52 protein-coding genes and 1 riboswitch (2 of these 53 only partly in view) are annotated in these 57,337 nt (G+C 60.2%); of the genes, 27 read left to right on the top strand and 25 right to left on the bottom strand.

All coding sequences use genetic code 11. The annotated features are described in order from the left end of the window. Positions 1-79: the 5' portion of a molybdate ABC transporter substrate-binding protein gene (gene modA, locus VGN12_23220; protein HEY4312379.1), read on the bottom strand. It extends 782 nt beyond the left edge of the window; 79 of the gene's 861 nt are visible here — the first part of the coding sequence; its start codon is at positions 77-79; the stop codon falls past the left edge of the window. A gap of 277 nt (positions 80-356) precedes the next feature. On the opposite strand from modA, the gene VGN12_23215 reads away from it, so the two are divergent. Next, positions 357-1,745 carry a hypothetical protein gene (locus VGN12_23215; protein ID HEY4312378.1) on the top strand — a complete coding sequence of 463 codons (1,389 nt, stop codon included), beginning with the start codon at positions 357-359 and terminating at the stop codon, positions 1,743-1,745. Between the two features lie 69 nt (positions 1,746-1,814). Here VGN12_23215 and VGN12_23210 read toward each other — a convergent pair whose 3' ends face one another. Next, on the bottom strand, positions 1,815-2,084 hold the full coding sequence (locus tag VGN12_23210) for a Nif11-like leader peptide family natural product precursor (protein ID HEY4312377.1): 270 nt from the start codon (positions 2,082-2,084) through the stop codon (positions 1,815-1,817). Between the two features lie 550 nt (positions 2,085-2,634). Here VGN12_23210 and VGN12_23205 point away from each other — a divergent pair. Further along, the gene (locus VGN12_23205; protein ID HEY4312376.1) at positions 2,635-3,678 is read left to right on the top strand and encodes a hypothetical protein; all 1,044 of its coding nucleotides are present in this window, start codon (positions 2,635-2,637) and stop codon (positions 3,676-3,678) included. 16 nt (positions 3,679-3,694) lie between these two features. Here VGN12_23205 and VGN12_23200 read toward each other — a convergent pair whose 3' ends face one another. Continuing rightward, positions 3,695-4,576: an NlpC/P60 family protein gene (locus VGN12_23200; protein ID HEY4312375.1), complete on the bottom strand. Its 882-nt coding sequence runs from the start codon at positions 4,574-4,576 to the stop codon at positions 3,695-3,697. A gap of 509 nt (positions 4,577-5,085) precedes the next feature. On the opposite strand from VGN12_23200, the gene VGN12_23195 reads away from it, so the two are divergent. Continuing rightward, positions 5,086-6,201, top strand: coding sequence for a hypothetical protein (locus VGN12_23195; GenBank protein ID HEY4312374.1), 1,116 nt, complete (start codon positions 5,086-5,088; stop codon positions 6,199-6,201). Positions 6,202-6,327: 126 nt separating this feature from the next. Beyond that, complete coding sequence (locus VGN12_23190; GenBank protein HEY4312373.1) at positions 6,328-8,187, top strand: redoxin domain-containing protein; 1,860 nt, start codon at positions 6,328-6,330, stop codon at positions 8,185-8,187. A gap of 190 nt (positions 8,188-8,377) precedes the next feature. Here VGN12_23190 and VGN12_23185 read toward each other — a convergent pair whose 3' ends face one another. The 6 genes from VGN12_23185 to VGN12_23160 all read right to left on the bottom strand — a co-directional run bounded on the left by VGN12_23185 (position 8,378) and on the right by VGN12_23160 (position 13,655). Further along, on the bottom strand, positions 8,378-8,692 hold the full coding sequence (locus VGN12_23185) for a hypothetical protein (GenBank protein HEY4312372.1): 315 nt from the start codon (positions 8,690-8,692) through the stop codon (positions 8,378-8,380). A 172-nt stretch (positions 8,693-8,864) separates the two neighbouring features. Then, positions 8,865-9,494, bottom strand: a complete 630-nt coding sequence (locus VGN12_23180) for a glycine zipper domain-containing protein (protein HEY4312371.1) — start codon at positions 9,492-9,494, stop codon at positions 8,865-8,867. A gap of 1,232 nt (positions 9,495-10,726) precedes the next feature. Next, entirely contained in the window at positions 10,727-11,176 is a 450-nt protein-coding gene (locus VGN12_23175) for a YhcH/YjgK/YiaL family protein (GenBank protein ID HEY4312370.1), read from the bottom strand. Between the two features lie 36 nt (positions 11,177-11,212). Next, the gene (locus VGN12_23170; protein HEY4312369.1) at positions 11,213-11,788 is read right to left on the bottom strand and encodes a YceI family protein; all 576 of its coding nucleotides are present in this window, start codon (positions 11,786-11,788) and stop codon (positions 11,213-11,215) included. A gap of 118 nt (positions 11,789-11,906) precedes the next feature. Next, positions 11,907-12,170 (bottom strand): LuxR C-terminal-related transcriptional regulator, encoded by a 264-nt coding sequence (locus VGN12_23165; GenBank protein HEY4312368.1) that lies wholly within the window; start codon positions 12,168-12,170, stop codon positions 11,907-11,909. A 231-nt stretch (positions 12,171-12,401) separates the two neighbouring features. Then, positions 12,402-13,655, bottom strand: a complete 1,254-nt coding sequence (locus tag VGN12_23160) for a hypothetical protein (protein ID HEY4312367.1) — start codon at positions 13,653-13,655, stop codon at positions 12,402-12,404. Between the two features lie 640 nt (positions 13,656-14,295). Here VGN12_23160 and VGN12_23155 point away from each other — a divergent pair. The 3 genes from VGN12_23155 (at position 14,296) to VGN12_23145 (ending at position 16,315) form a co-directional block, all read left to right on the top strand. Beyond that, positions 14,296-15,084, top strand: coding sequence for a gamma-glutamyl-gamma-aminobutyrate hydrolase family protein (locus VGN12_23155; protein HEY4312366.1), 789 nt, complete (start codon positions 14,296-14,298; stop codon positions 15,082-15,084). A gap of 275 nt (positions 15,085-15,359) precedes the next feature. Further along, positions 15,360-15,710, top strand: a complete 351-nt coding sequence (locus VGN12_23150; GenBank protein HEY4312365.1) for a DUF6614 family protein — start codon at positions 15,360-15,362, stop codon at positions 15,708-15,710. Positions 15,711-15,736: 26 nt separating this feature from the next. Continuing rightward, positions 15,737-16,315, top strand: a complete 579-nt coding sequence (locus tag VGN12_23145) for a hypothetical protein (protein ID HEY4312364.1) — start codon at positions 15,737-15,739, stop codon at positions 16,313-16,315. 70 nt (positions 16,316-16,385) lie between these two features. On the opposite strand, the gene VGN12_23140 is transcribed toward VGN12_23145, so the two are convergent. Continuing rightward, a complete protein-coding gene (locus tag VGN12_23140) occupies positions 16,386-17,303 on the bottom strand; it encodes a GGDEF domain-containing protein (GenBank protein HEY4312363.1) in 918 nt (305 codons plus the stop codon). A gap of 489 nt (positions 17,304-17,792) precedes the next feature. Between VGN12_23140 and VGN12_23135 the strand changes: the two genes are divergently transcribed. Beyond that, positions 17,793-20,771 (top strand): pitrilysin family protein, encoded by a 2,979-nt coding sequence (locus VGN12_23135; GenBank protein HEY4312362.1) that lies wholly within the window; start codon positions 17,793-17,795, stop codon positions 20,769-20,771. A 118-nt stretch (positions 20,772-20,889) separates the two neighbouring features. Here VGN12_23135 and VGN12_23130 read toward each other — a convergent pair whose 3' ends face one another. Beyond that, on the bottom strand, positions 20,890-21,471 hold the full coding sequence (locus VGN12_23130; protein HEY4312361.1) for a GNAT family protein: 582 nt from the start codon (positions 21,469-21,471) through the stop codon (positions 20,890-20,892). A gap of 935 nt (positions 21,472-22,406) precedes the next feature. On the opposite strand from VGN12_23130, the gene VGN12_23125 reads away from it, so the two are divergent. After that, positions 22,407-23,117 carry a hypothetical protein gene (locus tag VGN12_23125; protein ID HEY4312360.1) on the top strand — a complete coding sequence of 237 codons (711 nt, stop codon included), beginning with the start codon at positions 22,407-22,409 and terminating at the stop codon, positions 23,115-23,117. A gap of 16 nt (positions 23,118-23,133) precedes the next feature. Here VGN12_23125 and VGN12_23120 read toward each other — a convergent pair whose 3' ends face one another. Continuing rightward, complete coding sequence (locus VGN12_23120; GenBank protein HEY4312359.1) at positions 23,134-23,904, bottom strand: ImmA/IrrE family metallo-endopeptidase; 771 nt, start codon at positions 23,902-23,904, stop codon at positions 23,134-23,136. Between the two features lie 100 nt (positions 23,905-24,004). On the opposite strand from VGN12_23120, the gene VGN12_23115 reads away from it, so the two are divergent. The 5 genes from VGN12_23115 (at position 24,005) to VGN12_23095 (ending at position 29,059) form a co-directional block, all read left to right on the top strand. After that, the gene (locus tag VGN12_23115; GenBank protein ID HEY4312358.1) at positions 24,005-24,328 is read left to right on the top strand and encodes a hypothetical protein; all 324 of its coding nucleotides are present in this window, start codon (positions 24,005-24,007) and stop codon (positions 24,326-24,328) included. A gap of 123 nt (positions 24,329-24,451) precedes the next feature. Then, positions 24,452-25,867, top strand: a complete 1,416-nt coding sequence (rimO, locus tag VGN12_23110) for a 30S ribosomal protein S12 methylthiotransferase RimO (GenBank protein HEY4312357.1) — start codon at positions 24,452-24,454, stop codon at positions 25,865-25,867. A gap of 11 nt (positions 25,868-25,878) precedes the next feature. After that, on the top strand, positions 25,879-26,469 hold the full coding sequence (gene pgsA / locus VGN12_23105) for a CDP-diacylglycerol--glycerol-3-phosphate 3-phosphatidyltransferase (GenBank protein HEY4312356.1): 591 nt from the start codon (positions 25,879-25,881) through the stop codon (positions 26,467-26,469). 93 nt (positions 26,470-26,562) lie between these two features. Beyond that, complete coding sequence (locus VGN12_23100) at positions 26,563-27,795, top strand: CPBP family glutamic-type intramembrane protease (protein ID HEY4312355.1); 1,233 nt, start codon at positions 26,563-26,565, stop codon at positions 27,793-27,795. Positions 27,796-27,949: 154 nt separating this feature from the next. Beyond that, a complete protein-coding gene (locus VGN12_23095; GenBank protein ID HEY4312354.1) occupies positions 27,950-29,059 on the top strand; it encodes a Gfo/Idh/MocA family oxidoreductase in 1,110 nt (369 codons plus the stop codon). A gap of 66 nt (positions 29,060-29,125) precedes the next feature. Here VGN12_23095 and VGN12_23090 read toward each other — a convergent pair whose 3' ends face one another. The 3 genes from VGN12_23090 to VGN12_23080 all read right to left on the bottom strand — a co-directional run bounded on the left by VGN12_23090 (position 29,126) and on the right by VGN12_23080 (position 31,647). Then, a complete protein-coding gene (locus VGN12_23090) occupies positions 29,126-29,776 on the bottom strand; it encodes a hypothetical protein (protein HEY4312353.1) in 651 nt (216 codons plus the stop codon). Between the two features lie 363 nt (positions 29,777-30,139). Continuing rightward, positions 30,140-30,586 carry a hypothetical protein gene (locus tag VGN12_23085; GenBank protein ID HEY4312352.1) on the bottom strand — a complete coding sequence of 149 codons (447 nt, stop codon included), beginning with the start codon at positions 30,584-30,586 and terminating at the stop codon, positions 30,140-30,142. A gap of 65 nt (positions 30,587-30,651) precedes the next feature. Then, entirely contained in the window at positions 30,652-31,647 is a 996-nt protein-coding gene (locus VGN12_23080) for a M28 family peptidase (protein ID HEY4312351.1), read from the bottom strand. Positions 31,648-31,892: 245 nt separating this feature from the next. On the opposite strand from VGN12_23080, the gene VGN12_23075 reads away from it, so the two are divergent. Further along, entirely contained in the window at positions 31,893-33,314 is a 1,422-nt protein-coding gene (locus tag VGN12_23075; GenBank protein ID HEY4312350.1) for a sialate O-acetylesterase, read from the top strand. Between the two features lie 223 nt (positions 33,315-33,537). Here the strand turns inward: VGN12_23075 and VGN12_23070 are convergent, their stop codons facing one another. The 3 genes from VGN12_23070 to VGN12_23060 are packed head-to-tail and all read right to left on the bottom strand — an operon-like array spanning position 33,538 to position 35,338. Next, positions 33,538-34,287: a di-trans,poly-cis-decaprenylcistransferase gene (locus tag VGN12_23070; protein HEY4312349.1), complete on the bottom strand. Its 750-nt coding sequence runs from the start codon at positions 34,285-34,287 to the stop codon at positions 33,538-33,540. 51 nt (positions 34,288-34,338) lie between these two features. Then, entirely contained in the window at positions 34,339-34,743 is a 405-nt protein-coding gene (locus VGN12_23065) for a transcriptional regulator (protein HEY4312348.1), read from the bottom strand. After that, positions 34,736-35,338, bottom strand: coding sequence for a hypothetical protein (locus VGN12_23060; protein ID HEY4312347.1), 603 nt, complete (start codon positions 35,336-35,338; stop codon positions 34,736-34,738). Before VGN12_23060 ends, VGN12_23065 begins: the two co-directional genes overlap by 8 nt. A 227-nt stretch (positions 35,339-35,565) precedes the next feature. Between VGN12_23060 and VGN12_23055 the strand changes: the two genes are divergently transcribed. The 3 genes from VGN12_23055 to VGN12_23045 all read left to right on the top strand — a co-directional run bounded on the left by VGN12_23055 (position 35,566) and on the right by VGN12_23045 (position 39,224). Further along, positions 35,566-36,312 (top strand): ankyrin repeat domain-containing protein, encoded by a 747-nt coding sequence (locus tag VGN12_23055; protein HEY4312346.1) that lies wholly within the window; start codon positions 35,566-35,568, stop codon positions 36,310-36,312. 140 nt (positions 36,313-36,452) lie between these two features. After that, positions 36,453-38,015, top strand: a complete 1,563-nt coding sequence (locus tag VGN12_23050) for a hypothetical protein (protein HEY4312345.1) — start codon at positions 36,453-36,455, stop codon at positions 38,013-38,015. 120 nt (positions 38,016-38,135) lie between these two features. Next, positions 38,136-39,224, top strand: a complete 1,089-nt coding sequence (locus tag VGN12_23045; GenBank protein ID HEY4312344.1) for a GDSL-type esterase/lipase family protein — start codon at positions 38,136-38,138, stop codon at positions 39,222-39,224. Positions 39,225-39,301: 77 nt separating this feature from the next. On the opposite strand, the gene VGN12_23040 is transcribed toward VGN12_23045, so the two are convergent. After that, positions 39,302-40,348, bottom strand: coding sequence for a PEP-CTERM sorting domain-containing protein (locus VGN12_23040; protein ID HEY4312343.1), 1,047 nt, complete (start codon positions 40,346-40,348; stop codon positions 39,302-39,304). Between the two features lie 58 nt (positions 40,349-40,406). Next, the gene (locus VGN12_23035; GenBank protein HEY4312342.1) at positions 40,407-41,276 is read right to left on the bottom strand and encodes a DUF4465 domain-containing protein; all 870 of its coding nucleotides are present in this window, start codon (positions 41,274-41,276) and stop codon (positions 40,407-40,409) included. Between the two features lie 279 nt (positions 41,277-41,555). Continuing rightward, a riboswitch (cobalamin riboswitch) is annotated at positions 41,556-41,755 on the bottom strand. 339 nt (positions 41,756-42,094) lie between these two features. On the opposite strand from VGN12_23035, the gene VGN12_23030 reads away from it, so the two are divergent. Further along, the gene (locus VGN12_23030) at positions 42,095-43,450 is read left to right on the top strand and encodes an MFS transporter (GenBank protein ID HEY4312341.1); all 1,356 of its coding nucleotides are present in this window, start codon (positions 42,095-42,097) and stop codon (positions 43,448-43,450) included. Positions 43,451-43,526: 76 nt separating this feature from the next. Here VGN12_23030 and VGN12_23025 read toward each other — a convergent pair whose 3' ends face one another. Continuing rightward, positions 43,527-44,027 carry a hypothetical protein gene (locus VGN12_23025; GenBank protein HEY4312340.1) on the bottom strand — a complete coding sequence of 167 codons (501 nt, stop codon included), beginning with the start codon at positions 44,025-44,027 and terminating at the stop codon, positions 43,527-43,529. 81 nt (positions 44,028-44,108) lie between these two features. Continuing rightward, a complete protein-coding gene (locus VGN12_23020; GenBank protein HEY4312339.1) occupies positions 44,109-45,845 on the bottom strand; it encodes an NADPH-dependent assimilatory sulfite reductase hemoprotein subunit in 1,737 nt (578 codons plus the stop codon). Positions 45,846-46,063: 218 nt separating this feature from the next. On the opposite strand from VGN12_23020, the gene VGN12_23015 reads away from it, so the two are divergent. From VGN12_23015 to VGN12_23000, 4 genes are all read left to right on the top strand, one after another. Next, a complete protein-coding gene (locus VGN12_23015) occupies positions 46,064-46,606 on the top strand; it encodes a phosphatidylglycerophosphatase A (protein ID HEY4312338.1) in 543 nt (180 codons plus the stop codon). Between the two features lie 98 nt (positions 46,607-46,704). After that, complete coding sequence (gene folD / locus VGN12_23010; protein HEY4312337.1) at positions 46,705-47,562, top strand: bifunctional methylenetetrahydrofolate dehydrogenase/methenyltetrahydrofolate cyclohydrolase FolD; 858 nt, start codon at positions 46,705-46,707, stop codon at positions 47,560-47,562. Between the two features lie 149 nt (positions 47,563-47,711). Beyond that, positions 47,712-48,515: an enoyl-CoA hydratase/isomerase family protein gene (locus VGN12_23005; GenBank protein ID HEY4312336.1), complete on the top strand. Its 804-nt coding sequence runs from the start codon at positions 47,712-47,714 to the stop codon at positions 48,513-48,515. A 90-nt stretch (positions 48,516-48,605) separates the two neighbouring features. Beyond that, on the top strand, positions 48,606-49,283 hold the full coding sequence (locus VGN12_23000; GenBank protein HEY4312335.1) for an isoprenylcysteine carboxylmethyltransferase family protein: 678 nt from the start codon (positions 48,606-48,608) through the stop codon (positions 49,281-49,283). Between the two features lie 5 nt (positions 49,284-49,288). Here the strand turns inward: VGN12_23000 and VGN12_22995 are convergent, their stop codons facing one another. Then, complete coding sequence (locus tag VGN12_22995) at positions 49,289-50,281, bottom strand: hypothetical protein (GenBank protein HEY4312334.1); 993 nt, start codon at positions 50,279-50,281, stop codon at positions 49,289-49,291. A 149-nt stretch (positions 50,282-50,430) separates the two neighbouring features. Further along, positions 50,431-50,628 carry a hypothetical protein gene (locus VGN12_22990; protein ID HEY4312333.1) on the bottom strand — a complete coding sequence of 66 codons (198 nt, stop codon included), beginning with the start codon at positions 50,626-50,628 and terminating at the stop codon, positions 50,431-50,433. Positions 50,629-50,906: 278 nt separating this feature from the next. Here VGN12_22990 and VGN12_22985 point away from each other — a divergent pair, with 278 nt between their 5' ends. From VGN12_22985 to VGN12_22975, 3 genes are all read left to right on the top strand, one after another. Continuing rightward, positions 50,907-51,290, top strand: a complete 384-nt coding sequence (locus VGN12_22985; protein ID HEY4312332.1) for an Hpt domain-containing protein — start codon at positions 50,907-50,909, stop codon at positions 51,288-51,290. 42 nt (positions 51,291-51,332) lie between these two features. Next, positions 51,333-52,412, top strand: coding sequence for an HD domain-containing phosphohydrolase (locus VGN12_22980; protein ID HEY4312331.1), 1,080 nt, complete (start codon positions 51,333-51,335; stop codon positions 52,410-52,412). Positions 52,413-52,651: 239 nt separating this feature from the next. After that, a complete protein-coding gene (locus tag VGN12_22975) occupies positions 52,652-53,953 on the top strand; it encodes an outer membrane protein transport protein (GenBank protein ID HEY4312330.1) in 1,302 nt (433 codons plus the stop codon). 180 nt (positions 53,954-54,133) lie between these two features. On the opposite strand, the gene VGN12_22970 is transcribed toward VGN12_22975, so the two are convergent. Further along, a complete protein-coding gene (locus VGN12_22970; GenBank protein HEY4312329.1) occupies positions 54,134-55,222 on the bottom strand; it encodes a class I SAM-dependent methyltransferase in 1,089 nt (362 codons plus the stop codon). Between the two features lie 683 nt (positions 55,223-55,905). On the opposite strand from VGN12_22970, the gene VGN12_22965 reads away from it, so the two are divergent. Further along, positions 55,906-57,337, top strand: the beginning of a protein-coding gene (locus VGN12_22965) for a response regulator (GenBank protein HEY4312328.1). Its footprint extends 4,568 nt past the window's final position; only the first 1,432 of its 6,000 coding nucleotides appear in the window; the start codon lies at positions 55,906-55,908; its stop codon lies beyond the right edge, outside the window.

Genomic DNA, 57,337 nt, shown 5'->3' with positions numbered 1-57,337 from the left:
GTGCCGTGACGGCCACTGACAGCGCGATGCCGGACCGTTGCGAAAGGCTCCATCTCAAAACCGACAGGCGACCTGGCATTACCAATCCTCTTTGAACTAAGAACGATCGGAACTGTTATACCGCCGCACGGTCGAGGTGACCACTTCGCCGTCGACGCGTGACAATCCCGGCACGAGGCGAACTCGCGCGGACAAGATGAGATGAAACGACGCTCGATTCGGCCGTCCCGATCTTGCACGGTTCGGATACAATTCACGTGCCCGTTCGATGCAATTGTCCATCTGAGGCGCTCACGCCGCCGCGCAGGTCTTAATAACCGGCATTGGTCGAATCTGAACAAACCACTACGAAATCAATGAACCACCACCGGCGGCGTATTTATGTAGCCAGCGCCGCGCTCCTGGCCTGCCTGCTGTTGGGCGGAATCTTCTCGTGGGCTATGTTGCAAAATCGATTCACCTCGCGAATCGCCGCCGTAAAAGCGCGCGGCGAGCCCTTAACTTATGCCGAGCTCGGTGCCATTTACCCACACCCGCCGGCGGACCAGGATACAACCGACTTGTTGATTCAGGCGGGCGAGGCGCTCGCTGCGAGCGCGAAGGACGCCGCCTGGCGCCCGCTGCCATTCATCAGCGAAGGGCGCGAGCCGCCCCAGGTCGGCCAGCCCTGGGCAGAGCTCGCATTGGCGGAGAAATTTCTCACTGATAACGCCACTTCCGTGCGGCAGTTGCACGAAGCAGCAGCGCTCGGCTGCCTGGCGCGCTTTCCCGGCGTGACTACGCCCGACGCGGTCGGCGCCGTGTTGAATTACGCCAGTCCGTTGCGCTGCGCAGCGCGCGTGTTGCGTCTCGAATCCAACGTGCGGGCACACTCCGGCGATGCACAAGGCGCCATTGAAGCGGTCACTGCAGGCTTGACCCTGCAGCGATCGCTGGCAAACGAACCGCTGATCATTTCGCAGTTGGTGCGGTTGGCGATGTTCGGCTCGGCCGCGCACGAGCTGAAATCTACGCTCGGCAGCATTCCCTATTCCGACGACGCCTTGGCACGGGTGCATGACATCCTGGCGGGCATCGATTTTCACCGCGGCCTGCGGCCGGCCTTCATGGGAGAGCGTGTCTTTGGGCTAGCAACGCTTGAGAACATTTCGTCGGCCCATCCGCGGGCGACCAATATCCTGATGAAAATCACCAGCGCACCGGATAAATCCCGTTATCTGGATGTTGTCAACGATTATCTAGACGCAACCGAAAAGCCTTGGCCCGACATGCTGAGCGACAGCACGCTCATTGAATTGAAGTACCAGGGCAACAACTCGCACTGGCACGTGCTTTCGGGCGGAATCGGGCCAACCTTCATGGCCGCGATCAATGCCGTTTCCCGGGCCGAACTCGTGCGCCGGCTAGCCTTAGTGGCCGTCGCTGTCGAGCAATATCACCACAGGCACGGCGTCTATCCCGCGGACTTGGCCCAGCTCGTGCCTGAGTTTCTCAGCGAAGTACCGCTCGACCCAACCGACGGCCAATCGTTCCATTATCGAACAGAAAACGGCAGTTACGACCTGTACAGCACGACCGACGCGTTTCCTCTCCCGTCAGGCGAAAGCGTGGATCTGACGACCGGCGCCAATCCTAGCTTTCTCTTCCGCATGCCGAGCCGTCGCAATCATCCGCTACCAAATAACCCGATAAAGAAATCGGCCGCCGACCGCCACACGAAAACATGGGCGGCCGACGGCCATTAATCGCTCGAACTTTCCGGCCACGCTCTGCGGTAAACATACTTGCGAATGTGAACCGTAAGCGGCCTGCTTCTAGCAGTTGCCGCAAGCCACGCGGATCAGCTCTTCGTCCGAAATCGGGCAGTTCGTTTTGGCATTGCGCGAACAGAGCATGAGGGCATACTCTTCGTACTGCTTGGCGTTGAACTTGAAATTGAGCTTGTTCGCAATACGCACGATCTCTTGAATCGCTAACTGCTTGTTCTTGGTCGTCAACATCTCAATCTGGCTGCGGATCTGACCGTCCTCACGAACCTTCTTCAGGAACGCCTCGACCGGATTCATCTTGGTGACGGTGGTCATCGATCAGTCTCCTTGCGATTTCTGGGCCGCGCTGCTGTGCGTGCAACACGGTCCGGGTTGTGGCGTGGACAAACACATCCTCGCCACCAAAACGCTAGGTTGCCGAAAAGCGTCAGGGCAAGGTGCGATCGTGCCGTGCCTGCCGCGCACGACTGACCAAGATCACGCGTGACGTAAGGGACTTAACAACCCGCGCGGTAAGGGCCATCCGTGACGCCGGGTCGTACCGCCCCCCGGCGGCGGAGAAAGCTGAAAAAACGCTTGCAGCGAAGAATCCACCCGCACCATTCGCGGCCAGCCATACCGAGTGGGCTAATCCCGGTGGGGAGGGGCGGCCGTACATTCGTCTCTTTTCGCGATGTCCTCGTGTTACCAGGTTTGATGGGAGCACATGAGCACGACAAGCCAGCCTCGGCGTGCCTTATTCTCATCGCGACGAATGCGGGCCGATTTTCTGCGTAACAACGCGGCACTCTCTACGCCTACAGGGGTAGCCCGGTATCACGACGGGTTCACCAAAAACAAAAACCTCGAGGCGGGAGAATTCGCAATGTTCAAGTCCAATCGCCGACTGTCGATCGAAAACCTGGAAGCCCGGCAGATGATGGCCGGCGACGTCGCCGCTTATGTGCAGAACGGCAACCTCTATATTACCGAAGCTTCGGGGCAGTCCGGTCTGGACAATGCCATCCAGATCTCGGAATTGCCCAACGGCATGATCCGTGTTGCCGGGACGACAACGACGACTGACAACACGATGACGCACGTCAATAAGTTGAATTCCCAGGACTTCAGCGTCACGGGCAGCTTGAACGTGAACCTGGGCGGCGGCAGCGACCTTGTCGTCATCGGTTCCGAGATCGGTGCGCCGTCGCCGAGCTTTACGCAGGTCAATATCGACACCTCGGCGCCGCCAGTAGTTTTGGCGCCGCGAAGCTTGGCACTGGGCGGAGTGCAAACTCCGTTTAATGCACCGGACAACGACGACGTCATTATCTGGGGCATTATCACGCACGGCGACATGAACATCACGACCGGCGCCGGCAACGATTGGGTCTACGTCGGCGGCGCGAACATGCTGGCCGGCAACCTCGCAATCAACACGGGGGCCGGGGCCGACACGGTGCAGATCGAAAACACAGTTGGCATTTTGGCCGGCACGGTCGACATCCAAACCTACAGCTCGCTATCCGAGACCGATGCCGACGTCGTCTGGCTCGATTCGGCATATATGTACGGCAACTTGAACGTTCGCACCGGAGGCGGCAACGACCTGTTCCACATGGAGAACGCCACGGTCTATAACAACATGAATTTCGACGCCGGTGCCGGCGACGACTCGGCCACACTGTTGCACGTCGACGTCGTGAAATCACTGATGGCGCAATTGGGTGACGGCAACGACTCGCTCAGCCTGGACTATATCTATGGACAGGGGGATCTGCACTTCTTGGGTGGCGGCGGTACCGATAGCCTGACCCGAACGGCCAATGTCTTCGATCTCAGCCTGGAACAAACCGGTTGGGAATACATCAACGGCCGCCTGCAAATAGCCACGAGCGTCGGCACCGTGTCATCGCAGCGTGCAGTTTAAGAGATGCACCGCGGTGTCAGGCATGCCCTTCGTGGAAAACACGGTGCGCATGGCTTGCACAGCGGTTGTACCACGAGTCCTGGCGGAAGGGACGGAGGTGGATACCACATGGGATTGGATGGCCGTGGTCGTCCTTAACATCTCCCCCGTGGCTGTCCATCAGAAGCGGCAGTCCGCTTGTGGCGCGGCCGATCGAACCGACCCAGATTACGACATGCGTGACGGGCCCATCCTCGCGACCTCGAATGTAAACCAGGTCGCCGGTGTGCAAAGCCTCGACACGTTTGTCGTAGTCCGTCGGCAACTCAACGCGCTCGATCCGTACCGGATGTCCCTCGACCAGGCCGTGGTCCGTTCGCGCCTGTCGTCCGATACCCGACGAGATTTTGATTCCGAAGCCCTGGTTGTAGACAAAGCTGGTAAAGTTGCTGCAATCGACGCCACGGCCGTTGTGCCCGGCGCAGCACACCTTCCACGGCCAGCCGGCAGGCGGATCCCAATCCGGGATATGATGATGCTGGTAGCTATAGCCGATAAATCGCGCACCCGTCGCGATCACCCGCTCGCGTTTCCATTCGAGCGATTGGCCGGGCGATTTCATGATCGGCGGATAGAGCCGCGGACTGGGTCCCCAAGCCCCCATGCGGCGTCGGACATGCTCGGAATACCAATCATGATGCGGCGTCGCGGATTCCCGCTGGGGGTCGCCCCGCTCGCCATGCAGCAGGTCCCCAATCAGTTCATCGATCGGACCGCTGTAGGCCAGGCCGTAGTCGCTGCCCTTGTCGTGCGACGGCGCTTCAAATGCCTTCACGACCGATGAAAGAACAGCCCCCGGCGCAATGCCACCTAAGGTCAACAAACCGAGCGTCTGACGGCGGGATAGTAGTATCGACATGGTAAGGATTTTCAACACCGCATACCGAGGAAACTGAGAAACTACATAAAGGTAGCTCTTGGCTGGCTGCAAAGCCCTTCTTGATTCTTCCGAAGTCTCGGGCAAAGAGCCTTCGAACTGGAAAAGCTCTGCCACCAAGGGTGAAGAAAGGCTACCCGATTCGCGGCTAGCGAGTCTTTCCGACCCGCGGCCAAAATTTTCTTGTTTTGACTTTGCTTCCGTGATAGTTTCCAGTTGCTTTCACCTGGAGCAACGCTCGTGAGCGCGACATTCTATTTAGCCGTTGTTAGCAGCCGCTGCTAACGTCTTTTGGCTCGCGCGTTTCATTTCTTCTTTTTATTCGCGACGCGCGCCTCGAAGGTCGTTGGGCCTACCTTTGCCGGGCCTGGTAAGTGGTGCCTTAGCAACGGCACTTCGACGATTTTCGCGTCGACGCTTAAGGACGGCGCTATTTCAAGGGAAGTGTTTCCATCCATCGTTCATTCCTTACTTCGAGAAGAGGAGCGGACATGACCAACAGGCATTCTTGCACGCCAACTCTACTGGCGATCTTTCTGATCGCGATCTTTTTCAACGAGCATTTGCATCAGCGCGGGGTCTTTGCAGCCACGCTCAGCCCCGGCACGATTGTCGTAGGGGTATCGAGCGACGCACGGTCGTCGCCGAACTTTGACACGCGATTGATTGCGGTCGACCCGAACACCGCAGCGACGAGCGTCGTCTCAGCCAACGCAGCTGGCACAGGCCCATCACTGGCCTTCGGTCCCGACGGTTCGTACATCAGCTATATCACCCAGCAGAATGATGGGAGTCTGCTAGTGGTCGATGACTCTCTTGTCGATTCGTTCGGTGGCCCGGGGGCCGACGAGTCGCGAATCTATCGAGTCGACCCCAATACAGGCAATCGCTCCTTGATTCTCGATGTCACGGGAACCACAGCGGATAAAGTAATCAATGCGGCCCGTCAGGTGGGCAATACGATTTTCGCAACGACTAACGCCGGACTGGAAACCGTCGATCCCTCTACGAGCGTTGTAACACCAATCGCTACGCCAGGGCTGGCGACTGCGTCGCCCCTCTATGGCCTGACGAATGTCGGCAACCAAATCTACGTGGCCGGCCGGACTGATTTTTATAAGGTTGATGCCACGACGGGCGCGGCGACCGCTTTCTCGGGGCCGGCCGCCGGTACGGGACCGACGATCGGACCGATCGATCTGTCGATTGGTCCACAAGGGCAACTTTATGCGGACGCGATCAATGGAACCGTGGGCGGCGTTTACAGCATCGATCCGGTGACCGGCATTCCCACGGCCGTTTCGACGACGGTTTCGGGCGGAACACCGGTAGGCTCAGGCCCACAACTGATCGCACTGACGATTGGCGTCGCGCAGTCCGGCACGATTTACGGCATCGGCATTGGCGGCGGTTTGATTTCGATCGACCCGTTAACCGGTAATCGAACGCTCGTCAGCCAGGTGGAAAGCGCACCGGTCACGGACGTCGTTTGCCGCGGTTTGGTCGTGCTGACGAACGTTCCCGAACCGGGCGGAGTGATCCTGGGCACCCTGGGCTGCCTACTTGCCATTACATATCGCTATGCCGGCCGAAAACGAATGCCCTGAAGGCCGACTCGTTACCTGCCGGATCCCTAGAGATTGCAATTCCTTTTGGAATTCGCTTATACTTAGCGTGCTATTCTTCGGGCCAATCTATGTTGCGCCCTGGGGTCAATTCTTAAGGAGAGCGAGATGTTGCGCACGCCGTTGTGCTGGGTCTTCGCATTGCTGGTCGTTGGTCAATCGTCCGCCTGGGCCGCGGATGCTAGTAACGATGCAAAGCCCGCCGAGAAGGCGACGCCGCTTGCGATCGGTGAGCAAGCCCCCGACTTCACGTTCAAGGACCTGCGATTCGCGTCCCACACGCTGAAGGACCTTGGTCAGAAGAAAGCGTATGTCATTACGTTCAGTTCGCTCGACTGCCCCGTAGCGAAGCGATACATGCCGCGCATCGTCGAACTCGGAAAAGAGTACAGCAATAAAGACGTCCAGTTCGTCGTGATTAACGTCGCACCGAATGACTCAATGGTTGAAGTTTCGTATCAGGGCATCCAGCTCGATGCCGGCTTCCCCTTCTGCAAAGATTTCGACGGCACCGTAGCGCCCGCCCTGGGCGTGACGCGCACGCCACAGGTTGTCGTTTTGGACGGCGAACGTAAGTTGCGTTATCGCGGTCGCGTTGACAGCCAGTTCAGCGTCAACGGCCTGAAGCCCAACACGGGTCGTGAAGACCTGAAGATGGCAATCGAGGACGTGCTGGCCGGGCGCCCGGTCGATGTGGCCGAGACGACGGTCGAAGGCTGTCCGATCACCGTGGCCAAGATTCCCGCGCCCGAAAAGCCAGTGACCTTCGGCAATCACGTGGCCGCGATTCTGCAGAAGAATTGCGAAGAGTGCCATCGTCCGGGCGCCGAGGCGCCCTTCTCGCTCGTGACGTACGAAGACGCTGTAAATCACGCCGACGTGATTGCCGAAGTTGTGAAAGAGCAGCGCATGCCGCCGGAATACGCGAGCCGTCAGCACGGCGACTTCGTGAATCTACGTGGCATGCCGGCCGACGAACGTACGCTGGTCGCTCAATGGGTCGCCGGCGGCTGTCAGCAAGGAGACCTGTCGAAAGTTCCTGTGGCCAAGAAGTGGCCCGACGGTAAGTGGTTGATCGACGGGCCGGACCTGGTCATCAAGATGAAGGAACCCGCCGAGATCCCGGCGACCGGATTCATCCCCTACAAGTACGTGCTGCTGCCGTACACCTTCAAACAAGACACCTGGATCACTGGCTGCCAGATTCTGCCCGAGAACAAGGCCGCGCTGCACCACTGCAACCTGGCCGCGATCGACCCGCTGAAGGGCAAGTACAGCGACGCTCAGTTTATCACCGGCCAGGTGCCAGGCGGCATTCCGATGGAGCTGGACGAGGGCGTAGGTTTCAAGATCGCCAAGGGCTCGGTCCTGGTGATGCAGATTCACTATGTGACGACCGGTGAGAAGACCACGGATCAATCGAGCTTGGGCTTCACGTTTGCCAAGGGAAAGATCGACAAGCAGTTGAAGCACTTCCGCGGCCATAACGGCACGTTTGCCATTCCGCCAGGAGACGGCGCTCACCTGGTCGAGGCCAAGCGGACCTTCGCCGAGGATTCGACGCTCGTCGGATTCTTCAGCCACATGCACTTGCGTGGCAAGGACATGATGTTCGACGCCAAGTATCCCGACGGTAAGACCGAGCGGCTGTTGGCGATCCCGAACTACGACTTCAACTGGCAGGTGTCGTACGTCTGGCGTCCCCACGCCAAGAAGTTCCCCAAGGGAACCGAAATCGACGTCACGGCACATTTCGACAACTCGGCGTTCAATCCCTACAACCCTGACCCCACGGCCACGGTCAAGGAAGGGGATCAGACGTTTGAGGAAATGATGTACGGGTTCGTCTTCTACACCGAAGACCACGAAAACCTGAACCTGACCATCGACCCAAAAACCGGGTATGAGGTGAAGCCAGGCAAGGAAGCACGGAACAAGGCTGCAGCCGACGGGCAAGCCGGACAGTAGCCTGAGAAGAAAAGCATCGCACGAAAGCGGCGCTGGATGCGGGCCTCCAGCGCCGCTTTTTTTGCGCGCTGAGTACGCTATGCCCGCAGCAGATGATGCCCTATAGCCGATGCACGATCACCGTCATCCTTTGGGGGGCGGACGTCCCGTCCGCCTTCATCTCTTCTCATCGCCTTTGGCGAAGGCGCCGCTATTGCGTCAGCACGACCCAAGCAAACGCTACGGCTGCTGTCGCAATATTCGTCAACGGAATCGACGCACACCAGCAGGCCCCGCGAAAGGCCTTCGACCACAGCGCCGCCCACGACGCGATCACGGCCGCGGCACAAACAACCGGGAAGGTAATCAGGCTGATCGCCAGTATGATTAGGGCGATATTCTTCTCGGACCCGGGTGCATCGAACATGAATCCAGAGAATGCTGCCGGTACCATCCCGGCCAGCCCCAGCGGCAGCCAGATAAAGGTTGCACATAGGGCCACGATCAAGGCAGTTTTTTGATCCATAACCTGGTGACCTACCGGCTGAGCTAGGAATCAGAAACTCGGGATACCCAAGCCTAGGTCACCACGGGCGCGAGGCGCTTCGCGCTTCCTCGCGCATGCCTTCTTAGCGGTGCGCGGGTTATCTCCCGCCTGCCGCTAGCGCCCTAGGAAAAGGATGTTCCGAGGTGTCGCCCTATATCGGCCCACCGACCGAAACGCCCCAGCCGACAACGGGTCGCGGTCGGTAATAGTAATACGGAGGAGGAGCCCAATACGGTCCGTAGTACGGATACGGGCCGGGGCCATAATAACCCGGTGCGACCATCGGCGCGGGAGCGATCGGAGCTGGAGCCCCGGGCTGCGGCGCAGACTGCAGCGCACCGATGACGCGCGTTGAGACGCCATTTTGCTGCAACGTGATCAAGTCGCCCGTTTGCAGCGGAGTGGCCAGTCCGTTGGTGCGGATGTGATTGACGATCAGTTCTTCGTTGACGCCGGCCTTGGTCATGGCAATGACGTCGGGCAGCGTCACGTTGCCAGTCGGGACCTGGCGCCCCAGCGTCGCCGCGATCTGTGCGCGATTCCGGGCGTCGATATCATCCAGTCCGCTCCCCACGGCCGCGCCCGTTAAAGTACCCACACCGGCGCCGACCAATGCTCCGACGCCGGGATGCCCCACGGCAGCGCCTGTCAACGCACCGACGCCTGTTCCGACACCGGCCCCAACGAGCGCGCCGCGATCGGTATAAAATGGTGAATTGCAGCCGGCCGCAAAGGCGACGGCCATCACGGCGACGAAGCACCGAACAGAGCTGCCGATCATTTGTGTGGGTCCTCGCAAGCATCCATGCAACCGATCCCCACGACCGGTCGCCAAGGCGGGAGGGAGATCATCGCAATGTGCGGATACCGGGTCAAGGCGAGCGATCTGCTAGCAACGCCAGCCGTAGGCCCACACGCGATAAACCGCCCGGAATTGGCCAGCAAAGATGATTCGTAACAAATCGTCTAACAATGCTGGCATTCACTCGAGGCGACGCCATGAAACTGCGATCGTCACTGCGTGGCTGTTTGTTAGGCACCGCACCGCGCCCGTAGCGATCTTTGCCTGGCTGCGGTACCCGCATGATTTTCGTCAAGCGGTCGAGGAGTGCGTCTGCTTGGGCGGCGACACCGATACGACAGGCGCGATCGTGGGCGCCCTCGCAGGTGCGACGCTTGGCCCGGAAGCAATCCCGCCGTGCTGGCGAGCAGAAATTCTCGAATGGCCGCGAAGTTGCGACTGGATCGAGGCGTTGGCGGATCGAGTGGCCACGACCTGTGACGGAGGCGATACAGCCCCCTGCACCTTATTTTGGCCCGCCTTATTGCCGCGCAATGCGTTCTTTGCTTCGGTCGTACTTACGCACGGTTTTCGCCGGTTGCTACCGCCATATTGAATACACGAGAACTGCGAACAGCAGGCGGCCCGCCAAAAAAACAAACCCGCCGCGCCTGGAGTGAGGCGCGGCGGGTTGGCCGATTCGTTCGGCGGTGAAAGGACAAGAGGTTCGTTCACGCGCCGCGCTGCACCGGTCGGTCGATCCGCCGGCGCCAATTGAACAGCGAATGTTCATTCTTGGCGATCGGCCCGTACATCCCGCAGGAGGGAGGTAGCGGTCAATCGTTCGAGCGATCAAACGCGCGACGCACAATTACGCACTCGTGGGTCAGCTTTGAACCCGCGGCCGGCAAGGCCAGCCGGTGAGAAGCGAGGATTGGTGAGATCTAGCGCTTCTCAGGCAAAGTGGCCCGGTGGATCTTGCATGCTTGCCCTCCTATTGTGTGCTTCTTGATTCGCCACACACACGCCGTCGGCCGACACGTTTTGTTTAGCAAATCGACGACAGCGAATTCAATGTTACTGAGAAGCGCGGACGCACGATTTTTGTTTTTTCTACCCGGCGCGATCGCGTCGTAGCAATCAGTCAAGAATTGCGGGGCGCAAAGAAGGCCATCGCAGAGAATCGAGCTGCGCAGGCCCAAAAATGGCGCGAAGAAAGGTCGTGACCGGCGTTAGACCGCGACTTTGATCACGATTTTGCGAACCGTGGTTGGCTCGCCAGGGCTCAGGCACGGCATGTGCGCGTCCTGCGGCTTAAAGATGGTGAACATGCCGGCGGGCACGACGAAGAAATCGCCCTGTCCGTCATAGATCAGCAGGTCCTTGTCGGCGTCGTACGCTTGTCGCACCTCTAGCTTCTCAATGTTGGCGTAGCCCATCCGCTCGGCGCCGCTGGCTACGAATTGCACATCAATATAGCGTCGATGCGATTCCCAAAAGCCCTCGACGTCCGATCGGGTGCGGTATTCTTGCACCAGGGCAAAGATATCATCCCCCGCAATGTCATGCCGGCCGATCGAGAGCTGCGCAGGATTCGTGCTGCGTAGATAGTCGAACGCGCTTGCCAGCCGGGGGTGCAGCGAGACGTATTGCGCCGCGTTCTCGAGTTGATCGAAGACCATGGCCTGCGTGAGCCTCCTTGCCGTGTATGAAATTCGCTACTGCCGAATGCCTTCGACGCTGACCATCAGTCGCACTTCGTCAGCCACGGGACCCACCATTTTGTCCATGCCGAAATCGGTGCGATTAATGTTGAAAACAGTCTCCAGCCCACTGCGCGTTTCGCCCATCATCCCCTTGCCAGATCCCGTGGCTTCGATTTCCAACGTAACCGGCTTAGTGACGCCATGCAGCGTCAGATCGCCCGCGACAACGTAGGGCCCGGTCCCCTGCCTGCTGACTTTGGTCGAGACAAACCGAATCGTGGGAAACTTGGCCGCGTCGAAGAAATCGGGATTGCGCAGATGCGTGTCGCGCTGCGTATTGCTCGTGTCGACGCTCCCCGACTCGACAACCACATCAATGGCGCTCGCGGACGGGTTTTGCTCGTCCAGTTGGAACGTGCCCGACGTTTTGTCAAAGCGACCGTAGCAATAGCTGACGCCAAGATGCTTGACGCGAAACACCACCGACGAATGAACGGGATCGACCTTGTACTGCTGGGCGCAGGCGATCGTCGGCAGGGCGGTCGTGATCGCGGTGGTAACGAGCAGGGCGCAAGCGAAGTTTCTCATCCTTGTAACTCCTGTAAGCGATAATCAGGAAAGAGGGCCGTCAGGTAAGCAGCAGTCATGACGCTGCCCCCTGCCGCCCGGATGCCCTTATCGTCTGGCAAATCGGCGAGAGGGTCGATTAGTTCCAGCCGTCGTTTTTACGGCCGCTGCGGCGCTTCTCTTGCGCGCTGAGGCGATCGGTCAACTTCGTCACGCGTTCTTTAATAGCGATTCGCGTGAGCAGGGCCACCTTATTGGTGCCGAGCTTGGACATGGCCTTGGCTTTATGATTGTCCACGGTGCTGGGGGCAAGTTTGAGGACTTGCGCAGCTTCGCGGACCGTACAGCCCAGGCTCAGCAAGCGAACGACCTGACGCTCTCGGGGGGTCAGTTGAATCGGCATTGTTGTGCATCCGGGGGATCGATCGAATTGCCTATCGCTGTGCAGAACTCAAGTCTCGCGCCTTCGGCGTAACGCATCGCAGCATGACGACGGTGCGAAATGTGTTCCACAACTCATGCAGCCCGGCCCGATTATCAAGCCCCTTCGGACGGCGGCCGCCCGAACGGTAGCCGCGAAACGATTCATAGCCTGGGACGGGCACAATAGACTAGCCCTTTTGCCCCGGAATTGCTACCCAGCGCGAAAACTCTCGGCAAGCGAACGTGGGGGTGCTACGGATTGCGTCCTCGAATCGTCGACGTTCAGGCCGGCCCACTGGTTGCGCTTTGCCCAATAGCGCCGCACAAACAGGGGGCGAGTGTCGGGGCCCGGGTGTTTCTGCACTAAACTCGTCGCGCGCGCCAGAAATTCCTGCGCAATTGAGAATGCATCCTGCGGCGCGGGTGGCACGGTCATCCACGCCGAAGCCAATTCATTGCGCTCGCCGATGAATAGCGGTCGCAAACGGCCCGGATCGCGCATCACACGGCGATGCAATTGCTCGTGACGCCACCAAAGTGAATCGGAATCAGCCACGTCCGTGGGCGCGAGACCGAGATTCAGCGGCTGATCGATTCGCACCGGTTTGAATAGCCCCAGGCAGGGACTCGAAGTTCCGGTGACCCAGTGTGATTGCCCCCGGGGCGAAAGCTCACAAACCCAACTGGCCGTGGTTTGCGACGCCGCGGTGACACCCCCCGCATGCATACAGGGGGCGCTCATCGCGCCGTTCAGCCAGGAATAAACCGGTTGGTTATGTCCGGCGCCGTGATCGCCGAGAATCTCCATCACATCCGACAACGAAGCGGCCCTTTCGGCGCGGTTCTGCGTGCGCTCGCGACGCTGCCGGCAGGCCGAAACACGGGTTTTGATCGTGTCGCTATGCGCACGCGCGAAACCGGGAATCGTCAAGCCGTTCGAGATGCTGCGCGCGCCGACAATTTCCTCGACGGCATGCAACCGGCCCGCGGTCTCGAGCACGAACGCGCGGCATGTGTCGGCCACGATGAAGCTGTTGTGGTACGTGAAGTGTCGATTCTCGTGTCCGCATCCGCCACCTTGGCCGTATTCGGCGATCAGATCGACGATCGTGGCGACCGCACTCTCGGCTGTTGTCGCACGCTCGATCGCCAAGCGCAACAAGTCCATTCCGGTCAGACCGATCTTGGCGTAAGGCTGCCGCGTGAAGACCGCTTCGTTGCCGATCACGACGCCGTGCTCGTTGGCGCCGATCTCGGCGCCCCACATCCAAAACGGCCGACTGATCAATACGGCATGCGTCGTCGCGGCTTGCGGAATTTCCAGGTACGTGCAGCGCAGGCGCGCGCCAGGCTCGTACGTTCGTCGCGGATGCCATTCCAGTAGTTGCGCTTCGTTGGGATCGCGATCCGAGTTCTTGCCAAACAGGACCCGATCCGATTCAACGATGGCCATCGTGTCACACATGGAATGTATTCTCTAATCGCGTCCTCTCATCGCGAAGAGCGTAAGTCGATCGCACAAGAGCGCCAAAAAGTATTCTTACGCACGTTGCAATGCATCAAGCATTTCCGATTGCTAGCAGGCAGAAATCTCGCGATCGCATCGCGATGACTTTTTCGAAAGCGGAAGTCCTGTCGAATTCGAGAGATACGTCGCGCGACAGTACGCCACACCTAACGACTTTTTTCCACGTCCCAGTGGACGCGCGCATGCTAGCGCCATCGTGCTTGCACCGGATATTGTGCCTGCACAAGCACCTGACGTCAAAATGAGCGAATTGCTTGCCAGGCACTCAGTCACGCCTATAACGGGCCTTAGCACGTGTCACTCACCACCTGTTAGTTCGGGTTGAGTGACCAGCGAATGATTCGAGGCCATACGATACGGATATCGCTCTCGCAACGACCCAGGATGGGCCGAGGGCGACCCAGGAACCAATCGCGTGGTATCAAGGATGATAGTCGAATCCCGCATCGCCTGTCTCCGGTTGGCGCCGGTCAGCATTGCTGACTCGGTGGCTGACACACGTCGTTTGTCGTCCCGGGTTGTCTCTGCTCGCTCCCTGACTTTGCCGGAGGCGTCTCGCAAGAGTCGTTCGCCGACCATGTTCACCGAGGGTGAAATGCCCTCCAGGAAGGAGCCTGATATGACACGGAAGCCATTGATCGGTTTGAATGCTGAATTCCGCGCCGCCAAGAAAGACGCCCCGGCGTTCAGCTACGTGGCCGCTGGTTACTACGATTCGATTGTCGCCTCGGGCGGCGTTCCGGTCGTCATCCCGCCGCTCGCGTCGGATGACGATCTGGAGCGGATCCTCGACATGTTGGACGGCATGGTGTTGGTCGGCGGTGCCGATCTCGACCCGCGCCGCGACGGTTTCATGCTCCACCCGGCGGTCCGCACGCTGGAAACACGGCGTGAAGATTTCGACCGCCGCTTAATGAATATGATCTCGTACCGCCGGATGCCGGTCTTCGGGATTGGCGTGGGCGTGCAACTGATCAACGTGTCACAAGGTGGCAATCTGTTCCTGCACGTGCCGGAGGATATGCCCCGCGCACTGCCGCACAAGGATCCGCTCGATCCCGCGCATCGGCATGCCCTGGAGGTGGTTCCTGGCAGTTTGATGGAGCGCGTCTATGGGGAAGGCGAGATTCGCGTCAACAGTTTCCACCACATGGCGATCGACGACGTGGCCGTTGGTTTCCAGGTCACGGCGCGTTGCCCGGATGGCGTGATCGAAGCGATCGAGAGCACGCAGTCGGATTGGTTTGCGTTCGGCACACAGTTTCATCCGGAAAGCGACTCCGCCTCGGCGTTAGACCTACGCATCTTCGAAGAGTTCATCACGGGCGTCGGTGGCGAAGTTCCTGCGGTGCGCATGGCAGCGTAACCCTCGGGGGGTGACGAAATCTATTGGTGGGGCACGGACGTCCTGCCCGTACGAATGACTGGGCGTCGCCTTCGGCCCGCGGGCCACGATTTGATTCGGCAGCTTTCGAATCGTGGCACCGCGGGTTTTTTATTGCGCGGCTACGAAGGGAATTCATAAGGTACCCTGCTTATTCGCCGCGCGAACCTCGATAATCCCCACTGAGTCTTGCACGGCAAACGGTGCGCGGATCGAATGGCGGTAACGCATTCTTCCGATCACGGGGGGCACGCTCGATGGACATCTATCACGTGTGGTGCAATCTGAAGTCGGGCACCAGTGACATTGCCTTCTGCAAACGTGTGGATGCCTACCTTGGCCGCTTGCGCAACGAGAAGCTGATCGCCGGCCATCGCATCACACGGCGCAAGCTCGGCTTCGGTCCGCCGCAACTCGGCGAATTTCATATCGCAATCGAGGTCACCGATTTGGCGCAGTTGGACGCTGCGTTCAAGCACGTCGCCAGCCGCGCCGGTCCCGTCGAAGGGCTGCACCAGGCAGTCAATTCACTCGCGACGGATCTAACGTTTGCCTTATATCGCGATTTTCCCGATGCAATACGGCAACGCGGCGAAGAGAAGTTTTGAGAACGGCAGGCAGATCGCAGGCGAGTATGCGCGAGCGATTTCGACAACTGACCTTGATCTCCTACACGATCTGCTTCTCATGGCTAGCGATGATGGCCGTGCATGAGTTTGGGCACGCTCTGACGGGCTGGCTTACCGGCGGAACGGTGCGCCGTATAGTCCTGCCAATCGTCGGTTTCTCGCGAACTGACTTATCGACCAACCCTCACCTTCTGGCCGTGGCGTGGGGAGGATGTGTGTGGGGTTCTCTGCTACCGCTGGCACTGTTCGCGGCACTACCGCGGTCGATCTCACGATTCTGGTTTCTAGCGAAATTCTTTGCAGGATTTTGCTGCATCGCCAACGGGGCCTATCTTGCGGGCGGCGTGTGGCTGGCGGCCGGGGACGCTGGCGACCTTCTCGCGCACGGCGCGCAGCGCTGGCACTTGGTCGCATTCGGAATTCCCGCCATCGCGCTGGGCCTGTGGCTCTGGAACGGCATCGGCCCAAACTTTGGGTTGGGCCGGCAACAGGGCCATGTCGACAAGCTAACTGCGGAAATGGCGGCTGGCATCTGCGCGGCGATCATCGCGATGTACACGATCTTGGCGATCACGACTAATTGATAAACAGCCGACGATGCCTGTGACGGGCAATACGCATTGGATGCTGCGTCGTGTCGCAGCAGGTGCGCTTTTAGACAATCGCTTCAACCGTGGCCAGCGCAGGCATCTCTTGCGTTTCGAGGTAGTAGGCCTCGACGTTGATGCCCGTGTTGCGGTGTACGCGATTGCGGCCGGCCCCCTTGGCGGCGTAGAGCGCCGCGTCGGCCCGAGCGACCAGAGTCTTCGGATCGTCTTGATGGCTGGCCGAGGCGACGCCACCGCTGAGCGTGACGAGACCCGAGTTGGCGACGGCTAGGCGAATTTTCTCGGCAAAGCATGACGCGCCGTCCAAGTCGGTGTGCGGCATCACGACGACGAATTCTTCGCCGCCATAACGGGCCACGAGGTCCGTGGCACGTGTCTCGTCATCGAGAATTCGAGCCACCTTTTGCAAGATCTGGTCGCCGAAGACATGCCCTTGCACGTCGTTGACCTGCTTGAAATGGTCGATATCGAACATGGCGATAGAAAAGCCCTGGTCATAACGCGTGAGCAGGGCAAAGGACGACTCCAGCGTCTCGTCCAGTGCTTTGCGATTACTCACGCCCGTCAGTTGATCGCTGCGGGTTTCCGTGAATGTCATCAGATGGCTGCTTTGTTGCCGCAGCTCGTCATAAGCGCACGAGATCTGCTGGGCCAGGTCGAGTGTTGGCTTTACCATGTTCTCCGCCTCGCGGAACAGTTCGCACCAGGCGGCGCGCTCTTCCTGCGTGCTCATGGCCGTGACGCGATCCTTGAATTTCGCGATGCTCGATTGATGCGTGGCAAGGTTCTTGCGAACGCGATCGGCAATATCTTCCAACTGCGAGGCCACGGCCTTGGCACGTTTCAATTCGCGACGGGCCCGATCGCCGTGATAGTCGGGCATGGGTTGCGAACGGCGCCCCATGACGTAACCAATGGTCGCAACAGCCGCTAGCGCAACGGTCGTGGGAAGGTACATGGACATGGATTCCAATTCGTCACCGTGCTGGCTGACGGTAGGGGCCGGGCCAAGCCGCGAAACAAACTCATAGTCTTTCAGTGGAAATATAGGTTCCGAATCCCGCCGGGCGCCATGGCCCGCCACGGAGCGGCCGATTCGGCAAGGCAACTCAAAAAGTTTGCCGAGACCGGCGACGCATCGCACGGATTTCGCCGGTTTTTCAGGGATTCTTCATACGACTTGTGCGGATCACGGCAGTCGCGACCGAGCTATCCCCTGCGAAAAAATCACACGGAAATGCCGTCCGGAGGCCAATTTGCCTATCCGAACCGCGCGGGTTCGTGGTAGTTTTTTCCCCAGTCAATCGAAAGGATCCTTGACCGCCGGCGGACGATCCGTCTTCGGCAGCGGAAGCGAACCAAACCGGTCGGGCCATCGTTACAGAAAAAGTGACCTGCGCCCGGACCGCGACTCGCCTCGCTCAATTGCTCAATTTGCACCCAGGAGTCAATCGTGCATTCCTTCAAAACCCTGTGGGCCTGCTGCGTACTGACGGCACTCGGCAGCCCCCTTTTCTCGTCGAGCGTCGCAGCGGCCGAGGCGCCGATCTTTCCCTATAAAATCGAACGCGCGGTGCTCGACAACGGGCTGACCGTAATCACGGTGCCTTGCGATACGCCGGGCGTATTGTCGTATTACACGATCGTCCGCACCGGCTCGCGCAACGAGATCGAGCCGGGCCTGTCTGGTTTTGCGCATTTCTTCGAGCACATGATGTTCCGCGGCACGCCGCGCAACAGCAACGAGCAATACAACGCCAAGATGAAGGCGATGGGCGCCGACTCGAACGCCTTTACGACCGACGATTGGACTGCCTATCACACCACGGCCTCGGCCGATGCGCTCGCCACGATCATCGAACTCGAGGCCGATCGCTTTCAGAACCTCAGCTATGACCTGCCGGCTTTCCAGAAAGAAGCCCGGGCCGTGCTGGGCGAGTACAACAAGATCGCCTCGTCCCCGCTATTGCTGTTGGACGAAACGATGCAGGACGTGGCCTACGACAAGCACACCTACAAGCATACGACGATCGGTTTCTTGAAAGACATCGTCGATATGCCGAACCAATACGAATACAGCCGCAAATTTTTGGATCGCTGGTATCGGCCGGACAATTGCATCGTCCTAGCCGTGGGCGACGTTCGCCATAAGGAAGTCGTGGAGCTCGCGCGCCGACAATACAGCGGCTGGAAGGCGGGCGTGGCGAAGATCGATATCCCGGTCGAACCGTCGCAAACCGCCGAGCGGCGCCGCGATCTGCAATGGAAAGGAGTGACACAGCCCTATTTGTATATCGGCTATCACGTCCCCGGCTTCGACCCGAAGAGCCGCGACATCGCGGCGCTCGATGTCTTAGGCGAGGCGATCTTTTCGCAGGTCAGTCCACTCTATCGCAAGCTGGTGCTGGATGAAGCCCGAGTCGAGACAATCACCGCCGGCGCGCAATTTCATCGCGACCCGACGCTGTTCACGATCATGGCTCGCTTGCATGACGCAGCGGACATGCCGGCCATCGAGCAAGAGATTTACGCAGCCCTGGCCGGTGCCGCCGCCCAGCCGATCGACGCCCAGCAGTTGGCCGACATCAAATCGCACATGCGTTATGGATTTGCCACCAGTCTGGACTCGACAAACGCCGTGGCCCGCGCGCTCGGTTCGTTCCTGGAACTGACGGGCGATCCCGATTCGCTCGATCAGATGTACGCCACGTATGAGCAGGTTACGCCCGAGGACGTACAGCGAGTGGCAAAACAGTTCTTCGCTCCCGAGAATCGCACGGTCGTAACCCTATTGAGCGAAAAGGACGCCGCGGCCCGCACGCAAACGGCAAAATCCGATGGTGCGGAAAAGGTAAAAAGCGCAAGCCCGATCGAAAAAGCTCAGGCCGATGCCGCGGCCAAGGTTACCGCCGCTCAAAAGGCCATCGAGCAGAAGACCGCTGAAGCCAAGTCCAAAGTTAACGCGGCGGTTGCAAAGGCCAAGGCCGACGCAACAAAGGCTATAGCCAAGGGTCAGACCGCGGCCAGCGGTTCGCCCCTCGTGACGTTGCGCATTGCCTTCCGCACCGGCTCGCAGGACGATCCGCCGGGCAAGGAAGGATTGGCCGCGCTCACAGCCCGGATGCTTTCCGAAGGAGGCTCGGACGAGATTTCGTTTTCCGAGTTGCTCGAACTGCTTTACCCGCTGGCCGGACATATGGACGGTCAGTGCGATAAGGAAATGACGATCTTCACCGGCGAGGTGCATCGCGACAAGCTAACCGAGTTCTATCCACTGTTCGCCGGCACGCTATTGCGTCCACGCTTCGACCAGTCCGATTTCGAGCGTTTGCGGCAAGAGCATCTCAGCTATTTGTCGAGCCGGCTGCGCGGCAACGACGACGAGAATCTCGGCAAGTGGACTTTGCAACTGTCGCTCTATCCGCCGACGCACCCCTACGGACACGTCGACCAGGGAACCGTGGCGGGCCTGCAATCCATCACGCTCGACGATGTGCGCAATTTCTATAAAACGCATTACACGCAGGCTGCAATGACGGCCGTGGCAGCCGGCGGCGTCGACGATGCCTTCCGCCGGAAGCTGGCAAAGGATTTCACGGCTCTGCCGGCCGGCAATTCGAACGTTGCTGAACTACCAGCGCCGCATAAGCCCGAGGGGTTGGAACTGACGATCGTCGAAAAGCCGACGATTGCCACCGCAATCTCGCTGGGCTTCCCGATCGACATCACCCGCGCCGACGACGAGTTTTATGCCTTGGCCGTGGCTGCTTCGGCCTTCGGTGAGCATCGCACGTTTAACGGCCGCTTGATGAAGAACATGCGCGGCAAGCGCGGTTTGAATTACGGCGACTATGCGTACATCGAAAACTTTATTCAGGACGGCCCGAGCACGTTTGTAATGCCGGGCGTGCCGCGGCGGCAGCAGTTCTTTTCGATCTGGATCCGGCCTGTGCCGCACGACAAGGGGGTGTTTGCCCTGCGTCAGGCATTGCGCGAACTGGATCACCTCGTGAAGGACGGCCTGACGGAAGAGGAATTCGAGGCGACGCGCAACTTTCTGTTCCACTACAGCAAGCTGTGGGCGCAATCTCAATCGCGTCGTGTGGGCTATGACCTGGACGGCCAGTTCTACGGCCGCGCCAGCGAAATCGAAGAGCTGTCGCGGCGACTTCCCAACATCACGCGCGAGCAGGTCAACGCCGCGATTCGCAAATACCTGCAGGCGAAGAATGTCTCGATCGCCGTCGTGACCGACGACGCAGCCCGCTTCCGCGACCAGGTCCTCTCGGGCAAGCCGACGCCGCTGGTGTACGACACCGCCGGCACGCCACCCGACATTTTGGAAGAGGACAAGGAAATCGAAGCGTGGCCACTGCCAATCCCGGCCAGCAACATCCGCACGGTCCCGGCGAAAGATCTTTTCGAACAATGAAAAGCTGGCAGAGGGCAGCAGGCAGACGGTGGAGAAGATCCAGTGATCGGTAGTCCGTAGCCAGTTGCTGGTGGCTAGAGGTCGGCAGTGTTAACACCCACGCTCTGCTCTCTGTCTACTACTTACTGTCTGCCAGTCGCGTCTCCAGGCGTTCCTTAACTGCCGGCCATTCCTCGTCTGTGATGCTGTACATCACGGTGTCGCGAATGTAACCGTCGGGCATGATCATATGCCGGCGTAATATCCCTTCGCGCACCGCGCCCAGCTTTTCGATGGCTCGCTGACTCTGTTGGTTGCGGCTGTCGGTCTTTAGCTGTACGCGGATGGCGTGCTGATCCTCGAACGCATGTTGCAACAGCAGATACTTGCACTCGGGATTAACGGCCGTCCCCTGAAGCGCTTTGGCGATCCAGGTGAAACCAATCTCCAGATTCCGGTCGCGCGGGCGAATATCGAGAAAGCACGTCATGCCGACTGCCTTGCCGGTTTCTTGCGAAACGATGGCGAAGGGGCACCAGTCCGTCAGCGAACCGAGATACCCGATAACGGCTTGAAACCCGGCCGGCGAGAATTCGGGCGGCGGAAACGTATTGGTGAAAATCTCGGGCGAAGCAGCCGCCACGAGATCCTCGGCCTGCGACATCGCCAGTGGTTCGAGTCGAACGACGCGCCCTGAAAGCGTGATCCGCCTCACGTCCATTGCGTTTCCTCTTCAAGTAGACTCCTATAGACGACCGATGCGCCGTTTCGAGAGCTGCAGCCGCGCCGTTCGACGCAAGTTGGACTCGAAGCGGCCGATAGCATAGCCTGAATTCAACGCCACTGCGCTATCACAGGGTCCGGCACTTTTCCACGTCGCAATGCAGCTCGCTCGTTCACAAAAAGATACCAATGTTTGATTCCGCTTCGTGGGTAGAGCGCGTACGAACTTTTTTGCGAAGCCTCGCGCAGCTACCTGGGAACCTATCAATTCACGATTGCATCGAACCAGCAATCAACGATGCACATCAACGCCAATGGCTCGATTCGTCCGAATGTAGCCTTCCCGCCGAGATTCGCGAATTCCTATCCGGCACTTCGGCACATTGCAGTTTTTCGTATTCCTGGACGCCGCCCACAGATTGGCTGCATCGAGTTCCGAAGTTCCTAGCAGGTAGGAAGAGCGTCTCAGGAGGCGCGGACCTTTGTAATGCCGCAGGTTACTTGGTTTATGATCACCGCAGCTGGTTTCGCGACTTTAGAGAGAGCCAACCGCCCCAGCTCCAAAACCTGCTTTTTCGTGAGATGCCGGACAACGAACGTAGCGACCTGTTGTGCTTGGCGAAAACGTCGCAGGACGAGCAACTGGCCCTAGAGGTTGGTCCCGCCAACACCGTTGGCCGCATTGTATGCGCGCCCGTCTCCACTGCTGGGCCACGCCGAAAGGTGAGCGCACGCTTCGCCGAATTCCTGGCCGCCTGGGAACTCACCTGCTATGTCGTTCCAACCTATGAGAATTTGCTTCCATGGATCGATCCGGCGACAGGGTATCTGAATCCCGATCAGCAGCGAACAAAATTGCTGAGAACATTTCTTGGTGGCTCGTAGTCGCACACGCAACTGTTTGCGGTCTTACCTGTAATTTTGAGAAATCAAATGGCCGACTACTCAAGCTGGCTGCAGCGAGCGGAGGCATTTGTTCGCAGCACAAGCAACCTCCCGGGCCAATCGGGAATCAACATTGCAATCGAGCCGCCACTTGGTCCGCAAGAAGTCGACGGGTTACATCAGGTCTTACCGCATGGCTTGCCGCCATTATTACGCGACTTTTACTCGACTGCGTCGGCGCAGGTGGAGTTACACTATTCGTGGAGGCCAACTGGTGGCCATCTTGAGCGTCTTCGAGAGGTATTCCGTTACGAATACAACGTTTACGGAGGAGTAACGTTCTGCGCTGCCAGCGCAATGGTGCGAGAACAAAACGCCCTCTTCGACTGGGCCGACGTTTTTTTTGAACAACAAGGCGCAGGGCCTGCCGCAGCAGCAATGTTGAAAGAGTGTGTCCCCTTAATCCCCATCCGTAACGGAGATTATGTCGTCGAGCACATGGCACGCTCACCAACGCAACCCGCGATTTTGTATGTCACCCACGAGTGCGACTGGGGAGCGGAAAGTCCCTTTATCCCTTTGGCCAGGGATGCCGCGGAATTCATGGCCAAGTGGGAGCAACTGTGCTACATCGGCCCCGAGATCTGGATGCTGTCTCCGTTTCTTAACGCTTCATCGACAAACCTGTTGGATACCAAATCACAAGTTGCTCGCGACTGGCGGTCATTTCTTGGCACCTTCTCACTCGCAGTTCCCTGAATAGCTTGAGAGGGGCCTACTCCTGACTGATTGCGGGCTCGTCGTCACTCCAGACCTCCGGTTCGTCGAGCAGGTCCAAACGCAGCACTTCTCGCTTCCATCCCTCTTCATGCACAGGCCAGCAGCGGGCGGCGCAGCCTGCCGCTGAACGTTCGGCGACGATGCCGCTCTCGTGAGCGGTGCGCCAACATTCGCGTTCCACCGGCAATATCGATAGCCGTCCGCCGCGGTTTCCCTGCCGGAACGAGATCGCGCCGTGGTCGAAGATGGTTACTACGATCGGCGTCTCGAATTCCAACATCCGCCGCAGAATCAGCTCGTGACTGGCCGTCGCGAAACGCTGCTTCAGCGTAAATAAATCCCAACCGCACGCGGCGCCGGCCGAGGCCAGCCAACGTGTCGGCAGCAGGATGCGATTGGCCAATTGATTGGCCACCCATTCGCGCGCCGTCGGTGGAGCGATGCAAGGGTCGATCGCCAAGCGCTTAAAAACGACGGCCGCCTCACGCTCTCCCAGTTCATGCGCCACGGCCCATTGCCGACGCTCGGACCGCGGCTCGGGGCGGAGCAGAATTGCCGGGCGAGGGCTGCCCCCGCGCGCGGCGCGCAACTCGACGTAGCGGGCTCGCGACGATTGACCGGAATCGACGACGGTTTCGATCCCCAGGGTGGTCGCCATGCGCATGGCGTCGACCGGTGGTTTACGGACGCCGCAGCGTTTCAGCAGGCGTCTGGCCACGCGGTCGAGGCCGTCGGCCAGTTCTTCGGCCGGAATTTCGGGGAGCATCTTGCCCTCTCCGTTTCGATGTATGTGTACCTATGTTCACTATATCGTGCCATAAGTAACATTCCAGAAGATTTTTGGCCGGGCTGAAAAGGCCATAAGAATGCAATTGCAAAAGAAACAGCGCCGCCAATTACCGACCGTTCGGACTGGTGATTCTTCAGCAGGAGGCGTTCGGCTTTGCCATTCTGATGACGCACATTTCAGCGAATTCCTGCTCGGGCACGTACCCTTCGTGCAAAAAGAACACGACATGCGCAATCGTTCGTCATTCATCCGCGCAATTCGTGCCGGTTACATGCGCGCCATCGCCCCATCCGTTCGAGCCGTGCGCCATATTCCATTCCGCAGGGTCCTTGCCATGACCGCTTCTTGGCCGAGAATGGGAGGGCAGGCTCGGGTCGTCAGCCGGACGTTAATCCGGTAGCATTTCTGAAGTTCGGGGCGAATTGCGTGGTGGAATGTCCAGCCACGGGGCCTGTTCTTCGCGCGGCCTCCTGAAGCCCGCACTGCCACGTCAGCCCAACCCTTTCCGACCGGAGTCCTCTGTTTGTTGCCTATCGTCGAACGTCCGAGCAAGCCTGACGCCGCCCCGGCGACGATCGGCGCTGCGCGCGTGGAAAAGGGAACGTACGCGTTTGTGAGCCTGGGCTGCCCGAAAAACCTGGTCGACAGCGAACGGATGTTGGGGCTGTTACAGTTGGACGGATATCGCCTGGTAAACGAGCCGCAGGGGGCAGATCTGGTCATCGTGAACACTTGCGGTTTCATCGATCAGGCCCGGCAGGAGTCGTACGGCGCCATTCGCGAGATGATTGACCTGAAACGCCGCGGCGGAACGCGGGGTGTCATCGTGTCGGGCTGTCTGGCCGAGCGAGAAAAAGAGGCGCTGCTCGATCAATGCCCTGAAATTGACTACCTGGTGGGGGTTTTCGGCCGCGAACAGGTGACGAAGGTGGCCGACCGCCTGATCGGCGGTCTGCACGAGCAGCGCAGCGTCTTCCAGCCAGCGCCGGCCACACCACTACCGGATGGCAGCCGACTGCGGATCACTCCCCGGCATTTTGCGTATTTGAAGATTTCCGAGGGTTGCGACCGGCTCTGTACGTTTTGCGCGATTCCCAAGATGCGTGGCAAACATGCCACGAAGCCGATCGAGGAAGTGCTACGTGAGGCGCGCGAACTCGTGGCCGATGGCGTGCGCGAGCTGAATATCGTCGCGCAGGACACTACGTACTATGGCCTGGACCTCTACGGCCGGACACGGCTGGCCGAGCTACTGACGGAACTGGACAAGGTCGAGGGGCTCGACTGGATCCGCGTGATGTACCTCTACCCGATGTATTTTACCGACGAGCTGATCGAAGTGCTGGCCGGCGCAAAACGGATCGTGCCGTACCTGGACATGCCGCTGCAACACATCAACGACACGATGCTGCGGCGCATGCAAAGGCGCGTGAATCGCCAAGAAACGGAAACGTTGCTGGCGAAGTTACGCCGCGCCATCCCGAACCTGGTGATGCGAACGACGTTCATCGCCGGCTTTCCGGGCGAGACAGACGAACAATTCGGCGAGCTGGTGGACTTTGTCCGCGAGCAGCACTTCGAACGGCTGGGAGTGTTTACTTATTCGTTCGAACCGGACACACCGGCCGCCCGCTTGCCGGACCACGTCGACGAAGCCGTGAAGGAAGCGCGTCGCAACGAGCTGATGCAGGTGCAGCAAGAGATCGCCCTGGAGTTCAGCGCGTCGCGTGTCGGCCAGACACACGACGTACTCATCGATCGGGCCGTGCCTGACGAGAAGGACGCCTGGATCGGCCGAACCTATGCTGACGCACCGGACGTCGATACCGTGGTCTATGTTACTGGTAGGGGATTGCGTCCCGGCCGGATGGTCAAGAGCGAAATCGTGGCCGCGCACGGGTATGACCTGGTTGCTGCGGCGGTGGGCAAACCGCGATAACGAGACGAGCCATGACGGTGAGCACAAAGAATATGGCCACGGCGACGGTTTTCAACCTGCCGAATCAGTTGACCTCGCTCCGCTTGGCGCTATCGATCGTCCTCTTCGCGCTGATCGCCTTCAAATTCTATTTCGCTTCCTTCGTCGTGTTCCTAGTGGCTTCTTCAACCGATTGGGTCGACGGATACCTGGCCCGCCGCTACGGAATGGTGACGACGCTAGGGCGGATTCTCGATCCATTCGCCGACAAGATCATTGTCTGCGGCAGCTTCATCTTCCTGACAGCCATCCCCGAGATGCAACACTTTTTACCGGCTTGGATGGTGGTCGTGATCGTCGGGCGTGAGTTGTTAGTGACTGCCCTACGCAGCTTCCTAGAGCAGCAGGGGGCTGATTTTTCGGCCAATATGTCGGGCAAGTTGAAGATGGTTCTGCAATGCATCGCCATCGGCGTAGCGCTGTTCTATTTGTCGTACCATGACCAGCCTGTGCCCGAGGCCATCGAGTTCTTGCTGCTCGCCAGTGCCTGGGCGGCCGTGCTTCTGACGATTTACTCGGGCCTGATCTATATTCGTGCGGCCGTCAACATGCTGAATCGATAGCCACGCGGCCCGGCTCTTTCTTTTGATTTCGCGACACGGACCGTGGCGGCGTCCGGCAGCTTTTGGTCCCCTGACGCACTCTTTCGGCCTCGCATGATTCCTGTCGGCGCGTTGCAACTCGGTCTCCTCGTGGCGATTGCCATCTGCTGCGTGGCGCTATGGAACCAGATGTTTCTGTTCCGGTCGGCCGGCCAGCAAATCGTCAATTACGAGCCGCGACGCGTCGTTCCCTGGGGACCGCTGGATGTCGTGGCCCTGGCGGTCGGAACAGTTTTGATCGTCAACTTATGCACGCTTCCGCTACGTCACCTGGAACAGCAATCGCACGAAACGCAGAAGTCTGCGGAAAGTGCCGCCGAAGATCAACCTGACGAGAGCCCCGACGCGAACGATAAGACGGCCAGTGAAATTGTCGCGACCGAAGAAGCGCAAATCGTCGATGCGGCGAAAGAGAATCGAGGCGACGACGACGCCAAGCCTGCGAATGCGGCGTCCGCGGATACCGAGCCGGCGGATGCCATCGCCGTAGCAAGTGACGAGAAGCCCGCCGCGGCTGACACTTTTGGTTTGCTCATGTTGGCGTCGATCGGAACGATGCTCTCGCTGGCGGCCGGTATAGCGTGGCTGAGATTTCGCGGCGCGACTTTTAACGACATGGGGCTAATCGCTTGGGAACTGCGTCCAGACTTCCTGCGCGGACTGGCCGGCTTCTTGGTCGCTAGTTTGCCGGTCTATCTGATTCAGATCATCGCGGTGCAGTTCATTCCGGCGGCGCACCCGGTGAGCGAGATTTTCCAGTCGCGCCCCAGCCCGCTCACGCTCCTGGTGACGGCCGTAACGGCGGTCGTCGTGGCTCCCTTAACCGAAGAGTTCTTCTTTCGTGTCGTCTTGCAGGGCTGGCTGGAACGACTATTCGCCGAACGCGAGGTCGAAGTTCCAGCGGAGCAGATATCAGTATCGTCGGCTTGGCCGCACGAGGGTATCCAATCCCGAATCGAGAGCACGTCGCAAGAACACGCACATCCGACCGGAACGAATGACGCAACTCGCCCCCGGTCCGAGATTTCCGCGCCGCAAGATGCCGAACGCCCGCTGACCGGACATCCCTCCTCGACATCTATCCCTTCGATGGTGCCGGTCTATCTCAGTTCATTCATTTTCGCGATTATGCATCTGGACTATGGCCCCAGCGCGCTCGCGCTGTTCTTCTTCGCCCTGGTGCTGGGGTATTTGTACCGGCAAACACATCGGCTCTGGCCGAGCGTCGTGGCGCATGCGTCACTGAACGCCATCAGCACCTTCATGCTGCTTACGACCACAGTGTAAGTGCTGGTGACCCGACCGGGGCGTCACTATAATCCGCGTTCCGCCGACTTTTGATGCGCACAGCGACTCTGTTCGCGGTGATTGATGAACCAGAGCGAGCGGCTGCGCGACAATTCGCCACGCACTACGTAATTTCAACATAGAGAGAGTCACGATGGGCCTGGGATTTGGCATCATTGGTTGCGGGATGATCGCGAAGTTTCACGCCCGGGCCATCGCCGAAGTGCGCGGCGCAAAGCTGGTCGCCTGCTTCGATTCGTTTCCCGCAGCAGCCGATCGCTTGGCGTCCGAGACCGGCTGCCGGGCGTACCATGACTTGGATCAAATGTTGGCCGACCCTGCCATCGACGTGGTGACGATCGGCACCCCCAGCGGCGCCCACATGGAGCCAGCCGTGGCCGCGGCCCGAGCGGGCAAGCATGTGATTGTGGAAAAGCCGCTCGAGATCACCCTCTCGCGCTGCGACAAAATCATCGCGGCCTGCGACAAGGCGGGGGTCAAACTATCAGCCATCTTCCCGTCGCGCTTTCACAGTTCGAGTCAGGAAATTCGCCGCGCGCTCGACGAAGGGCGCTTCGGCCGGCTGACGCTGGGTGACGCCTACGTGAAATGGTTCCGCCCGCAATCGTATTACGACAGCGGGGCTTGGCGCGGCACGTGGAAGCTCGACGGCGGCGGAGCGTTGATGAATCAGGCAATTCACAGCGTTGATCTATTGAGCTGGTTCATGGGGCCAGCGGTTGAAATTCGCGCGCAGACCGGCCTGCTGGCCCACGAGCGTATCGCCGTCGAGGATACGGCCGTCGCCACGATCCGCTATGAGAACGGCGCATTGGGCGTGATCGAAGCCAGCACCGCGGCATTTCCCGGTTATTTGAAGCGCATCGAGATTCACGGCTCGACTGGCTCGGCCGTGATGGAAGAGGAAGACATCGTGAAGTGGGACTTCGCGAAGAAGGGGCGTCGTGACGCGGCCGTGCAAACACAGATGGGAGAAAAGAAAAGCACGGGCGGCGGCGCCAGCGACCCATCCGCCATTGGCCACCACGGCCACACGCTGCAATTTCGGGACGTGGCTGACGCGATCGCCAAGGATCGCGCCCCGGCCATCGACGGACCGCAGGGCCGCCGTAGCGTCGAGATTATTCTGGCGATTTATAAGGCGGCCGAAACCGGCCGAGCCGTTGCGCTGCCATTGAAGAGCGACCCGACGCTCGCTGCCCGCAAGAATGACGCCAAAGCCAAAGGGCATCCGAAGAGCTGACGCCGGCAGAGGACGCAAATTGCGGAAATTCTTTCGCTCCGCATTCAGCGCTCATCACTCCGCGCTTTAAAACGGCAGCATGTCGCGCAGGGCCGCGATTACCAGATGATGGTTCAGCGGAGCGTACCAGGCGATCACGGCCACCATCGACAGTGCGGCCATCGACAAACCAGGCCCCCATACATTCAGTCGTGCTCGGGCCGGTACAAGCTGCTGCGCCAGGGCCAACTCCAGTTGTCGCCAGCCGGCCGGACTTTGCCGATCGCCGTTAGCCACGAGCGACACGTTGCGCATCAGGGAATTGCTCTCCAGATGCAACTGCACGTCGGCATTAGGCAATGACAGGCAGGTACCAGCCCAGCGGTATTGCGAATCGACGCTATCGATGGCCGTGGCCAACAGCGGGCGAAGCTGTTCGATCGAAATGTTGTACACAGTCAAACGCGGGCGGCTGAACAATATCCACAACGCCAGCCCCAGCGAATACAGCCCCACGGATAGGACCCAGATATAGGTTCCTAATTGATTGATGGCTGATTGCGGATGCAAAAGTTCGATAGGCCCCACCAGCAACATGCCCGCGATACCGAAGCCGAGCGCCGCAATGTCGCGCGTGCCGGTGACCAGCACCGGTCGTCGCAATAGGTTCAATCCCGCGAGCAATAGCAGGTATAGCGCCAAAGGCGCGAGTGCTATGCAAATCCGCACGCCGTCCATGATTTAATATCCCGTGCCTTGCCAATGCTCAAGGCAGCGTGAATGCCCCTGCGTTCGAAAACCATTCCGTTCAGCCGCCCGGTGCTTCTTGCAGAAACGCCTCGATGTAAGTCCGGCGCCCTCAAGGACCCAGACAGCGACTGGCCCGACCGCCTGGAAAATGCGGCCTCTTCATCCCGCCAATCGTAAAAGGTGGGCCCCGATACGTCAATTCGACCCTACAGCTTGCCTGGCCAACCGACATGCTGGAGATCAAACGAGTACGTAAGTCGCGCGCCAAGAGATTTTCATAGCAACGTGCAAAACGCGCAAACCGACCGTATCGCCCCGGCCCGAAATCGAAAAGCCGCGACTTCGAACCCCCTACCCGGTCACATCGCTGGGGGATCTCTCGCCGGTTGAAGTTTTCGCCTGGGCGTGTGCCGCTACGATGCGCTCGAATTCACTTCGTAGGCCGGCGCGCGCTGCGGCACGTTCGCGCGCTAAGCTTCGATAATGTCGGGCCGAGGCCACCGCGTCGAGGATCGCAAGCCACCCGATCCAACAAGTCGCTAGGGTCACGAGCAGCCACAACGCCACGAAGAGCCTCGGCGACCGGTCAGGCGAGACACGCAGCCCGACAAGCATCGTCGGCGCCACCAACGCCAATAGCGCGCTCGCCCGCGTGCGCCGGCGAAACTGGTGATAGCGGAAACTGAGATCTACGGCGTTCCGCAACCGTGTCTTTGCACGCTGCCAACTGGCGCGATGGGCGACCAACATCGCCACAGCCAAACCGAGAACACCGGCAGGAAATATCATGACAGCCATGGGCACCCGGACCTTACCTGCCCCAATAGGTTCACCGCCCCAAGGATTACGCCCCGGCCCTGTATTCAACGAGTTACCGATTTCAGCCATTCGGCCATCACCCAACCGACCTTGGCGAGCGACAGCGCCGAGCATTTGTCGGCCGTATCCCCGCGCGTGTGCCAATGGGGATACTCGAAGTCGATGACATCGCAGGTGGGTATCTTGGCCTTGCGGTTGAGCGGGATGTGATCGTCGTTGACCGTCGGTCCCAGCCGCGGAACGAATTCCCGTACACCCAACTTCTTGGCCATGGCCCAGACCGAATTTACCACGCTGCGCGACGCGGGCCAATCCAGGCTGTTCCCCTCCTGATAGATCTCGAGATCCTTGTCTCCCACCATGTCCAGCAATACGCCGGCCTTATAGGTATGCTTCGGCGGATGAGCGACGTAATCCTCGGCAAAATGGGTAGAACCGAGGAAGTACTCGTCGCGGTCGTTGAAGATGAACTCCTCGCCGTCGAACAGAACGAAGTCCACTCCAAGCTTGCCGTCGAGTTTCTTGACGCTCTCTCCCAATTGCATCATCAGCGCCACGCCGCTGGCCCCGTCGTTAGCGCCGACGAACGGTCCATTGGGATCGATCGGGTCCTGATCCGGGCGCGGACGGGTGTCGTAATGCGCGCCGATCAGGATGCGCTGCTTCGTGTCGGGCTGCCACTCGATGACCATGTTCGCCATCTCGACTGCCGACCCGTTCGCCGGATGCCGCACGCGAAACGGCTGCATCGTGACCTTCGCCCCCTGCTTTTCAAAGTGCTCGCGCAGAATCTCCTGCTGGCGAGTCATGCCGGGCGAACCGCTAATGCGCGATCCCAGGGCACAGATATCCTGCAGGTACTCGTAGGCCTGCGTGCCGTCGAAGGGGATTTTTTCGAGCGTCAAGCGCTTATCAGGGCCGGCCGCCGAAAGATTTCGCGCCGGGGCGTCAATCAAGACCACATAGGCGATCGCCGCACAGCTGGCCACGATCACGGTTGCCAAAAACCAAGTTTGTCCGGAGAGTTTTTTCATAAGCATAGCGGCGGCGAATCCATTCGGCGGAAAACAGGGGGACCTCGTCAATCGGTCGCCCCCTGCCCGGTATTCTAGCCGGAACGCACGGTTTCGCCCTCTCCAGTCTACCGGCCCGGGCGGTCGAAATGGGCATCCTCGGGGTAGCGTGAGTTTCGCCGCGGGGATGGCTATACTTAGCCCGGCTCGCCGGCCACGGCAGGCTCTCGCAAAACGACCCACCGCACTATCCCACCGCAGGAGTTCGACCGATGAAGTCTCGCTCAATGGTCTGTTTGGCGCTCTTAGCCGGCGTTTGCGGCCTGTTCGCCGCCCGCGCAGGCGCGGCGGTTAAGCCGGCTGCTCTGTTCTCTGATGGCGCCGTCTTGCAACAGGGCGTGAAAGTTCCCGTCTGGGGCACGGCCGCCGACGGCGAAAAAGTGACAGTCACCTTTCAGGGGCAATCCGTCACGGCCACGGCCAAGGACGGACGCTGGCGCGCGGAGCTCGCACCGCTGAAGGCCGGCGGACCCTTCGAACTAACGATCGCGGGCGAGAACACGGTAAAGGTGAACAACGTTCTCGTCGGCGAGGTGTGGATCGCCAGCGGACAATCGAATATGCAATGGGCCGTGAATCAAAGCGACAATCCTCAGCAGGTGGTCAAGGATTCGGCCAATCCGCAGATTCGCCTGATCACGATCCCGCGCCGCGCCACGCCGCAACTGCAACCGGATGTCGATGCCAAGTGGCAGGATTGCGGCCCGGCGACGGTCGGTGATTTTTCGGCCGTGGCCTATTTCTTCGGTCGCGACCTGCAGCAGCAACTGAAGGTGCCGGTCGGCCTGATCAGCACCAATTACGGCGGTACCCCGGCCGAAGCGTGGACCAGTCACGAAGCTCTCGCCGCCGAACCGTCTCTAAAGAGCTTGGCTTCCATGCCGGCGACCGAGGGTCCGAACAGCCCCGCCGGCCTTTACAACGCGATGATCCACCCATTGCTGCCGTACGCGATCCGTGGCGCCATCTGGTACCAGGGAGAATCAAATGCCGGCCGCGCCTATGAGTACCGCACGCTGTTCCCGACCATGATCAAGGATTGGCGTGCCAAGTGGGGACAAGGGGATTTCCCGTTCCTGCTCGTACAGTTGGCCCCGTTTTTCAAAATCGATTTCGAACCCAAGGACTGTGCTTGGGCTGAGTTGCGTGATGCGCAACTTTACTCGACGCAATCTCTCCCCTCGGTCGGAATGGCCGTGATCACGGATTACGGGGACGAGGCCGACATTCATCCGAAGTGGAAAGCGCCGGTCGGCGGCCGATTGGCCCTGGCCGCCCGCGCGTTGGCCTACGGCGAAAAGATTCCGTACTCGGGTCCCGAGTACTACGAGCAGAAAGTCGACGGCAACAAGGTCGTTCTTAGCTTCAAGCACACCGACGGTGGCCTCGTAGCCCGCGGCGGCAGCGGCGAGTTGTACGGCTTCACGATCGCCGGCGCGGATCAAAAGTTCGTAAACGCCCATGCCGAGCTACAAGGGGATAAGGTCGTCGTCAGCAGCCCGGCCGTGAAGGAACCGGTCGGCGTGCGGATGGGTTGGGCGAACTACCCGCTGGTGAACCTATACAACGGCGCAGGCTTGCCGGCGTCGCCGTTCCGCACCGACACGTTCCCGGACTCGACGAAGCCGAAATAAGTCGGCCGATTACCTTCACAAGTCTGGCTTTTCAAAGGGCTGCGCGGCCGAAACCGCGCAGCCCTTTTTTATTTGCTGGGCTGAAACTGGCGCGTCTGTGGCTGGCCTCTGCGAGGCCGGCGCGTTTGCCCCACCGTCAGCGATTTCTCTCACTTCCAGCGGATCGACGCCGAATGCAAAAGCTCCGGGGTCGCAGCCCCCGGCTACAGAGTCATTGTGCTTGTCAGACTGTGGGCGCCAGTGCATCGGGCAATGCCGAGATTCGTCCAAAGCGGCGTTCGCGCCCTTCAAAATCATCCATCGCCGCGGCTAAGTCCTCGGCGGTGAACTCCGGCCACATCCGGTCGGTGAAATACAGCTCGGCGAAAGCGCTTTCCCACAACAGAAAGTCACTCAAACGCCGTTCGCCCCCGGTGCGAATTACCAGGTCAACGTCAGGCGTCTCGTGTTGCTCGCCGCGGTCAGCCGCGACGAGGCGCGAGAAATCGTCGATCGACATCTCGCCAAGCTGCTTGGTTGCAGCCAGACGTCGCGCGACTGACACGATCGTTTCGCGCGAGGAGTAGTCGATCGCCAGCCGTAGGTGCAGCGTCGTCCCCTGGCGCGTCACTTGCTCGGCCGCGGCGATCGTCGTGCGCAGCGACGGGGGCAATCGGTCACGCCGCCCGACCAAGGAAAGGCGAACGCCCTTCCGGCAGCACAATTCGGTCTCGTTGACCAGATATTCGTGGAATAATCGCATCAGCGCCGCGATCTCGCTGGCCGGCCGTTGCCAGTTGGCGGCCGCGAAGGCGAACAGTGTCAGCGTGCCGATCCCCAGGTCCGGCGCCGCTTCGACCACGCGGCGGACGGCCTCGCCTCCGACCTCGTGTCCATGCGTGCGCGGCTCGCCACGGCGGACGGCCCAGCGTCCGTTGCCGTCCATAATGATGGCCACATGGCGAAGCGATTTTCGCGGACAATTGCTTTGCATCGCAAAGCCTCCTCACAAAAAAATTCACAGCGAAGATTCCATCGGACCTGATCAAACCGGAACCCAGCCGGCAGGCAGCGACGCCGCCGCGGCTTTATGGTCGGCCGAGATTTGCGCGTCGCGCACGACGCGTTCCAACTCGGCGAGGTACTTCAGAAAACGATCGCGGCCGGCGCGCGAAAGCCGACACAGCGTTTGCGGTCGTTTGTTTTCAAAACCTTTCCACAGCTCGACGAGCCCCGCTTCGCGCAGCGTGTCGAGGTGCCGGCTCAGATTCCCGTCGGTCAGCACGCACAATCGCTTAAGTTCGTTGAAGAGCAAACCCTCGGGCCGTGTGACGAGCGAGGTCATAATGCCCAGTCGCGCTTTTTCGTGCAGTACGCGTTCGAGCCCCTGGTAGGCAAAACGCCCGGGTGTGATCGCAGCGGCGTCTGTTGAATCCATTCGCTTAGCCATGTTCGGCACGCTCCACGTTCCAGAATAACACCACGGCGGCCGCCAATTGCCCCACGCCGAACGTGCCCGCCACGATCCAGCCGAACTGCCAGGCGTCCTCCGGGGGCAAGGCAATCCAGAGCAATCCGGATGCCAAGTACCACAATGCGACCCAACCACTGGCGCGCGGCAGGTACGGCCGGGCGGAGAAAATCGCGAGTCCAAACGAGACAGCCCACAGCCCCGGCAAAAGGGGCAAATACAGATCACTGGCCCGGCCGATGCACCACGTTACCCCCAGCCCTGCCGCCAGCCCCGGCACGAACTGGCCAAGGACTTTTCGCGAGCGCCGGCGGGCCGTCACATCTTCGTGAACGTAGTTGATTGCCGTCTCGGAAAACCCGATCAGGCCGCAGACGACGCCGGCCACCATCCAGTAAGTAATCGCGCTCGGCAGATCATTGGTGGCTGACAGTCGCGGAGCCACGACCGCGGCGGCGAAACCAGCCAAGCCCGAAAGTGCCACCGGCAGCGAGCGAAATCCGCGATAGATTTCCCCCTTGGCCAGATGGGCATGGATCTCCGAGATTTGCGACAATGCTTTGTTGTATTCCACAACCAGCCTCGGGCGGCAATCCACCTCTCGTGCCTCACCGCAGCACTTTAACCGTGAACGATGGATACTTTACAATGCAAAGTGAAGACGGTCAAGAGATAGTTTCAACAACCGGATCGCGTCCTGCGACAGGCAATTACTAGCGCACTAAAATGAATCTCTCCCGGCGCGATGCGAGGCAGGCGACGACAGATCATTCTTCCGCCGGGGACTTGGAGCGGCCGGACATGCAATTTCTGGCAACAAACGATCCGCTGGCCCTCGCTGTGGTCGAGGCGATCCGTGGCGGCCACATCGACACTTTGAAGAGGCTACTCGCCGATCACCCTGGCTTGGCCCAAACGAGCATCGGGGGTGAGGCCGATGGCAGAAAGCCGCAACAATCGCGCACGTTGCTGCACATCGTGACCGATTGGCCGGGGCATTTTCCGCGTGGAGCGGAAACGGTGGCGATTCTGGTCACGGCCGGGGCCAATGTGAACGCCCAGTTCATTGGACCGCACACCGAAACGCCCTTGCATTGGGCCGCCAGTTGCGACGACGTGTCGGTACTCGATGCACTTTTGGATCGTGGCGCCGACATCGAGGCGCGCGGCGCCGTGATTGCCGGCGGAACGGCACTCGCCGATGCGACGGCATTCGGACAGTGGAAGGCCGCCCGCCGGCTGGTCGAGCGCGGCGCCAAAACGACGCTGTGGGAAGCGTCAGCCTTGGGACTGCTCGAACGGATCGAAACGATGTTCTCCACCGCAGTGCCGCCGACTGAAGAAATCACCCGCTGTTTTTGGGGCGCTTGCCACGGCGGTCAGCAAGAGACCGCCCAATATCTGCTCGATCGTGGTGCGGACATCAATTGGATTGGCTGGGACGAGCTAACGCCCTTGGATGCCGCAGGACGCGCCGGCGCCAATTCGCTGGTCGCCTGGCTCTATCACCGTGGAGCGAAATCCGCGAAAGAACTACGTGGCGTGTAAGAGTAAAGTGCCACGCAGGGAACGACCAATCTATGATCATCTTCCCTTGACAGGCTGAATCCGCGTAGCCACGATCGCGGAATCGTTGAGCGAAACATCGGTTTTCCATTCTCGCGGCACCCGCTTACTCACGGCATTTGATGAGCGCCCCTGAACCTGTCGCCACCGACGTGATTGCCGATTCCCAGGCGCAGCTTTTCACTGCGACAACTTCGAGCACGATCGCATGGTGGATCATTGGCGCGATCGTGGCCGTGGCCGCCGCGGCACGCATCTGGACGGCCCTCGACGAGCTATGGTTGGACGAGATCTGGACGCTGTTCGTCTTTGCCGCCAAGACGCGTTATCCCTGGGACGTGTTTACCTATCACCATGACAACAATCACTATCTGATCACGTTGTGGATGTATGCCGTCGGCACGGACTGGTACTCGAGCCTGGTATATCGAATGCCGTCCTTAGTCGCGGGCGTCGGCACGGTGGCGCTGGCCGCGAAAGTCGCCAGCCGCTGGGGAAACCTGGCGGCATGTCTGGCCGCGACATTGACCGGCGCGTCGCATTTCTTGATTTTTTTCGCCGCGCAGGCCCGAGGTTACGCCCTGGCAGGCTGTTTTGCGCTCGTCGCATTCCTGGCGCTCGATCGCTATCTCTCCACGCGTAGCCGGGGCGCGAACGTGCTGTTCGTCGTGGCCACGCTATTAGGCATCGTATCGCACCTGACGTTCATCGAGTTCTACTTCGCTGCGATTATCTGGTCGACGGTCGTCTGCTGCGGCTATGCGAAGTCACGCTGGCAAGCCGTGGCGCCGCTGCTGGCTTTGCACGCCGTGCCGCTCGCATTTTTCGCGGCCCTCTATCTGATCGATGTGCGCGCGCTGATTTCCAGCCCCGATCCGTTTGTGCTGTCGGACGTATTGGCGCGGACGTCGACCTTAGCGCTTGGTGGGCCAACTGGTGCGCCGGCGACGCTCTTGATTTTCACCATTGTCACGCTGGCCGTGGGGGTGGGAGCGATTTACTTGCTGTCGCGTGAGGAGCCCGATTTATGGATTTTCTTCGCCGCGATGACCTTCTTCGTGCCGGCCGTCATGCTGAGCGTGCTGCACCCGGTAGTGCTGTATGAGCGATTCTTCTACATCAACATTGTGTTTTATCTGCTGGCTGCGAGTTTTCTGCTGAGCCGGTTGTGGAACTTCGGTTTCGCAGGACGGAGCGTTGTTGTCCTGGCATTAGCCGGCTTTGTGCTGGGAAATGTCAGCCATGTGGTGGCCGTCGTACGCCAGGGAAGGTCGCATCATCGCGAGGCGCTCGCCTACATCGCCGAGCATTCGGCCGGCCCTGAAATCCACATTGCCGACATCGAGGCGAATCTTCGCACGCAGATGTACGTCAGCTTTTACCAGCCTGTGCTGCCGGCCGGGCGAAAGTATATCGCCGAGAAGTTGACGACCGAACTTGCGACCGCGCCGGAATGGCTGTTGTTCGATGAAATGCCCAACCCCGCGCCGACGCTCACGCTCGAGAATCGTCCCGAAACGTATCGGCTGAGCAACGTCTACTCCTCGGCCACACTGGAGGGAGCCACGACGATGACGGTTTATCATCGCGACGATGCTGCCGCGTCTGAATCGGTCCGCCCACCAATCGATCCGTCTAAGCCAGCTCAGGGCTTGGACACCCACGGCGCACTTCCAGCCAAGTGAAATTGCTCCATTTTTCTGTTATTCTCCGTGCGACCGGCTATACTCAGCCTGACTCGTGGGGAGTCAGGGGGGCCCAACGCGGTCACTCGTTTGACCGACAGCCGGGGAGATGCGCTCGTGATGCGAACCAGGATTGGTTTTCTCTTTCTCGTGGCCTTCGCCACGCACTTTCTCGTGGCGCTCGCCACTACGGCCCGCGCGGGCCTGCTCACCGGAGACGGTATCGGCGTCTATGGTGACAGCATGTCGATGCAGTATTCATTCTGGTTGCCACTGGCGCCGCAATTCAATTACAAGATTTCGTACAACGGTACTCAGTACAACTGGGTCGATCTGCTGTCGCAGAACAACTACAACTTCGGCCCGCCCCAGACCGTGCTCGGCCATCAGTTTCTGTCGTACGATGCAGCCGTCGCGGGAAACAAGTCGTCGGATTTGCCCAACCAGGTCACGACGCTGCAGCCTGACATCACGGCGGGCAATATCAAGCTGGTCGTCGAGATGATCGGCGCCAACGATTTCGATGGTTCGGAATATACTACGATCTACAACAACGCCGCGAATCACTCGTACAACCCGCTGAACGATCCCAGCGTCGTGGCGTACATGAACAACGTAATGGGTTTCATCACGGCTTCGGTCAACGACACGCTGACTGAAAACCCGGCCACGCACATGATCCTGGCGACGATTCCGGATCCCGGCGTAACGCCCGAATTCCATTCCAGCAATCCCAACGCCACGCAGCGTGCCGCGGTGGACACGGTGATCCAAGCGTTGAATCAGCAGATTTTGGCGCTGGCCAAGGCCCATCATTTTCCCGTGATCGACATGTTCGCGCTAGCCAATCGATCGTTGACGCCGCTGACCGTCGGCGGCGTGTCGATGATCGAGGCCGGCGGAACCTCGGGCAAGGACGAGTTCCTCAGCGATGGCTTTCACCCCGGCACGGTCGTGCAGGGGCTGCTGGCCAACGGCATCTTGATGGCAGACCACCTTGCCTACCACGATCCGGTCACATACTTGTCCGATCAATACATTCTGACGAAGGCAAGCGTTACGCACACAGGACCTACGACGTTCTTCAACGTCAGTCCGTTCATCATCGTGCCCGAGCCGGGGACGCTTGCATTGTCCGGCATTGGCCTGGTCATGATTGGTGTCGGCTACTGTCAACGCCGGCGAAGATCGACGGGCCGCGCGTCATAATCTCCGCTATAGGAACGCAGCCACGGTCGGTCGTGGCTGCGTTCCTCGGCAGAATTACCAAGTTCTCAACGCGAACACTAGTTCGCGCCACGGCTCGAACGGACGCGCCGCCGCAAGCGAACAAGTGCCACGGTCACGATTCCCGTGACCCCGATCGCAAGCGTCGCGGGTTCCGGCGCCGGCGCGGAATGCACAACGCCCACCGAGCCGACGTTCAATCCCAGGTAGTCGAAGCCGGCCGAATCATAGGTAATCCAATTGTCGAGAATCGGATTCCCCAGTGAATCGCGGGCGATGCCCGGGATGACGTTCCCACTGGCGTCGTACAGCAGTCCACTTCCCACGACGTCCACAAGCCGGACGTAGCGAACGTCGTTAAGATTCAGCAGGCCGGCCGTCACCAACGGGTTATTGGCCAACTCGCTCAGATCGAAGGGCGTACCCCAATTCGCGGCGTTCTTGCCGGCCAGGTCGTAGACGTTGGTCATGTCGTACCCCTGGAACGATCCGCTGACGGCCGTGGCCGCGGTATTGAGCGACACTGACGGGAATCGCGCAAAGTCCGTTCCATCGCTCGAAACTTCCACGTATGCCAACTCGGCCAACAAGCTGTTGCCGCTGGGAAATTGAAAACCATTTTCGAACACGGCGAAATCCGCCCCTGGACCGTTCACGATTTTGTTGTTGCCGAACCCAAGCGTGATCGATCCCGGCTGATCGACGCCAATGAATCCGTACGTATCCTTGGGATCGTTCACGTTGCCGTCGAAGGGACTGAACACCGCCGAGCCATCGTGGAAAGAATTGGGCTCTGTGCCCGATTGCGGCGCGTAGATCTTGTTGAACGGAGTATTCGAGCCGGTGGGTGACGGCACCGGACTATAAAGGTCCCCCAGCGAAGCGACTCCCGTTTGGTAATTCTGAAAGCCGGCGCCGACACCTGGCGCCGGAGAATAATTAACGACCGAACTCTCGAACGTCGTGAAGGCCGAGCGTGGAATCGGATTGTCCGGCGCGCCGGGCGTAACGCCCGAGATACCTGCGTAAGGGCCCGCGCTACCGACCGTTGCCATGGCCATGACACAGCAACCGAGCAGCACACCTGGAAGCTTTGAAATCATCATCAGCAATCCCTTTCGAAGTTGAAGAAGACATTCGTGTGAGAACCGCATTCCCAGCGCTCTACGCTTTGCGGCGGACGAAGGTCGCCATGCACAGCAGTGCGCTCGCCAGCAGCACGATGCTCGCTGGCTCAGGCACTCGCGCGATCTGGACGTTGTCGACGGCAAAATACGCGGGCGTATTCATGCCGAAATCGCCGTCATCGGAAGACGACAGGTTGAAATACAGGTGCGTCGCGGCACTCAACGACGCCAGGTTCACGGTCGTCCAGTTGCTGACGATGTAGTCGAGCGCGTTGTTCGCAAAACGGAAGTCGGCCAGGTAGAAGTCCACCGAATTCGGCAGCGTGTGACCGCCGCTATCGGTTCCATAAACGGTCAGTTTGAAATAGTCGGGGTCATTGCCCGTCGGTCCACCGAATTTCTTGGCGAAGCTATCTCCGTTGAGCATCGATAGTGCGGCATAGGTCGTGTTCGTGACGTCCAAGCTCTCGATCTCATACCCGGTGGGCAGAGCCAGATTCGGCAACTGAGCAAGTTGCGTCGGATCGTTCGGATCGAACGCGAAAAGCTGCGTTTCATTCGCGGTCCGATCCAAGTAACCAGTGGCGACGGCGAATTTTCCGGCGCCCGCTAGCGCATAGGCGCTATATTGATTCGTGAAACCGGGGGTCGTCGTGTCGGTCATGTTCGAGTAGGCAAACCCGCTCCAACTGCCGAACGTCTCGTCGTACGTATTTCCAAACGCCACGCCGCCGCTGCTGAACGTGCCCACGTCCTGCGGGCCGAACGGCCCCGCGACAACCGTGGAGTTCGGCATCGGGCCGCTGAAATACGAATTGGCAGGCAACGTCAAATCGTCGAAATCGACGGTCACCGCGGCCGCGTACTGCGCCGACAAGGCCAGCGCCACAAACAAGCTGATTCTCATAAAGTGCTCCTGACAAAAGTGCGCGCCGAGTGCGCGCAGCATCAGCGCGACTCATTGCGAGTGAAAAATTCGAACCATGCGCGCAGGCGATACCGAACACCGATTCCGGGAACGGATCGCGCGCAAGCGGGCGGAACCGCGAAACAGCGTCTTGAGTGAGCGTCTCTCCATCGCGGCCGCAAAGGCCACGACGACATTACCGTGGCGCAAATTCCACGGCATTTACCGTGTTTCTGCGGCCACGAAGTACATTTTCTGCAGCCCCCGTCCCTCGCGGGTCGCTACAAAACCAGCATTGGTAGGTCTTCTGACTCTGAGCTTGAGTGACCCGCCTTCTCGCCGTTTCCGGCAATGGCTCTAGATTGGGTCACCCCTGTCGCTCATCACAGCGGCGGGGCCGTTCCGGGTTTTCACCGGATTCCCTGTTGTTCAGCGCCGAAAAGATTTCGGCGCCGAGCACCAATGCAACTGTCGGCGAGTCTATCGCGCGATACCCTTCTGTCAATGACAAATATGTAAGCGTGTTTCCGGGATTTTGGGCACGACGATCAGAATTGAAATCCGCTCCCTTCTCATTCGACTATCGAACTGTTGCGCACGAGTTTTGCGCCGCGGTCCGAACCTCACCCCTCCTCCGCTGCTCTGGTCAGTAGAGCCAAGGCCGCCTACGATCAAGTTTGATGTGACGCGTCTGCGCAGGGCCTGGACATGAGCATCGTCCAGTGCCGGCTACGCCTGATGCTTACAAAAAACGGAGACCTCGAACTGATGCCTGACGCCGAACTTCCGGGCGACCGTGGCGGGGCGGACAGCCTCGCATGACTTCTGATCCCACGCCTGCTGCCGAAGACCCGCTGTCGATCGAGCACGATCCGTATGCCGCGCTTCGCGAGCGCGATTTTTGCTTGTTCCTGTCCGGGAACTTTCTGTGGGTGCTCGGCTTCAAGATGCAAACCGTGGCAGTCGGCTACGAAGTCTTTCAGCGCACCGGGTCGCCGCTCGCGCTGGGACTGGTGGGGCTGGTGCAGATATTGCCCGTCTTGGCCTTGGCTTTGATTGCGGGGCACGTCGCGGATCGCTTCGACCGGCGGCTGATCATCATGGTCACGCTCGCCTGCACCGTCTTGGCCTCGCTGGGGTTGGCGATTGTTTCGCTGCAAGGGACCGAAGTCTGGGCGATCTACCTGCTGGTAGCGATCATCGGCATCGCGCGTGGCTTCTCGCAGCCAGCCCGCGCGTCGCTCATTCCGCAAATCGTCTCGCGCCATCGATTCCCCAACGCCATCACTTGGAGCACGGGGGCTTTTCAGTTGGCCTTCGTACTGGGGCCGGCCCTGGGAGGGTTGCTGATCGCAGCTTTTGCCGGCGGCACGGCAGCCGTGTATCTGTGCCATGCCGCGGTGGCGGTGATTTTCTTCGTGCTGCTCGCGCTCGTTCGTTCGCGCCCTGTGACCACTAGCGGCGAGCGCATGACGCTGGCCTCGCTCGCGGCCGGGGCGAAATTCGTGTGGTCTCAGAAAGTGATGCTGGGCGCTTTGACGCTCGATTTGTTCGCCGTCTTGCTCGGGGGCGCGATCGCCCTGCTCCCGATCTATGCTTCGGACGAAATTCTCGCTGTCGGCGCGACGGGGTTGGGTTGGATGGAAGCAGCGCCCGCCCTGGGCGCGGTCATTATGACGGTCATCATGGCGCATCGGCCCCCGATGGAGCGAGCCGGCCGGGCGATGTTGCTCTCTGTGGCCGGATTCGGTGTGGCGACGATCGTCTTTGGATTTTCGCGCTGGCTTCCGTTATCCATCGCCATGCTGTTTCTGTCCGGAGCGTTGGACAATATCAGCGTCGTCATTCGCCATTCCTTGGTGCAGTTACTGACGCCCGACGCCATGCGCGGGCGCGTCTCGGCCATTAATGGCATGTTCATCGGCGCTTCGAACGAGTTGGGTGCCTTCGAGTCGGGTGTCGTGGCCGACATGGCCGAACGGTGGCATCGTGGCGCGGCGACGATCGCCACGAGCGGAGACGTGGCCTTCGGTGCGACATTCTCGGTCGTTGCCGGTGGACTGGGAACGCTGCTGGTCGTGGCGCTTCTCTTCTTGCGTTCGCCGGCGCTGCGCCGCTACGACCGTCTGGTCGGCTCCGAGTCAGAGCCCGAAGAAGCAACGGCCATCGCCTGAGGACGGGCTACCTGCAGGTTGTTTATCACGTAAGCCTGCCCTGCTCTGTTCGCCCGCAAAGCCTTGCTGCAACACCTCAAGCGGCACGCGAACTCGCGCCGAGACCTTGCCCGGACGCCGTGGCGCGACTCTCGCGTGCCAATCGATACAGGCGCCGCATGATCACCAGAAACGGCGCCAAGTAGACAATATCGGCAAAGAAAAGGATCGGCAGAAAGAGCAGGGGCAACTCGCCAAGCACGATGTAGGAGACACCCAGCATCGAGCCGAGAAGTTTGCTGAAGAATCCCAACGTTAGCACGTTGCGATTTTCGATCGGGTTCCAAGCCGTCAGCCAGTACCCCACGCCGTACAGGGCAACCATTACGCCAACGATTTGCAGCGGCAGCATCAGTTCCGGCTTTGGCACGTTCAGGAAACGAAAGCCTTCGTGATAGAAGACCATCATCCCGATACCGGCCAGAATGTTGTACCCGCCAACGAACCACAGCAGGTAACGCATCCAGGGCAACAGCGCCGCCGCATTTACATTATCTGCAGCAGACGCGGATGGGACAGCGGATCGAGTCGGCGTCACGTCGGACCTCCTTTTCCGTATTCAGCTTTACGCGTCGGCTTCCTGGCGGCGCGGTATATTCGTCGACCAAAGACGCCTGGCTTAGGCCGTGGCTTGGCTGGCGTAGCCCGCTGTCCACTCTTGCAGGTCCTGGACTCCCTTGCGGTGGCAGAAGTCGCCGAACGTCTCGCCCGGCTGACGATCCTGCTTAAAGTAAGCAAGGACTGGCACAAGCGTGCTGACCAGGTCCTCGGCCAGAACCATGTCCTTGTAGTTCACGTTCATGCGATTGCCCAGCAAGCGACCGCCGAGCAAGACGGTGTACTTGCCCGCTGCTTTGCCCACCAAACCGACGTCCGAGTTATAGGGGCGTGCGCAACCGTTCGGGCAGCCGGTCATGCGGACCGTGAACACTTCTTGCGAAAGTCCCAGCCGCGCAAGCTCGACCTCGAGTTCATCAATCACACCGGGCAGAGCGCGCTCGGCCTCGGTAATCGACAATCCGCAGGTGGGCCACGCGACACATGCCATCGACCAGCGGCGCACGGCCGAGATATCGCTCGACAGCTTCACCCCATGATCGCGCAAGATCTTTTCGATCGCATCGCGATTCTCCGCGGCGACGTCGGTGAACAGCAGGCTCTGATGCGAGGTGAGGCGAATATTGGGCGAGAAGCGACGGCAGACTTCACGCAGCGCCGTCTTCAACTGCAGATGTTCGTTGTCGAGGACACGGCCGTTCTCGACGTTCAAGCCGTAGAACCAGCGGCCGTCGCCTTGCTCGTGCCAGCCCAGGTGATCGTCGAAGCCCACGACGTCGTCCGGCTGCGGGTCGGCCAGTTTGGCGCCGTAATACTCTTCGACCTTGGCCTTGAACTTTTCCAAGCCCCAGTCGGCAATCAGGTACTTCATGCGCGCGACTTTTCGATCCGACCGATTGCCGAAGTCGCGCTGCACCTTGATGATCGCCGTGGCCACGTCAACGACCTGTTCCGGCGTGACAAAGGCCATGCGTTTGGCGAGCGCCGGGAACGTCTTCTTCGCGCTGGGCGTGACGCCAAAACCACCGCCGACCAGCACGTTGTAGCCGATGATGCGACCGTCACGCGGGATGGCCATCAGTCCTAGATCGTTCGCGTACAGGTCGACGCAGTTATCGCCGGCCAGGCCGATCGCAGTTTTGAATTTTCGCGGCAAGTAGGTCGGACCGTAGATCGGCTCGATCTCGTGACCATTCGATCCACCGCCGGCCAATGTCTCTTCACCGGTCGCGGTGTCGGTGAGCCACAATTCGTGATACGCCCGGCTGCGAGGGCACAGATGCTCGGCCAGCCGGTCGGCCAGCTTCTGCATCTCGTCATGCACCGAATCTTGGCGATGCGGCGCCGGGCAGCACATGATGTTGCGCTCGACGTCACCGCAGGCGGCCAGCGTCGAAAGCTGCACGTCGTTGATGCGGCGAATCGTTTCCTTCAAATGGCTCTTCAACACGCCGTGCAGTTGCAGGCCTTGTCGCGTCGTAATCCGCAGTGTCGAGTTGCCCAGCTCGTCGCACAGATCCAATTCGGCGAGCAACTGCGCACTGGTCAGCTTTCCGCCGGGGATCTTGGTGCGGACCATGAAGCTGTATTCTTTGTCGGCGCGGAGAGCGCCTTCGGACCGGCCACCGGCCCGTGCGTCGCGGTCGTCTTGCTGATACGTGCCGTGATGCTTGAGCAGTTGCGTGCTGTCCTTGCCGAAATGGTCATTGCCGTCGACCATTTCCTGGGCAATATCGCCGCGCAGATAGTTGCTACCGGTTTTGATGATTTCGACAGGACTAAGTTTTTCTTCCGCCATGATGCGTCCAGAGAGGTAACCGATCCCCAGGCTGAAAACCTGCTCGGGAAGGGCTTAATGCGTAGAAATATGACCAGGATTGTCGTAATTGTATGGTTCTGACACCTTAGGATACAACCGGCAGCCACGAACGTCACTAGCGCTTCAAGGGCCCTGAACGCTCGCGGGGCGCCTCTTTTCAAGCCTGCCGATCATCACAACTCTCGGGGCTGTCACGCGTGATAAAGATAACGGACACTTCCCCGCCACCGAGCCCCTCGGTCGATCGCCGCCGGCTTAGCCCCGTGGTTTGGCTGGCGACCGCGGCCGGAGTCGGGTTCTTCCCAAAGTCTCCGGGAACGTGGGGGAGCATCGTCGGTGTTCCGCTGGCCATCGCGGTGCAGCAGCTCCCCGGCGTTGGCTGGCAGGCGGGCGTACTGGCCCTGATCGCGCTTTTGGGAGTGCCAGTTTGCGCCATCGCGGCCCAGCACTTAGGCGGGGCCAAGGACCCGGGCTGCATCGTCCTGGACGAGGTGGTCGGTATGGCCGTGACCTTGTTTTTATTCGACTCCTTACAACCGGTTACCGTGATCGTGGCGTTCGCCCTGTTCCGCTTGTTTGACATCTCGAAGCCAAGCCCGGTCCGCGAGATCGAGCATTTGCCGCACGGCTGGGGGATCATGGCAGACGACCTGGCCGCGGCCGTGTACGCCCAACTTGCACTGCGTTTGATTGCGTGGGTGGCCGGCTCGGCGATGCCAGGATTATTGCCGCTGGTCTGACCAACCGTGGGGCCGCATGCGGCCGGTGTCTACGCAGCGGGCGAGGATTCCTCTAGAATGCCCCCTTTCAGTGGGACATTCCAGCGGGAGGGCATGGTTTGAGCGCGACGATTCTCGACGGCAAGGCACTGGCGCAACGCATCCAGTCGGAGCTGGCGGAAGAGGTCGCCGATTTCATTGAAAACAACGCCGTTGTGCCGTGCCTGACCGCGGTGCTCGTCGGACACAATCCGGCCAGCGAGGTCTACGTTCGCAACAAGCGCAACGCCTGCGGTCGCCTGGGAATCGACGGCCGGCTGGAGCGGTTACCCGAGGATGCCTCGCTCGACGATCTGCTGTCGCTGGTCGTGCGCTTGAACAAAGCCCAGGACGTACACGGCATTCTCGTGCAACTCCCTTTGCCGCGCGGCATGGACCCCACGCGCGTCCTGCAAGCAGTCAACCCGTTGAAGGACGTCGATTGTTTTCATCCCGAGAATGTCGGCCGCCTGGTGCAGGGGCGTCCTCGCTTTCTGCCATGCACACCCCACGGCGTGCAGCAACTGCTGAAGCGCAACGGTGTCGAGACGGCCGGCAAGAACGTCGTGATCCTGGGGCGCAGCGACATCGTAGGCAAGCCCTTGGCGAACATGCTGATGCAACGTGGCGCGGATGCCACGGTTACGGTTTGCCACACGCGCACACAGAATCTGCGCGAGATCACGCGCCAGGCGGATATCCTGGTGGCGGCGATCGGTCAGGCCCGATTCGTGACCGCAGACATGGTGCGCCCCGGAGCGGTGGTGATCGACGTCGGCATGAATCGGAGTGACGAGAAGCTGGTCGGCGACGTCGACTACGAGGCCGTACGCGAAGTGGCGGGAATGATCACGCCCGTCCCGGGCGGCGTCGGCCCGCTGACCATCACGATGCTGCTCGAGAACACGCTCATAGCGGCCCGGCTGCAGCAGACCTAGGGCGCGTGTAAGTGACGACGAGTGAGTCTTAAATCTTCGTTCTGCGGTCGGCGCCTGGTCGTTGTCTCTTGGAATGCCGACTCGCACCACAAGACTCGTACTCGCACGCCAAATCTCAAACAGTCACTTCAGTCGAGGAATCGCCCGTCATGAGCAACACGTTGATTACCAGTCGCACGGAAGGCACGACGCGGATCGTAACAATCAATCGTCCCGAGAAGCGGAATGCCTTGACGCCGCAGATGATGCACGATCTGGCCGCGGCAGTCCGCTCGGTCGATGAACAGCCCGAAATTCGCGCCGTGGTCATAACGGCCGAGGGTCCGATTTTCTCGGCCGGGATCGACGTCATGTCTCTGGCCGAGAGCCAGGGTTCGGCCGGCGAATTGAATCCGGCCCGCTGGCTGCGCCGTTTTGCCGAAGAATTGCAGCACTCGCTGGATCTGATCGAGGCGACCGAAGTGCCCGTGATCGGCGCATTGCAGGGGCAAGTGATCGGCATGGGGCTGGAACTGGTGCTGTCGTTCGACCTGCGCGTGGCAACCGAGGACTGCAAGTTTGCCATTCCCGAATCGCGCATGGGGCTGGTGGCTGACGTCGGCGGTTCGACACGTTTGAGCCGGGTCGTGGGGCCGAGTCGCGCCAAAGATATGCTGCTGACGGCGCGTTCGATCGATGCGGCCGAAGCCCTGCAGTGGGGACTGGTGAATCGCGTCGCGCCTGCGGCCGAGCTATTGCCGGCCGCCCTGAAATTGGCCGACCAAATCGCGCAGAACGCGCCGCTGGCCGTGGGCATGGCGAAACTGATCGTCGATCAAGGGGACGGCCTCGACAAGCGCACGCAAATGGCTCTGGAGCGCTGGGCGCAAAGTCAGCTGATCACCACCGCCGACGTGCAAGAAGCGGTAATGGCGTTTCTCTCGAAGCGCCCTGCCAAGTTTCAAGGAAAATAGCACAGAACGTGCCCTAGTCGCGCACAGAGTTGTGGTCGCGCGCGATGTCGAGTGCGAATTTACGTCCTTCGCCGCATGCGCGAGGTTCCGATGAATGGTCTGGCAGTGCGGGTGATGCGCGGCTGGTTTTTCTTCCAGGTCTTTCTAGCCCTGATCTTGTTCACTTCGGCCGGCACTTTGGATTACCGCGCGGGCTGGATTTATTGGGTGCTGTTTGGATTCGCGACGGCCGCCATTTCGCTCTATTTCCTGCGATACGATCCGGCCCTGGTCAAGCGGCGGATGTCGGTCGGGCCGCTGGCCGAGAAGCGCCCCTTTCAAAAAATCATTCAAGCCGCAACCAGTCTTACGCTGTGCGCGATCTATGTCGTGGCCGGACTCGATTTCCGCTTTGGCCGCTCGACAGTTCCCCCGGCGCTGGTAGCGGGGGGCGATATTCTGCTACTGCTGTCGTATCTACTAATGTTCTTCGTCTTTCGGCAGAACGGTTTTGCATCGGCCACGGTCGAGGTGCAGCCGGAACAACGCGTCATCCGGACAGGACTATACGGAATGGTCCGCCATCCGATGTATGCAAGCGCCGTTCTGATGTTCGGAGGCACGGCGCTCGCGCTTGAATCTTATTGGGCTCTGCTACCGGCCGCGGCCGTGGTCGGCATGATGGTCGCACGCCTCCTCGACGAGGAGCATTACCTGCGGGCGAACCTCGCCGGCTATGACGAATATTGCCGGCAAGTTCGTTATCGGCTGTTACCTTCGGTGTGGTAATGGGCTTAACGCGTGCCGGCCGCTGCACTTTCGCCCGCCAAAGCGGCCAGGTCGTCCAAGGCGATCGACAGCGCCGTCGGCTCGTCAGTGATTACGGCCGTGCGCTCTTGATTGCACAGCTTGAACACCGACGGCAGCGCGAACCATTCCTGCTGCTTGCGAGATTCCGCATTGGCCTTGTCGCTCGACATCACTGGTTTATTAACCGTATGGCGCTGCGCCGCCACGGTCGTCCCATGCCCGGCCGGCACTTCGTTCGACGCCTGGGCCGACGCGACGGCCATCGCCGCCTGGTGTGCCACGGCGTTCCCCGCGTCATACAGTCCCAGGTAAACCTGCGTCTGCCCGCACGGCTCGATCTTCTCTCCCAGATAATTGCGATGCCGGCCCAGCATCTCGGCATCTAGTCGCACCCAATCTCCGCGCCACTCGTGGGGCACAAGGAACCGCACGGTCACCTCGCGCGAGCCTTCGAGTGCGACTTGCGACGAATGCCGGAATTTGAAGAACACGCCGTGCTCGGCATTCGTCGTGCCGCTCGCGAGCACCGCGATCTTGGGCGACAGCCGATGGAATGTCTCTTTCGAACCACGAATCTGCGTTACCCCCACGCCCGCCGCAGGTGAGGCCTGCACGTGAGCGGGCCCATGATCGCCCGAGATCACCCCACCGAGTGAAGCGTTCAGCGATTGCGTGGTATCGTTCGAGTTGCAAATCTCAACGTCGCCCGCCAACTCACTGGCCAGCGCCGTGCGCGGTTGAAAATCGACGACGCGCATCCGCCGTTCGGGGCTGACGACCGTCACCTGCAACTGCTCCAGATCCGCTTCCCGTCCTGCTTGCAACAGCACGGAAAAGCGAATGCGCGCTTCGACGATTCGTTCCTGACTTCGATCGCTGGCGTACGCCGGTGGTGTCACGTCGGCACATTCGACAATCGTGCCAACGTCGATCGCGACGCGCGGCGGCGCGGCCATCGCGCAGGTGGCCGCAAGCATTAGGACCAGGCTCCGCACAACATGATTCCCCAAAAAAAGCCTCCTCGGAAAACGACTTGCCAGAGCATCGCGGCAAGAGTGCAGAATTGTCACGCTCACGGTGGTCCTCCTTTCCCCGGCACATGATGTGACAGCATCAGGGCGGCCAGTCACGCTCCGCGTTCGATCGCCCGATAAGCAATCGTACGCACGGTGGACAACCGGCCAAGGGGCGCGAGTCGAGAACCAGCACCGGCAATGGTTTGCGCCTCGTCGCGACCGGGACAATCGAAAATCTCGCGTCGTGATAGCATCTTTGGATTGCCGAAATCAATGGCCGTGACCGCGCCCCAACACTCGCGACGCATGCGCAATCCCGAACAAAAGCCGGAAATCTATGCGCTTTCCAGCCGTCGTCCCGCACGTTTGTAAGGGATTTACCGGCCGTTCCTGCGCTCGATGCACAAGTGGTCGTCGATGCCTAACTCTTTTGCCGCTGAAAGGTTCGTGAGCTACAGTTCACGCAGTTCCCAAGTGGGCGGACCGCGCTGCTGGCTGCGCGCCAACAAGCGCGCGTCCCAGTATGGCGACAAACTTTCAACAGCACCTCTCGGCGAAACAGACACGAATCGCGGCGGCATCAGTGATGAAGTGCGAACAGAATCAAGCGCCGTGCCTCACGGAGGACGATGTCCTCGACCTTGAGGACTTGAAAGCTCGCTGCCTGGGCAATATGGACCTCGTCGAACGAGTGCTGACCAAATTCGCCGATCAATTGGATCGCGATCTGGTCGACTTAGACGGCGCAATCCGCGTGGGCGACTCACAGGCCGCGGCCCAACTGGCCCATCGCATCAAGGGGATCGCGGCAAGCGTCGCGGCACGATCCTTGTTCGATCACGCCTCGACCACCGAAGAGCGGGCCTTGGAAAACGAAATCACAACGCTCCCCGAGCAGTTGCATCTCCTGCGCGACGATCAAACGAAACTTGTCGAATCCCTGGAACGGAGCGGCCGGCGGCTGAGCTGAGTGACACCCTCTGCGATGCAGCAACCTGCTACGAAAATGGATATGCGAGTTCTTGTTGTCGACGATGATCTGGTGACGCGAGAAATCGTCGTCGAAGACTTGCGCCATTTCGGCTACCAGGTCACGGCCGCCAGTGACGGGCGCGAAGCGTTCGAACTGGTACGGACCGGCATGTACCGGCTGGTCGTCTCCGACTGGCAGATGCCGCACATGAGCGGACTCGATCTGTGTCGCGAAATCCGCAAACGCGGCTGGAGCGGGTACATCTATTTCATCCTGCTCACATTGCGGGGTGGCGTCGACAACGTGGTCTGCGGCCTGGATGCCGGAGCCGACGACTTCCTCACCAAGCCCTTTCAGCCGCAAGAGCTGCGCATGCGATTGCGCACCGGCGAGCGCGTTCTCGGTTTGGAAAGCCGAGACTTGATGATCTTCGCCATGGCCAAGCTGGCCGAGTCGCGCGACAAGGACACGGGCGCCCATCTGGAACGGATGCGCGAATACAGCCGCATCCTGGCCGACGAGTTGTCGCGCTGGCCGCATTACAGCGAGTTCATGGATGGCGACTATGTGCAGCTCATCTACCAAACCAGCCCGCTGCACGATATCGGCAAGGTGGGCGTGCCCGATTCGATTCTGCTGAAGCCGGGTCCATTGACGCCGGAAGAGTTCGCCATCATGCAACGACATACGTTGCTGGGGGGCGAGACGCTGCAGACCGTCGCACAGTCCCGCCCGGACGCACTGTTCTTGAAGATGGCGCAGGAGATCGCGCTGACGCATCACGAGCGTTGGGATGGGACCGGCTATCCGCGCCGGTTAAAGGGCAATCAGATACCGCTAGCTGGCCGCATCGTCGCACTGGCCGACGTTTACGACGCGCTGACCAGCAAACGCGTCTACAAACCGGCTTTCGAGCATCAGAAAGCGCGCGCGATCATCCTAGAGGGGCGGGGAACGCAATTCGATCCCGACGTCGTGCAAGCATTCCTTAGCCGGGAGCAGGAATTCATAGCCGTGGCGCGGCAATTCCACGACGGCAGCGGCACATTTTCGGCCGGATCGTTGGCCGTTCCGACAACGCCGCTGCCGGTGCTAGGATCGCATCCCTTGGTTCCCTAAGCAGGCTGAAGCGAGCCAGGCTAAGCCTTCCCTGCTGCGATAGCAGACTGTCGCGACGGCAGGGCTTCGCTAATCGTTACGACCGCCCCCGCGCTTCGTTCGGGCGCTACTTTTTATCCGCAACGCTGCGGCCTGCGCAGCCTCGCGCGCCGATGCAATCCGAAAGAGGGCGGCCGTTCGACGGCCGACTCCCCAAGGGAGCAGTCTCCTCGTTTCGCCAACGCAAAGGATTGCGAACCATGCGGCGGACATGGATGCCGTGGTTGGCTTTGGCTGTTGTGCTTCTTGCTACAACAAAAGTCCGGGCCGACGGTGTGATTCTCGATGGTGTTTCACCGCGCGCGCTAGGTCGTGGCGGCACGAACCTGGGCTACGCCGATAACGGCGCCATGCTGCTGGACAATCCGGCCGCCATGACCAACGTCCAGGGCAATGGCCTGTTTGACGTCGGCGGCGACGGCATCCTGAGCAATCTCCGCTATTCCGATCCCACGCGCTCGGGCGTCAGCACCGGTTTCACGCCGCTGCCGCAACTCGGTTATGTGAAGAAGAGCGCCGACGGCGATTGGGCGTTCGGCTTGGGCATGTTTACGCCGGCCGGTTTCTCGTCGCACTATTGGATGTCCGCCACGGCGTATCCGCCGGTCGATCCTTTCAATGGGACGCAAAAATATGAATCGTTCGGGTCGTTGAGCAAGATTCTGCCCGGCCTGTCCTACAAGGTAACCGACCGTCTTTCTATCGGCGGTACGTTCGGCGTGGGCGTCGGTTACGCATCATTGCAGGGACCGTACGTGCTGCAGAACCCGACCGGCGTTCCGGCCGGCACGCCGGTGCTGATCGACGTACACGGCGGCGGCGCGAGCCCCGTCTGGTCGGCGGCCATGCAATACTTGCTCACCGACGATACGACGATCGGACTCACCTATCAAAGTGGCACGACGTTCAACCTGCACGGCTCCGCCGCGGTTAGCACGAACCTGGGCGGCCTGCCACTGTCGACGACCTACCAAACCGCCACGACGCACATCACCTGGCCTCAATCCGTGGCACTCGGCATGCGTCATAAGATTTGCCCCCATCGAACCGTGGCCATGGACGTAATCTGGTACGACTGGTCCAGCGCATTCAGCCAGGTAGGTTTGACGTTGCAGGACTCGACGAGCCCGTTCTTTCCCGTGATCCACGAGGGCCTACCGTTGAACTGGCACGACAGCGTGTCCATGAAGCTGGGCTATGAAGAAATCCTGCCGATCGGCGGTACGTTCCGCATCGGATACGTCTATCATCCGAATCCGGTTCCCACGTCGTTCTTGACACCGTTCTTGCCGGCCACGCTTACCAACACGTTCACCGTGGGCTATGGCATGTCGTTTGGGCAATGGCTGCTCGACTTCGCCTGGGCGCACGCTTTTGCCGGCGGCGTCCACGTCGGGCAAAGTGGCCTGATTGGTCCGCTCGGTGGGCCCGGCGACTTCAGCGGCAGCTTCATCCGCCCGCAAGTGGACGCGATCTCGGTGAGCCTGATCCGCCCGTTTTAATCGGGCGCGTACGCCGTCGTGCCGATGGTTCGCTCGCGGCAGTGCGCCGCAGCCGGAGAGGTTCGTTGAATTCGCGCGTGTTCAATGTCGCGCGTGATCGCTGCGCAAAGAAAAGCGGCATGCCTCGCGGAACAAGGCATGCCGCTTTGTTGTTTTACTTCCAGACTGCAAACCTCGTCGTTAGACGACGCGATTGGCATCCGTGGTTGCAGGAACATCGACTCGCTGCGGAGCCGGAACTGATTCGGGCGCGTCCAGACGGACGAACACTGGAACCTTGCTGCGCGCGATGTAGTTGATGATGATCCCTGATTCGTCACGCACGTTGTCCAGTTCGTCGAGATCGTATCCCGCCTGCTGGAACAACTGGCGGCAATCGTCGGCCGTGCGCTGCAAGAAGAACCAATCGACCAACCACTGATATTCTGGCGTGGTGTAACGCGTGGCATCCTTGAAGGCCACGTACACGACGCCCCCTTCGTGCAACGACTCGCGCCAACCTTGCAAGAGCGGAATCAAATACTTGTCGGGGATGTAGTCGCACAGGCCAACGCTGTAGATAACATCGCTACGGCCGAATCGTTCGACGTTGACCGCAGCCGACGTCATACGCAGCGCGTTGTAGCGCACGAAATTCATCTTGGCATTTCCGCCCAACTGTGGCGCCACATTGGCCTGCACGTAGTCGAGCGCCAGCGGGTCGTTGTCGACCAGCGTGATAGTCGCATTGCCGTCGCGCGCCGGGATCCCCCCCAAGTATTCACGGCACGGTCCGCACGCGACATTTAAAACCGCCACGTCCCCCGGCCGGCGGTCCAACTCCTCGAGTAGGAACTTGCGGGCCAAGGCCAAGCGCGCCTTAACCGCCTTACCTAACTGGGTATTCATGAAGTACCGGTCCAGATAGCCACCCAAGCCGCGCGACCGCGTTTCCCCGTCGTAGATCGCGTTCAGCATTTGGTAATCGCCCGGATAGCCGCGTGGCTTGCTCAGCGCGTGGTTCATGAACCAACTCTGGCCAAACCAGGGCCAAATTGCTTCGCGGTAGCAGATTTGCGCGTCTTTCAAGACTTGCGGATCCCCGTTCCGCAACTCCGCTTCAACTGCGGTGCAGTCCGCCAACGACGCATTGATCGAGTGCGTCAACTCGGCCAGCAAGGCATCGGATTCAGGCTCGGCCTGACGATCAATGTGCCGGTCGAACTCTTCCAGTGCTTGTGTGAATCGAGGAACGTGTTCCGCAAAGAAGCGAGTTACTGAGGGGTCCATGACAATTTCCCTTGCCAAGAAAAGAAACACTCCGACGGGGGTACGCACTCAAGGCGAAACTTCATGCTGATCGCGCCGACGGTGGGAACAACGCGATGCGTTGCCGCATTATCAAGCGCGACTAGATTGGGATCGCACATCGAACGAAAACAACGTAGAGGTCGATCCGCTGCCAGCAGAGAACATTCAGAAAGACGGGATTCTCTGCTCGAAGAACACATAACAATCGCCAAGCGTCCGACAGGACAAGCGACACCGACCAATTTGCACGAGATACGGTTATCACGAATCCTCTATCGCGACGCAAGGAAAAAATCCGCGCGAAGACAACAAACGTCCGGATTTTTCGGATAGTGTGTTCAGCCCATGCGGCGCGCGCAAATTTTTCCAGTTGTGCCGATTGCTCCTTCCAAGACGCGCGCGAATTCGTCATCACCCGCGGCAAGCGATCATCGCGCAGAATCTGTTTCCTTTCGCAGTCGTTAAAGTCGAAAGAGCCTCGCCGACCGGTCCAGAAATCACATGCGGATGCTGCACATTCGATGGGTGCGCTACCGAAGTCTTGATGCGCAGCTAACTTTCACAGGGTGCGCAGCTGCGCCTGCTGGGCGTTGGAGCTATTCCTGCGTGCGCGAGTCTCGAGACCGCGCCGCTGCGCGCACCCTGCTGCAGCGGGGAATGACGTGACCACTCAAGCGCAGTTCGATATCGCACAAGAGACGCTCGCGCGCGCAGGGCACATCGTTGGCTCGCGTTATCACCTGCGCCAGTGCCTGAACGTGTGCGATGGTTTCCGCGCTTACCTCGCCACCGATTTCACCGACGGCCGCGACGTCGTCGTGAAAATCATAGCGGCGAACACGATGCACCCCGGCGCCTTGATGCGGCTGGAATTCGAGGCCACGCACCTCGCCGCGCTGGATAGTCCGTGGCTGCCGCGCGTTCTGCACGTCGGACGCGACGGCGACGACCTGCTGTTGGTCTATGCCTACATTCCAGGCGCACCGCTGAAGGGGGTCCTCGAAACCCGCCAATTGACGCTCGACGAATCCCTGGTCGTGGCCACGGCGATTTTTTCAGCACTACGCGACATGCATGGTCGGCAGTTACTGCACCGGGGGGTAAGGCCGAGCAACGTGATCGTCAACACTGACGGTCCGATCACCCGCGCCGTGCTGGTCGAATTCGAGCCCTCGCCGGCCCTGTACCTCGAAGAAACGCGGCTCCGCGAGCAGGCGCTCGACGCAGCCCTCTACGTCTCGCCGGAGCAAGCCGGTTCGATCGATCACGACGTGACCGAGGCCTCGGACTTGTACGCGGCCGGGGTGTCATTGTTCCACTGCCTGGCCGGTCGGCCGCCGTACTCTGGGGGCACCCTGGGAGCGATCCTCTTCGAGCACATGACGGCCTGCGTGCCCGACTTGCGGACGATCGGCGTTAACGTGCCGCGTGCCCTGGACGAGTTGGTCGGTCGGTTGCTGCGCAAAGACCCCCGCGACCGTTATCAATCCGCCGAGGGGGCCCTGGCCGACATCGACGCGATCAAGAACGCCCTGGCCGCTCACGAGCTTGAGCCCGCGATCGTCATCGGTGCCCATGACAAGCGTCAGACGCTGACCGAGCCGGCCTTCGTGGCTCGCGCACGAGAACTGGCCGGCGTCGACGAGCAGATTGATCGATCCCGTCGCGGACAGGCGCGCTTGATTTACTTGGAAGGCGAGTCGGGCGGCGGCAAGACGAGACTGCTCGCCGAAACGACGCTCCGCGCGGCGTCGCATGGCTTTTGGGCGCTGTGGGGGCAAGGCACCAACGAAGTCGCGCGCCAGCCCTTCGCACTGCTCAGCGGTATCGTCGACGGCTTCATGTCGGCCGCGGCGGCGGATCCCGCGCTGCTTCCCGCGGTACGGGCGCGCTTGGGCGACTTCGCTCCCAGCGTCGGCGCCGCGCTACCGGGACTGGCCAGCGCCTTTGGCGGTTCGGACGGTTATGCATTTGCACCCGAGGCGGCCGGCGAATTGCGCACGCTCAACGCCCTGGCCAGCTTCATCAACGCACTCGGTACCCCCGAGCGCCCCGTGCTGCTGGTCCTGGACGACTGCCAATGGGCCGACGAGT

It is taken from the genome of Pirellulales bacterium (assembly GCA_036499395.1).
Classification (GTDB): Bacteria; Planctomycetota; Planctomycetia; order Pirellulales; family JACPPG01; genus JACPPG01.
The sequence above is the reverse complement of the archived record's forward strand: the minus strand, read 5'-3'. Positions and strand labels throughout refer to the sequence as shown.

What these genes read in the sequence shown, in the direction of transcription:
- VGN12_23215 (HEY4312378.1), top strand. Translation starts at nt 357, where the DNA reads ATGAACCACCACCGGCGGCGTATTTATGTAGCCAGCGCCGCGCTCCTG.
- VGN12_23210 (HEY4312377.1), bottom strand. Translation starts at nt 2,084, where the DNA reads ATGACCACCGTCACCAAGATGAATCCGGTCGAGGCGTTCCTGAAGAAG.
- VGN12_23205 (HEY4312376.1), top strand. Translation starts at nt 2,635, where the DNA reads ATGTTCAAGTCCAATCGCCGACTGTCGATCGAAAACCTGGAAGCCCGG.
- VGN12_23200 (HEY4312375.1), bottom strand. Translation starts at nt 4,576, where the DNA reads ATGTCGATACTACTATCCCGCCGTCAGACGCTCGGTTTGTTGACCTTA.
- VGN12_23195 (HEY4312374.1), top strand. Translation starts at nt 5,086, where the DNA reads ATGACCAACAGGCATTCTTGCACGCCAACTCTACTGGCGATCTTTCTG.
- VGN12_23190 (HEY4312373.1), top strand. Translation starts at nt 6,328, where the DNA reads ATGTTGCGCACGCCGTTGTGCTGGGTCTTCGCATTGCTGGTCGTTGGT.
- VGN12_23185 (HEY4312372.1), bottom strand. Translation starts at nt 8,692, where the DNA reads ATGGATCAAAAAACTGCCTTGATCGTGGCCCTATGTGCAACCTTTATC.
- VGN12_23180 (HEY4312371.1), bottom strand. Translation starts at nt 9,494, where the DNA reads ATGATCGGCAGCTCTGTTCGGTGCTTCGTCGCCGTGATGGCCGTCGCC.
- VGN12_23175 (HEY4312370.1), bottom strand. Translation starts at nt 11,176, where the DNA reads ATGGTCTTCGATCAACTCGAGAACGCGGCGCAATACGTCTCGCTGCAC.
- VGN12_23170 (HEY4312369.1), bottom strand. Translation starts at nt 11,788, where the DNA reads ATGAGAAACTTCGCTTGCGCCCTGCTCGTTACCACCGCGATCACGACC.
- VGN12_23165 (HEY4312368.1), bottom strand. Translation starts at nt 12,170, where the DNA reads ATGCCGATTCAACTGACCCCCCGAGAGCGTCAGGTCGTTCGCTTGCTG.
- VGN12_23160 (HEY4312367.1), bottom strand. Translation starts at nt 13,655, where the DNA reads ATGTGTGACACGATGGCCATCGTTGAATCGGATCGGGTCCTGTTTGGC.
- VGN12_23155 (HEY4312366.1), top strand. Translation starts at nt 14,296, where the DNA reads ATGTTCACCGAGGGTGAAATGCCCTCCAGGAAGGAGCCTGATATGACA.
- VGN12_23150 (HEY4312365.1), top strand. Translation starts at nt 15,360, where the DNA reads ATGGACATCTATCACGTGTGGTGCAATCTGAAGTCGGGCACCAGTGAC.
- VGN12_23145 (HEY4312364.1), top strand. Translation starts at nt 15,737, where the DNA reads ATGCGCGAGCGATTTCGACAACTGACCTTGATCTCCTACACGATCTGC.
- VGN12_23140 (HEY4312363.1), bottom strand. Translation starts at nt 17,303, where the DNA reads ATGTCCATGTACCTTCCCACGACCGTTGCGCTAGCGGCTGTTGCGACC.
- VGN12_23130 (HEY4312361.1), bottom strand. Translation starts at nt 21,471, where the DNA reads ATGGACGTGAGGCGGATCACGCTTTCAGGGCGCGTCGTTCGACTCGAA.
- VGN12_23125 (HEY4312360.1), top strand. Translation starts at nt 22,407, where the DNA reads ATGGCCGACTACTCAAGCTGGCTGCAGCGAGCGGAGGCATTTGTTCGC.
- VGN12_23120 (HEY4312359.1), bottom strand. Translation starts at nt 23,904, where the DNA reads ATGCTCCCCGAAATTCCGGCCGAAGAACTGGCCGACGGCCTCGACCGC.
- VGN12_23115 (HEY4312358.1), top strand. Translation starts at nt 24,005, where the DNA reads ATGCAATTGCAAAAGAAACAGCGCCGCCAATTACCGACCGTTCGGACT.
- pgsA (HEY4312356.1), top strand. Translation starts at nt 25,879, where the DNA reads ATGACGGTGAGCACAAAGAATATGGCCACGGCGACGGTTTTCAACCTG.
- VGN12_23100 (HEY4312355.1), top strand. Translation starts at nt 26,563, where the DNA reads ATGATTCCTGTCGGCGCGTTGCAACTCGGTCTCCTCGTGGCGATTGCC.
- VGN12_23095 (HEY4312354.1), top strand. Translation starts at nt 27,950, where the DNA reads ATGGGCCTGGGATTTGGCATCATTGGTTGCGGGATGATCGCGAAGTTT.
- VGN12_23090 (HEY4312353.1), bottom strand. Translation starts at nt 29,776, where the DNA reads ATGGACGGCGTGCGGATTTGCATAGCACTCGCGCCTTTGGCGCTATAC.
- VGN12_23085 (HEY4312352.1), bottom strand. Translation starts at nt 30,586, where the DNA reads ATGGCTGTCATGATATTTCCTGCCGGTGTTCTCGGTTTGGCTGTGGCG.
- VGN12_23080 (HEY4312351.1), bottom strand. Translation starts at nt 31,647, where the DNA reads ATGCTTATGAAAAAACTCTCCGGACAAACTTGGTTTTTGGCAACCGTG.
- VGN12_23075 (HEY4312350.1), top strand. Translation starts at nt 31,893, where the DNA reads ATGAAGTCTCGCTCAATGGTCTGTTTGGCGCTCTTAGCCGGCGTTTGC.
- VGN12_23070 (HEY4312349.1), bottom strand. Translation starts at nt 34,287, where the DNA reads ATGCAAAGCAATTGTCCGCGAAAATCGCTTCGCCATGTGGCCATCATT.
- VGN12_23065 (HEY4312348.1), bottom strand. Translation starts at nt 34,743, where the DNA reads ATGGCTAAGCGAATGGATTCAACAGACGCCGCTGCGATCACACCCGGG.
- VGN12_23055 (HEY4312346.1), top strand. Translation starts at nt 35,566, where the DNA reads ATGCAATTTCTGGCAACAAACGATCCGCTGGCCCTCGCTGTGGTCGAG.
- VGN12_23050 (HEY4312345.1), top strand. Translation starts at nt 36,453, where the DNA reads ATGAGCGCCCCTGAACCTGTCGCCACCGACGTGATTGCCGATTCCCAG.
- VGN12_23045 (HEY4312344.1), top strand. Translation starts at nt 38,136, where the DNA reads ATGCGAACCAGGATTGGTTTTCTCTTTCTCGTGGCCTTCGCCACGCAC.
- VGN12_23040 (HEY4312343.1), bottom strand. Translation starts at nt 40,348, where the DNA reads ATGATGATTTCAAAGCTTCCAGGTGTGCTGCTCGGTTGCTGTGTCATG.
- VGN12_23035 (HEY4312342.1), bottom strand. Translation starts at nt 41,276, where the DNA reads ATGAGAATCAGCTTGTTTGTGGCGCTGGCCTTGTCGGCGCAGTACGCG.
- VGN12_23030 (HEY4312341.1), top strand. Translation starts at nt 42,095, where the DNA reads ATGACTTCTGATCCCACGCCTGCTGCCGAAGACCCGCTGTCGATCGAG.
- VGN12_23020 (HEY4312339.1), bottom strand. Translation starts at nt 45,845, where the DNA reads ATGGCGGAAGAAAAACTTAGTCCTGTCGAAATCATCAAAACCGGTAGC.
- VGN12_23005 (HEY4312336.1), top strand. Translation starts at nt 47,712, where the DNA reads ATGAGCAACACGTTGATTACCAGTCGCACGGAAGGCACGACGCGGATC.
- VGN12_23000 (HEY4312335.1), top strand. Translation starts at nt 48,606, where the DNA reads ATGAATGGTCTGGCAGTGCGGGTGATGCGCGGCTGGTTTTTCTTCCAG.
- VGN12_22995 (HEY4312334.1), bottom strand. Translation starts at nt 50,281, where the DNA reads ATGCTTGCGGCCACCTGCGCGATGGCCGCGCCGCCGCGCGTCGCGATC.
- VGN12_22990 (HEY4312333.1), bottom strand. Translation starts at nt 50,628, where the DNA reads ATGCGTCGCGAGTGTTGGGGCGCGGTCACGGCCATTGATTTCGGCAAT.
- VGN12_22985 (HEY4312332.1), top strand. Translation starts at nt 50,907, where the DNA reads ATGAAGTGCGAACAGAATCAAGCGCCGTGCCTCACGGAGGACGATGTC.
- VGN12_22980 (HEY4312331.1), top strand. Translation starts at nt 51,333, where the DNA reads ATGCGAGTTCTTGTTGTCGACGATGATCTGGTGACGCGAGAAATCGTC.
- VGN12_22975 (HEY4312330.1), top strand. Translation starts at nt 52,652, where the DNA reads ATGCGGCGGACATGGATGCCGTGGTTGGCTTTGGCTGTTGTGCTTCTT.
- VGN12_22970 (HEY4312329.1), bottom strand. Translation starts at nt 55,222, where the DNA reads ATGGACCCCTCAGTAACTCGCTTCTTTGCGGAACACGTTCCTCGATTC.